Below are 57,671 nucleotides of genomic sequence, written 5' to 3' on the forward strand. Positions count from 1 at the left end.
CAACGCCCCCGCGCCCGACCCCGCACGGGATCCGTACGCCCAGAGCCCGTACGCCCCGCCTCCGCGCACCGACGACCAGTACGCCCGGCCCCCGTACGGCCAGGACCAGTACCCCCAGGGCGCCTACCCACCGGATCCGTACGCCCAGGACCCCTACCGCCCGCAGGGCCCGGTGTCCGAGGCACATCCGCCGCCTCCCGGCGCGTACCCGGAGACGATGCCGCTCTACCAGCAGCCGCCCGCGCAGCAGTACGCGCCCGATCCGCGCGTCTGGGCCCAGCCCCCGCCGCCCGAGCCCGACGGGCCGTCACACGGTCTGCCGTACGGCGACGACGCGAGGACCACACAGTTCACGGGCGTCGACGAGCTCGTCACCCGGGCACGCACGGACGAGCCTGAGCCCGACGCGTTCGCGCATCTCTTCCGCGACCAGGAGGGGATGGGCCGGCCCGTGGCCGCCGCGCCCGAAGCGGCTCCGGCGCCACCGCCCGCGAAGAAGTCCGGCGGGCGGGCCTCCGGACTGCTGAAGTCCAGCGCGGTGATGGCGGCGGGCACGCTCGTCTCCCGGCTCACCGGCTTCGTACGCTCCGCACTGATCGTGGCCGCGCTCGGCGCCGCCACCCTCGGCGACACCTTCCAGCTCGCCATCACCCTGCCGACGATGATCTACATCCTGACCATCGGCGGCGGCCTCAACTCCGTCTTCGTCCCCCAGCTCATCCGCGCGATGAAGGACGACGAGGACGGCGGCGAGGCGTACGCGAACCGCCTGCTGACCCTGGTCGTCGTCATCCTCGGCTCGCTGACCGCGCTCTCGGTGTTCGCCGCCCCGGTGCTGGTCCGCCTCATGTCGGTGAGCATCGCGGACAACCCGGCGGCCAACGACGTCGCCGTCGTCTTCGTGCGCTACTGCCTGATCACCATCTTCTTCATGGGCGTGCACGTGGTGATGGGGCAGATCCTCAACGCCCGCGGCAGGTTCGGCGCGATGATGTGGACCCCGGTCCTCAACAACATCATCATCATCGCCACCCTCGTCATGTTCATCTGGGTGTACGGCACGGCCGAGGACTCCGGGATGACGGTCGCCTCCATCCCGCCCGAGGCGGAGCGTCTGCTCGGCGTCGGCGTGGTGCTCGGCCTCACCGTCCAGGCCCTGGCGATGATCCCCTACCTCCGGGAGACCGGCTTCCGGATCCGGCTGCGCTTCGACTGGCGTGGCCACGGCCTCGGCAAGGCCGCCAAACTCGCCAAGTGGACCGTGCTGTTCGTCCTCGCCAACCAGGCCGGCGTGCTGGTCGTCTCCCAGCTCTCCACGGCGGCGGGCGTCGACTCGGGCACCCAGGGCGCGGGTTACATCGCCTACTCCAACGCCCAGCTGATCTGGGGCATGCCGCAGGCCATCATCACCGTCTCGGTCATGGCCGCACTGCTGCCGAGGCTCTCGCGCTCCGCGCACGACGGCGACACCGGGGCCGTACGCGACGACATCTCGCAGGGCCTGCGCAACTCGGCCGTCGCGATCGTCCCGGTCGCCTTCAGCTTCGTCGCTCTCGGCATCCCGATGTGCACGCTGATCTTCGGCTCGTCCGGCATCGAATCGGCGCGCTCCATGGGCTACATGCTGATGGCCTTCGGCCTCGGTCTGATCCCGTTCTCCGTGCAGTACGTGGTGCTCCGTGCCTTCTACGCCTACGAGGACACCCGAACCCCCTTCTACAACACGGTCATCGTGGCCGTCGTGAACGCAGCCGCCTCCGCCGTCTGCTTCCTCGTCCTGCCCTCCCGCTGGGCCGTCGTGGGCATGGCCGCCTCGTACGGCCTCGCCTACGCCGTCGGTGTGGGCATCGCCTGGCGCAGGCTCAAGAAGCGTCTGGGCGGCGATCTGGACGGCTCGCACGTGTTGCGTACGTACGCGCGACTCTGCCTGGCGTCCGTCCCCGGAACGATCGCCGCCGGCTCGGTCGGCTATCTCGTGCTCGACAGGCTCGGCAGTGAGGTCCTGGGCTCGTTCACCGCATTGGCGGTCGGCGGCATCGTCCTCTTGGCCTGCTTCTTCGTCGTCGCGCGGAAGCTGCGTATCGAGGAGATGAACGCCTTGGTGGGCATGGTCCGGGGCCGTCTCGGACGCTAGGTCCCGGGGCCGAGCACAACCATCGTCGACCGCCGTGTGTCGTGCATAGCGTCCGACTGTGGGCACAATTGGCGTGGCTGTTGGACAGTGCGCAACGGATGGGGAGGCAGGAGCGACGGTGGCGGAACGGAGCACGTCCGCCGTCGAGGTGGCCGACAACAGCGGTGACGAACCGCCGGCCGCCCAGACGGACGAGGCCACCACCGACGGGGTGGCCGACGCGGTGGCGAAAGCCCAGAAGACAGAGGACTCCGCGGCTGAGACCGAGGAGTCGGAGTCCGCGAAGCCGGGCTCCCGGGACAAGAACCCGGCGAAGCCGAAGGGCACGGAGCGGCAGAAGGCCGCACCGTCCGTGGCGGCACCCGAACTCCACAGCGGCCACAAGCTCGCCAGACGCTACCGGCTCGAAGAGTGCGTCACCCGTCTGGACGGATTCAGCAGCTGGCGCGCGGTCGACGAGAAGCTGCGCCGTGCGGTGGGCGTGCATCTCCTGCCCGCCGACCACCCCCGGGCCCGCTCCGTGCTGGCGGCGGCCCGCTCCTCCGCCCTCCTCGGCGACCCGCGCTTCGTCCAGGTCCTCGACGCCGTCGAGGAGAACGACCTCGTCTACGTCGTCCACGAGTGGCTGCCGGACGCGACGGAACTCACCGCGATCCTCGCCGCCGGCCCCATGGAGGCCCACGACGCCTACCAGCTCGTCAGCCAGGTCTCCCAGGCGATGGCCGCGGCGCACCGCGAGGGACTGGCCCATCTGAAGCTGACCCCCGGAGCCGTCCTGCGCAGCTCCACCGGCCAGTACCGGATCCGCGGCCTCGCGGTGAACGCCGCCCTGCGCGGCATCAGCGCGGAACGCCCCCAGCGCACGGACACCGAGGCGATCGGGGCGCTGCTGTACGCGGCACTGACCCAGCGCTGGCCGTACGAGACGGACGCGTACGGGCTCGCGGGGCTGCCCAAGGGTGTCGGTCTGATCGCCCCCGACCAGGTACGGGCGGGGGTCCACCGCGGTCTGTCCGAGCTCGCCATGCGCGCGCTGGTCAACGAGGGCGCCACCGCCTCGCGCCAGGACCCGCCCTGCACCACCCCGGACGAGCTGGCCAAGGCCGTCGCCGGGATGCCGCGCGTCCGCCCTCCCGAGCCCACGTTCGCCGCGCCGCCCGAGTACCAGCGCACCACCTATCAGCAGGGCTCGTACGCGCGCCCCGTGACTCCCGTCGGGCAGCCGGTCGCGCGGCCCGTACCCGTCCCGCCGCCGCCCCTCCAGAGCCGTACCGGCAAGGCGCTGAAGTGGACGGTCTCCGCGCTTCTCATCGCCGCGCTGGGACTGGCCAGTTGGCAGGTCGCCGACCACATGCTCAATCGCAAGAGTTCCGACGAGACGACACAGTCGCAGTCGGTGGACGGCGACCAGGAGAAGCCCGCGCCACGGACCCCGAAGAATCTGAAGATCGCCGAGACCGGGGTGTTCGCGCCCAACGGGGACGGTGTGAAGGCGGGGGAGGTCCATCTGGCGACGGACGGCGACACCGGCACGGCCTGGATCACCCCGAAGTACTCCGGCTACGCGAACTTCGGCAATCTGCCCAACCGCCGGCAGGGCAGCGGGATAGTCGTCGATCTCGGCAGCGTGCAGGATGTGTACGGCGTCGATGTGGCCATGTACCGGGGCGGTCAGAAGGCCGAGGTCCTCGCCGCGGGCGAGAGCGCCTCCTCGCCCGTCGGCCTGTCGGACTTCCCTCAGCGCATCGCCGAACTGGGGCAGACCGGCAGCAATCTCAAGGCCGCCCTGGACAAGCCCGTGAGAACGCGGTACGTACTGATCCACATCACGGAACTGGCCCCGGACGGATCCGCCGACCAGTTCCGGGGCGGAATCTCGGAGATCAAGGTCATAGGCTGATCCTGCGGACCAGGGGAGGGGCTCACCGTTGGAAGACGCCACACTCGGCGGCGTGAACGACCAGGATCTCCTGGCACGCCACGTCGCGGGGGATCCCGACGCCTTCGGTGAGCTCGTACGACGCCACCGCGACCGCCTGTGGGCCGTGGCGCTGCGCACTCTGGGAGACCGCGAGGAAGCCGCCGACGCCGTGCAGGACGCGCTCGTGTCCGCCTTCCGCGCGGCTCACACCTTCCGTGGCCAGTCCGCCGTCACGACCTGGCTGCACCGCATCACCGTCAACGCCTGCCTCGACCGGGCGAGGAAAGCCGCCTCCCGCAAGACGTCTCCCGTGGACGACACGGAGCGCCTTGAGCAGCTGCTAGAACCAGAGGAGTCCGCCGAGGCCCCCGCCGAGCGCCAGGACCTCCACCGCCAGCTTCTCGCCGCCCTCGCCAAGCTGCCCGCCGACCAGCGGGCCGCCCTGGTCCTGGTCGACATGCAGGGGTACCCCGTGGCGGAGGCCGCCCAGGTCCTCGGCGTACCCGTCGGGACCATAAAGAGCCGCTGCGCACGCGGCCGGGCGAGACTGCTGCCGATGCTCACCCATCTCCGGGAGTACACCGGAGGAACGAGCGAGACCCACAGTACGGGCGCGAGAGCCCTCCTCGGACCACAGAGGAACCGGACGGCGGGCACATCCGTCCAACCGGAGCCGGGACCAGAGGACAGAGGACCGGACACAGGGCTGGACACCGGACCAGACGCGGGACCACAGGGTCCTGCCGCCGTGAAGGGAGGAGGTGGGCGAGCGTGACGACCACGACGGGCACGACCGAGCACCCCGACGTCTCGGAGATCTCCGACCTCACGGAAGGCCTCCTCTCCCCCGCGCGGAGCACCGAGGTGCGCGAGCACTTGGACGGCTGCGCGCTCTGCGCCGCTGTGCACGAGTCGCTGGAGGAGATCCGCGGCCTGCTGGGTTCACTGCCCGGCCCGCCGCGGATGCCCGCCGACGTGGCCGCGCGGGTCGACGTCGCGCTGGCCGCCGAGGCGCTACTGAACGCGACCGCCGATGTTTCACGTGAAACATCGCGCACCACCGAAACCACCACCGAAACCACCACCGAAACCACCACCGACAGCAACGCCGACACCGCCTCACACGAGCCGGAGCGGGACTCCGCGCCCGAGCGAGAGGCAGAGCCCGCCCCCACGGCGGTCACGCCCGGCGCCACCGCGCCCGGTGCGACCGCCCCCGACGCTCCCCGGGCGGACCGCCCCGCCGGACGCCCACGGGCGGCCACCGGCCCCGGTCGCACCCGCCGACTGCGCCGCCGTCGCGGCGCGATCCTCGGTGCAGTGTTCGGAACGGCCGCGATCGGCGTGAGCGTCCTGCTGTTCCAGACGGCATCGTCCAACGGCGGCGGTGACTACAAGGCAGACGCGGGAGCGAGCCAGGCCGACAGCAGCGGAGACGTTTTCTCCGGCACCGGGATCCAGGACAAGGTCCACTCCCTCCTCGCCTCCACCCCCGCCAGCGGTATGCCTCAGATGGCGGACGGCGGGACCGAGGGCGAGAACTCCACCAAGGAAGGGACCACGGCCTCACCGAGGGCCCTGGCCCAGCTGCCGCCCTGTGTCCAGCAGGCGACGGGCCGTACGGATTCGCCGCTCGCCGCCGAGAAGGGCACGTACAACGGCGTCGAAGCCTTCCTCGTCGTGCTCTCGGATCCCGTCGACGGCAGCGTCGTGCGGGCCTACGTCATCGATGCCGCCTGCGTCGATGTCACCCCGCACGTCAAGGGTGACCTCCTGCTCACGAAGACCTATCCCCGCCACTGACACACTGCCCCGCGTCGCCGGGACCTCGTGGGAATGCGAGGCCCGTAGGATCCGTTGGGTGGGGTGAGAGTCTGAACCGCCCCCGTTGGCAGTAGCAGGCAGTCTGCAGAGACGAGGAAGAAACCCGTGAGCGACGTCCGTAATGTGATCATCATCGGCTCTGGGCCGGCCGGCTACACGGCCGCGCTGTACACCGCACGTGCGTCGCTGCATCCCCTCGTGTTCGAGGGTGCTGTCACGGCGGGTGGCGCGCTGATGAACACCACCGATGTGGAGAACTTCCCCGGCTTCCGCGACGGCATCATGGGTCCCGATCTGATGGACAACATGCGGGCGCAGGCCGAGCGGTTCGGCGCCGAGCTCGTACCGGACGACATCATCTCCGTCGATCTGGCGGGGGAGGTCAAGACGGTCACCGACACGGCGGGCACCGTCCACCGCGCCAAGGCCGTGATCGTCACGACCGGCTCGCAGCACCGCAAGCTCGGGCTGCCCCGCGAGGACGCCCTCTCCGGACGCGGTGTCTCCTGGTGTGCCACGTGTGACGGGTTCTTCTTCAAGGACCAGGACATCGCCGTGATCGGCGGCGGCGACACCGCGATGGAGGAGGCCACCTTCCTCTCCCGGTTCGCCAAGTCGGTCACGATCGTCCACCGCCGTGACACCCTGCGGGCCTCCAAGGCCATGCAGGACCGGGCCTTCGCCGACCCGAAGATCCGGTTCGCCTGGGACAGCGCGGTCGAGGAGATCCACGGCGAGCAGAAGCTCTCCGGTCTGACCCTGCGCAACACCAAGAGCGGTGAGACGTCGGAGCTTGCGGTGACCGGGCTGTTCATCGCCGTGGGCCACGACCCGCGCACCGAGCTCTTCAAGGGCCAGCTCGACCTCGACGGCGAGGGTTACCTCACGGTCGACGCGCCCTCGACGCGCACCAACCTCACGGGTGTCTTCGCCGCCGGCGACGTCGTCGACCACACCTACCGTCAGGCGATCACCGCCGCGGGCACCGGTTGTTCCGCGGCCCTCGACGCCGAGCGCTTCCTCTCCGCGCTCGCCGACGGCGAGAAGGCCGCCGAGCCGGAGAAGACCGCGTCCGTCTGACCGTCCATACCGATCCACACCCCACGAAGTTAAGGAGGCCGCCGTGGCCGGCGACCTGAAGCATGTGACCGACGCCTCGTTCGAGGAGGACGTCCTCAAGAGCGACAAGCCCGTACTGGTGGACTTCTGGGCCGCCTGGTGCGGACCGTGCCGCCAGATCGCTCCGTCGCTCGAAGCCATCGCGGCCGAGCACGGGGACAAGATCGAGGTCGTCAAGCTCAACATCGACGAGAACCCCGCCACCGCAGCCAAGTACGGGGTCATGTCCATCCCGACGCTGAACGTCTACCAGAACGGCGAGGTCGCCAAGACCATCGTCGGCGCCAAGCCCAAGGCCGCCATCGTGCGCGACCTGGAGGGCTTCATCGGCGAAGGCTCGTCGGTGGGCAAGTAACACCACGCGCGGCACACAACGCGGCGCGATGTTTCACGTGAAACGGGCCCGTCCCCTCTCTCAGGGGGACGGGCCCTTTCATGTCTGATCCAAGGGATCACAACGGCCTGAGCGCAGGGTCCTTCTGGACCGCTCCCAGCAGCCTGTCCAGCGCGTGCTCGACGTCTTCCTTCCAGGAGAGCGTCGTCCGCAGATCAAGTCTGAGCCGTGGGTACGTCAGATGCGTCCTCACGGTCTTGAAGCCCACCGCCAGCAGATGGTCCGCCGGCAGCACGCACGCCGACTCCTTCCAGCGCGCGTCCCCGAACGCCTCGATCGCCTTGAACTCACGTCGCAGCAGATCCTTCGCGACGGTCTGCACCATCACCCGGCCGAGTCCCTGCCCCCGATAGCCCGGCATGATCCAGCCGGTCATCAGCTGTACGGCGTCGGGGGAGACCGGACTCGTCGGAAACGCCGTGGCGCGGGGCACGTACGCCGGAGGCGCGTACAGAACGAAGCCGACGGGCACGTCGTCCACATAGACCAACCGGCCGCACGACCCCCACTCCAGCAGGACGGCCGAGATCCAGGCTTCCTTCTCCTGCCGGGCCCGGCCGGCTCCTACCGCCGCTTCTCCCCTGACCGGATCAAGCTCCCAGAAGACGCACTCCCTGCACCGTTCGGGGAGGTCGGGAAGGTTGTCCAGCGTGAGCGGTACGAGCCGACGCCCCATCGAGGCAGTTCCTCACTTCCTACGCCTGCCGCGCCACGAGCCGCGGACAGAGCGCTGCGCTCCCGAAGCAGGCTGCCGACGAAGCCGCCGACGACCCCCAGACCGAGTCCAGCAGACACCAGTCGGCTGCGGCTCCCCAATTGCATGGCCCCGCCCTTCCTCTGTGGTGGATCAAGGTGGATGCGCCATACCAGAACGCATCGTATCCACCCAGAGGTGCCTCGCACACCGGGAGACGGCAAAGGGCGGGCCCGTGTTCCGGTACGCACCGGACAAGGCCCGCCCTGATGGCGGTACGCCGAACGTCAGCGCTCGTCCGGCTCCAGTCCGGTCGACCGGTCCGGGCCGTCCACGCCGTCGGTGTCGTCCTCTTCCGAATCGTCGAGTCCCCGCTCCAGTACCCGCCCCTCACCCGGAGCGAGTGTGCCGAGGATGCGCTCCAGATCGACCAGCGAGGCGAACTCGACGGTGATCTTCCCCTTCCTCTGACCGAGGTCGACCTTCACCCGGGTCTCGAAGCGGTCCGACAGGCGGGAGGCCAGATCGTTCAGCGCAGGCGACGGCAGGGCTCCGGCCCGCGGGCCCTTCTGCCGGGCGGCGCTCTTCGGCCGCGACCCCATGAGGGTCACGATCTCCTCGACGGCACGCACCGAAAGCCCCTCGGCCACGATGCGGTGGGCGAGCCTGTCCTGCTCGTCGGAGTCGTCCACCGAGAGCAGCGCCCTGGCGTGCCCGGCCGACAGCACTCCGGCCGCGACCCTGCGCTGTACGGGAAGGGAGAGCCGCAGCAGCCGCAGCGTGTTGGAGACCTGCGGGCGCGAGCGCCCGATCCGGTCGGCCAGCTGATCGTGCGTGCAGTGGAAGTCCTTGAGCAACTGGTCGTAGGCCATGGCCTCTTCCAGCGGATTCAGCTGTGCGCGGTGCAGGTTCTCCAGGAGCGCGTCCAGGAGCAGCTTCTCGTCCTCGGTGGCCCGGACGATCGCCGGGATGGCCTCCAGACCGGCTTCCCGGCAGGCCCTCCAGCGCCGCTCGCCCATGATGAGCTCGAAGCGCTCCGGCCCCAACTGCCGTACGACGATGGGCTGGAGCAGTCCCACCTCCTTGATGGAGGTGACCAGTTCGGCGAGAGCGTCCTCGTCGAACACCTCTCGGGGCTGCCGGGGGTTCGGCGTGATGTAGTCCATCGGTACTTCGGCGAAGTACACGCCTTCCGGCGGAGCCACCTCGGCCGGGGCCGGAGTGTCCTGGGCGGGAATCTCCGCTGCCGTCGGCGCGGCCGACTGCGGCAGCGTCGCCACCTTGGCGGCGGCGATACCCCGCTCCGCCGTCATCACCGATGCGGATCCCGAGGAGGGAGCGTCCCCGGCGGACGACGCCTGCTTCTCCTGTGGAGCAGGGGGGATCAGCGCATTGAGCCCGCGTCCCAAACCTCTACGTCGGTCGCTCACTGCGTCCCCTCCGAAATGCTCTGCTGACTGTTGCCGATTGCGTGGGCATGCTTGACGTCATAGCTCATGCCGACCCCACGCAGGGCGATTTCACGAGCGGCCTCGAGGTACGACAAGGAGCCGCTGGAACCCGGATCATAGGTCAGTACCGTCTGCCCGTAGCTCGGTGCCTCCGAGATGCGCACCGACCGGGGGATGCTCGTCCGCAGCACCTCCTCACCGAAGTGGCCGCGGACCTCGTCCGCCACCTGGGAGGCGAGCCGGGTCCGGCCGTCGTACATGGTGAGCAGAATCGTGGACACGTGAAGGGTCGGGTTCAGATGCGCCCGCACCAGGTCCACGTTGCGGATCAACTGCCCCAGTCCTTCGAGCGCGTAGTACTCGCACTGGATGGGGATCAGCACCTCGGCGCCGGCGACCAGCGCGTTGACGGTCAGCAGACCGAGCGAGGGCGGACAGTCGATCAGGATGTAGTCCAGCGGCTGCTCGTACGCCTCGATCGCCCGCTGAAGGCGGCTCTCCCGCGCGACCAGCGACACCAGCTCGATCTCCGCACCGGCGAGGTCGATGGTGGCGGGCGCGCAGAAGAGACCTTCGACGTCCACGACGGGCTGGACCACCTCGGAGAGCGGCTTGCTCTCCACCAGGACGTCGTAGATGGAGGGGACTTCGGCGTGATGGTCGATCCCGAGCGCCGTGGAGGCGTTGCCCTGTGGATCGAGGTCGACCACCAGGACTCGCGCACCGTGGAGCGCGAGCGAGGCGGCGAGGTTGACGGTGGTCGTGGTCTTGCCGACGCCGCCCTTCTGGTTGGCGACAACCATGACCCGCGTCTGCTCGGGGCGTGGCAGGCCCTCACCGGCGCGACCCAGTGCCTCCACGGCCAGCTGGGCTGCACGGCCGATGGGGGTGTCGTCCATCGGGGGCGGCGATGTTTCACGTGAAACATCGCCGCCCGACGACTCGGAACGGGGGCCGGGGACCGGATCGGTCATCGGTCCCGCGATGTTGGCGTCGGACCGCAAGGATTCACTCTCCTCGACTTCAGGCTCGCAATGGGAAGAGCCTGCCATGCTTTCGGGGTCATGAACCAGCGAGGCCCGTGGTTCTGTGGATGAATCCATATCTGTGGCCAACCCTGTACCCCTTACGAGGGGTTTCTTGCCCCGCGGTGCGGGAGCGGCGCGACCTCGGCCGATGATGCCCTGCAGCAGTGAGCGACGTTTCACGTGAAACACGATGCACTCGCCGCAGGGCTGGACCGTCACGACACTCCGCAGTGGATGGTCATGGCTGCTTCGATGGAGCATCACCGGCCGCCCGCACCGGCGATGGTCCAGACATCACCGGCGGCGGCGCACCCGGTCCGCTCGGGCGGCCTTGGCGCGCTTGGCGGCGAACCGCACCCCGCCGGGGCTCTCCCCGACCTCTGCCCGCACCACCGTGGCGGGCGGATCCACCAGGCCCTCACCGACCCGCAGCACCGAGGACTCGATCACACCGAGCTTACTCAGGGCCGACCGGGCGCCCTTCAGCTCCTCTTCGGCCGTGTCCCCCTTGAGCGCCAGCATCTCTCCGTACGGGCGCAGCAGCGGTACGCCCCAGCCGGCCAGCCGGTCCAGCGGTGCCACGGCGCGGGCCGTCACCACATGGACGGGCTGGAGGCTGCCGAGGACTTCCTCGGCACGCCCACGTACCACCGTCACATGGTCCAGGCCCAGCAGCTCGACCACTTCCTGGAGGAAGTTCGTCCGCCGCAGCAGCGGCTCCAGCAGGGTGATCCGCAGATCCGGGCGCACCAGCGCCAGCGGGATCCCCGGCAGCCCCGCGCCCGAGCCGACATCACAGACGCTCACGCCCTCGGGCACGACCTCGGAGAGCACCGCACAGTTCATCAGATGCCGCTCCCAGAGCCGCGGCACCTCGCGCGGCCCGATGAGGCCGCGGGTGACCCCCGCGTCGGCGAGGAGCTCCGCGTACCGGACGGCCGCCGGGAAGGCCTCGCCGAACACCGTCCTCGCCTCTTCCGGCGCGGGGGGAAGCTCTCCTGCTTCCGTCACGGGAACCGTCCTTCCGTTCTGAACCACCGGACCGTGGCTCATGGTCACTGTCTCGCTGACAAAGTTCGGCCCCGCCTGTGGACAGACGGGGCCGAGAACCGAGAGAACGCTCAGGCAGGGAGCACGACGACGAAGCGCTGCGGCTCCTCGCCCTCGGACTCACTGCGCAGTCCGGCCGTCGCCACGGCGTCGTGCACGACCTTGCGCTCGAAAGGCGTCATGGGGTTCAGCTTCACCGGCTCACCGGTGCTCTTCACCTCGTCGGCCGTCTTGGCGCCCAGCTCGGCGAGCTCCGTGCGCTTCTTCGCCCGGAAGCCGCCGATGTCCAGCATGAGCCGGCTGCGGTCGCCGGTCTCCCGGTGGACCGCAAGCCGCGTCAGCTCCTGAAGGGCTTCGAGCACCTCGCCGTCCCGTCCGACGAGCTTCTGGAGATCACGGCCGCTCACATCGCTGATGATCGAGACCGCGGCCCGGTCGGCCTCGACGTCCATGTCGATGTCGCCGTCCAGGTCGGCGATGTCGAGCAGACCTTCGAGGTAGTCGGCCGCGATCTCCCCTTCCTGCTCAAGACGGGTGAGGGTGTCGCTGCCCTCGGCGGCGGCGGAGATGGTGCCTTCCGACACGGATGGACTCCTTCTTACTACGGGCCTGCTACAGGCTGGCTACGGGCTTCTGGGCGCTGCGCTTACTTCTTGGTCGGATGCTTGGGCCGCTGCTGGCCCTTGCGCGGCCCGGACTTCGCCCGTGCGGCCCCGTTACCGGTCTTGCGCGCCGGCTTGGGCTGGCCGTCCTGTGGCTCGTCCTTCTTCTGCAACGACGTCTTCGGCGCCTCGTCGGTGGCGTCGGAAGGCTTCGCTCCCGAGACCTTGGCCGCTGTCGGCTGACCGCCGGCCTGCCGCTTCGACTTGGGCTGGCGCTTGGGCTGCTGGCGCTTCGTCGCGTGCGACTCGCCCTCGGGCAGCGCCTCGCCCTTGATCACGGTGCCGTCGGCCTGTGCGACAAGACCGCTCTTCGACAGGCTGTTGATGAACTTACGCTCATTGTCGTTGCGGTCGGGGCCCTTGGCCACGATCGCCGAGACGATGTTGCGCCTGCGCTTCGAGCGGACCTCGTTGTGCGTGGTGATGCCCTTGAGCAGCCGCTGGAGGTACTGGTCCTGGGCCTTGCTGCCCGGAGTCGGGTTCTGGTTGATCACGTACATCTGCTGGCCCATGGTCCACACGTTGGTGGTCAGCCAGTAGACGAGGACACCGACGGGGAAGTTGATGCCCATGACCATGAAGATCACGGGGAAGATGTACATCAGCATCTTCTGCTGCTGCATGTACGGCGTCTTGACCGTCAGGTCGACGTTCTTCGTCATCAGCTGGCGCTGCGTGTAGAACTGCGACGCCGACATCAGGACGATCATGACCGCGGTGACGACGCGTACGGAGGTCAGCGTCGCGTCCAGGGTGGCGACCTTGTCGGCGCTGTCCGTGAACTTGGCCGCGAGCGGGGCGCCGAAGATGTGCGCCTGGCGCGCGCTGTCGAGCAGCGACTGGTTGATGACGCCGACCGTCTTGCCCGAGGCGATGCTGGAGAGCACGTGGTACAGGGCGAAGAAGAACGGTGACTGCGCCAGGATGGGAAGGCACGAGGAGAGCGGGTTGGTACCCGTCTCCTTGTACAGCTTCATCATCTCTTCGGACTGGCGCTGCTTGTCGTTCTTGTAGCGCTCCTGGATGGCCTTCATCTTGGGCTGAAGGACCTGCATGTTCCGGGTCGACTTGATCTGCTTGACGAACAGCGGGATCAGACAGATCCGGATCAGGACCACGAGGGACACGATGGACAGTCCCCAGGCCCAGCCCGTGTCGGGACCGAAGATCGCCCCGTACACACTGTGGAACTGGACGATGACCCAGGAGACGGGCGTGGTGATGAAACTGAAGAAACTGGCAATCGTGTCCACTAATCAAGCTCCTTGAGCATTGGACGAGGTCTCTGCGGCCGGACTCGGGGTTTCGGGGGCCGAGGCCGAATCCCCGGAAGGCACGCCGGCGGCGGACTGCCCGCCCTTGGTGCCGCGCCACGCGTTGCGCAGCAGTTCGTGCCACCGCGGGCGCTTGCGCGGCGGGACGTGGTCCACACCGCCTGGCGACCACGGATTGCACCGCAGAATGCGCCAGGCCGTCAGACCGGTGCCCTTGATCGCGCCGTGCCGGTCGATGGCCGTGTAGCCGTAGTGGGAACACGACGGGTAGTACCGGCAGACGGGCCCGAGCAACGGGCTGATCGTCCACTGGTACAGCTTGATCAGAGCCAGCAGCGGGTACTTCATCGCGCGCCCCCTCCCAGCAGCCGCTCAAGAGCGGCATCCAGGTCTCGGGCCAGCTGTGCATGGTCGGCGTCGCCCGCACCGGGCAGCGCTCGTACGACAACCAGGCTACCGGGGGCCAGCCGGGGCAGCCGATCGCGTATGAGATGGCGGAGTTTCCGCTTCACCCGCGTCCGTACGACGGCTCCGCCGACGGCTTTGCTTACGACGAAACCCGCCCGCGTCGGGGGTTCACTCTCCCCCGGCGCGTGCGGGCCCGTAGAACCGCTGCGTAGATGTACGACAAGAAGCGGGCGTCCGGCCCGGCGTCCCCGGCGTACCGCGGTCGCGAAATCCTCGCGCCGCCTCAGCCGATTCTCGGTAGGCAGCACGTCATAACCTGTAGACGATCAGGCGGACAGGTTGGCGCGACCCTTGCCACGGCGGTTCGCGAGAATCGCGCGGCCGGCACGGGTGCGCATGCGGAGCCGGAAGCCGTGGGTCTTGGCACGACGACGGTTGTTCGGCTGGAAGGTGCGCTTGCTCACTCGGGGGCTCCAGAAATGATGGTGGGAAGGCGGCAAATCGCCTGGCTGTCACCGTGCGCCCACGAGTAGCTCGCGATTACGCCCGAGTGCACCGCTTCACGACCACGGATCGTGATCCTTGCCCATCGGAGGCAGGCGGCAGCAGCCATCGACAACTCGACCTGGTCACGGTACGCGCGGCTACGCCATACGGTCAAACCAGCCAGCTGCCACGTTCCATTATGCACAGCCTGTGGACAACAACTTGAACCGCGTGGGTCGGCCTGACTACCGTGACCGAACTCCGGATTCTTTTCCGCCGGTCTTCCCACCCCGTCCCGAGAACCACACATTCGTGGGACCAGCGAGAGAGCGTGCCCTGTGGCTGACGTACCTGCCGATCTTGCCGCAGTGTGGCCACGAGTGCTGGAGCAGCTCCTCAGGGAGGGCCAGCAGGGAGTCGAGCCCAAGGACAAACAGTGGGTGGAGCGCTGCCAGCCGCTCGCCCTGGTCGCCGACACCGCACTGCTGGCCGTGCCCAACGAGTGGGGCAAGCGGGTTCTCGAAGGCCGCCTCGCCCCGCTCATCAGCGAGACCCTGAGCCGCGAGTGCGGCCGGCCGATCCGTATCGCCATCACGGTCGACGACTCGGCGGGCGAGCCCGCCCCGCTGCCGCAGCAGAGCCGCTACCAGAGCTCGCAGCACGACGACGGGCGCGACCCCCGTGACTCCCGGCACGACGACCCGAGGCACGACGCCCCGCGTCCGGAGGACTCCCGGCACGACGACATGCGCCCGGACGGCGGCTACCACCCCTACGGCCGCCGGTCCGACGACGACGGCATGCCGACGGCCAGGCCCGCGTACCCCGACTACCAGCAGCAGCGCCCCGACCCCGGGGCCTGGCCGCGGACGCAGGAGGACCTGTCCTGGCAGCAGCAGCGGCTCGGCGGCTTCCACGACCGTGACCCGTACGCGACCGCGCGACCGCAGCAGCCCCAGCACGACTACCGGCCGCCGCAGTCACCGGAGAGCCGGCCGTACGAGCAGCAGCGCCCCGAGCGGCACGACCTGGACCCGCAGCAGTCCCGGCACGCCGGCCGGGGCGGGGCGACCGGACCGCTCGGCGCACAGGCGTCTCCGCCGCCGGGGCCGGGTGAGCATCACGCGCGCCTCAACCCCAAGTACCTCTTCGACACCTTCGTCATCGGGGCGTCCAACCGGTTCGCGCACGCGGCGGCCGTCGCGGTCGCGGAGGCGCCGGCCAAGGCGTACAACCCGCTGTTCATCTACGGCGAGTCCGGACTCGGCAAGACGCACCTGCTGCACGCCATCGGCCACTACGCGCGCAGCCTCTATCCCGGCACGCGGGTGCGGTACGTGAGTTCGGAGGAGTTCACCAACGAGTTCATCAACTCCATCCGCGACGGCAAGGGCGACACCTTCCGCAAGCGCTACCGGGACGTCGACATCCTGCTCGTCGACGACATCCAGTTCCTGGCGAGCAAGGAGTCGACGCAGGAGGAGTTCTTCCACACCTTCAACACGCTCCACAACGCCAACAAGCAGATCGTGCTGTCCTCGGACCGGCCGCCCAAGCAGCTGATCACCCTGGAGGACCGGCTGCGCAACCGCTTCGAGTGGGGCCTGACCACCGACGTGCAGCCGCCGGAGCTGGAGACACGTATCGCGATCCTCCGTAAGAAGGCCGTGCAGGAGCAGCTGAACGCGCCGCCGGAGGTACTGGAGTTCATCGCCTCGCGGATCTCACGCAACATCCGCGAGCTGGAGGGCGCGCTGATCCGGGTGACGGCGTTCGCCTCGCTCAACCGGCAGCCGGTGGACCTCGGGCTGACCGAGATCGTGCTCAAGGACCTCATCCCGGGCGGTGAGGACTCGGCCCCCGAGATCACCGCGGGCGCCATCATGGCGGCGACGGCCGACTACTTCGGGCTGACCGTGGAGGACCTCTGCGGGTCGTCGCGCAGCCGGGTGCTGGTGACGGCCCGCCAGATCGCGATGTACCTCTGCCGGGAGCTGACCGACCTGTCGCTGCCCAAGATCGGCGCGCAGTTCGGCAACCGCGACCACACCACCGTGATGCACGCGGACCGCAAGATCCGCGCGCTGATGGCCGAGCGGCGCTCCATCTACAACCAGGTCACCGAACTCACCAACCGCATCAAGAACGGCTGACGCGACCGGCGAACACCTCACGGCCGGCCCTCGGGCGCTTCGGGACACCGTCCCGGAGCGCCCTTCGTCATGTCCGGCGGGTGATCGGGACACGACAGGCGCTCAACCGCTGTTCGAATACGGGTCGTCGAGGGCCACTTCTCCACAGAGAACGGCCCTGTCTGCCGTCCACACCCTGGGGATCGATAAGTTGTCCAGACTGCGTCCACAGGCTGGCCGGCCGGAATTGGATCATGCCAGGTCAGACCCCTGGGGATTTGTGGCCAACTCTCCTCCACAGCCTGTGGACAGTTTTCTCGCCCACAGGACCGAGGTCCGGTTGTCCACCGGCGGCCCACAGGCAGCGGGCCGTTGCCCACAGCTTCGGCCCGCTTCTCCACACCGCTGTCCACTGTTCGGCAACAGAACACGTCTGTTCACCGTGTCGAGTGAAAGGCGTCACACCGAGGTTGTCCGGGACCCTGTGGGGAACCCCGGAAAAGCTGGGGACGACCCTGGGGAGAAGTCGGGGTGTCCTGTGCACCGGCTGTGCAGAACTTTCGGCCGTCCACAGAGCGACGGGGTTGTCCACCGTCGGCGCCCACAGGACCGGTGGACAAAAAAGCGGGTCCGACCTGCGAAAACGACGTTATCCACGGAATCCACAGGCCCTACTACTACTAACACCTGGAGTTACCTGGGAATCCGCTTGGAAGTGGGTGCTGTGCACAACTCGGCGCCGGACCGCGCCCGGCCGGTCGTCGCGACTTGACCCCGAGCAGCACCGAGTGTCGGTGCGGTACGTCAGACTGGTCCCCGGCAACCTCACCCTGCCCATGGCGGAGTGAGCTCATGCCGACGACGAAGAAGGCCGGCAGGGCGAGTCAGCAACAGCAGGAGGCGGTTCCGGTGAAGATCCGGGTGGAGCGCGATGTACTGGCGGAGGCGGTGGCCTGGGTGGCCCGCAGCCTCCCGGCCCGTCCGCCGGCCCCCGTTCTTGCGGGCCTTCTGCTGAAGGCCGAGGAGGGCGCGCTCAGCTTCTCCAGCTTCGACTACGAGGTCTCGGCCCGGGTCTCGGTGGACGCCGAGGTGGAGGAGGACGGCACCGTCCTCGTCTCCGGCCGGCTCCTCGCCGACATCTGCCGTGCCCTGCCCAACCGGCCGGTGGAGATTTCCACAGACGGTGTACGGGCGACGGTGGTCTGCGGCTCCTCCCGGTTCACCCTGCACACACTGCCTGTGGACGAGTACCCGGCACTGCCGCAGATGCCGACCGCCACCGGCACCGTGCCCGGTGAGGTCTTCGCCTCCGCCGCCGCCCAGGTGGCCATCGCCGCGGGCCGTGACGACACGCTCCCGGTGCTCACCGGCGTACGGATCGAGATCGAGGGCGACACGGTCACCCTCGCCTCGACCGACCGCTACCGCTTCGCGGTCCGCGACTTCCTGTGGAAGCCGGAGGTCTCCGACATCTCCGCGGTCGCCCTGGTGCCCGCCAAGACGCTCCTGGACACCGCCAAGGCGCTCACCAGCGGCGACACGGTCACACTCGCCCTCTCGGGCTCCGGTGCGGGCGAAGGGCTGATCGGTTTCGAGGGCGCGGGCCGGCGGACGACCACGCGGCTGCTCGAAGGCGACCTCCCGAAGTACCGGACGCTGTTCCCGACGGAGTTCAACTCGGTCGCGGTGATCGAGACGGCGCCGTTCGTCGAGGCCGTCAAGCGTGTGGCGCTGGTCGCCGAGCGCAACACCCCCGTGCGGCTCAGCTTCGAGCAGGGCGTGCTCATCCTCGAAGCCGGTTCCAGTGACGACGCACAGGCTGTGGAGAGGGTCGACGCGAATCTCGACGGCGACGACATCTCGATCGCCTTCAACCCGACGTTCCTGCTCGACGGCCTCAGCGCCATCGACTCGCCGGTCGCGCAGCTCTCCTTCACGACCTCCACCAAGCCGGCGCTCCTCAGCGGAAAGCCGGCGCTCGACGCCGAGGCCGACGACGCGTACAAGTACCTGATCATGCCGGTGCGGCTGTCGGGCTGACCACGCGTCCCGCCGGGCCGTCGGTGCGCCGCCCACGGCCGGGGCGGTGTCACCGAGCCGTCCCACCGGGCCCGGCGTAGGCTCGGGCCGGGGACGCGGCACTGTCGCCGCCCGCCCCGCGCCTGAACGATTGTCGGCTCAACGCTTAAGGAACATTGATGGAGCTCGGTCTCGTCGGCCTCGGCAAGATGGGCGGCAACATGCGCGAGCGCATCCGCCGCGCAGGCCACACCGTCATCGGATACGACCGGAACGCGGACGTCGCGGATGTCCACAGCCTCGAAGAGCTGGTGAGCAAGCTCAAGGGCCCCCGTGTCGTCTGGGTGATGGTCCCCTCCGGTGCGGCGACGCAGTCCACGATCGACGAGCTGGCGGGGCTGCTGTCCCCGGGCGACGTGGTCGTGGACGGCGGCAACTCGCGCTGGACGGACGACGAGAAGCACGGGGTGGAGCTGGGCATCAAGGGCATCGGCTTCGTCGACTGCGGTGTCTCTGGCGGTGTCTGGGGCCTTCAGAACGGCTACGCGCTGATGTACGGCGGCGACGCCGATCACGTGGCGAAGGTCCAGCCGATCTTCGACGCCCTGAAGCCGGAGGGCGACCGCGGCTCGGTCCACGCGGGCAAGGTCGGCGCCGGTCACTTCGCCAAGATGGTCCACAACGGCATCGAGTACGCCATGATGCAGGCCTACGCCGAGGGCTGGGAGCTGCTGGAGAAGGTCGACTCGGTCACCGACGTCCGCGAGGTCTTCCGCTCCTGGCAGGACGGCACGGTCATCCGTTCCTGGCTGCTGGACCTGGCGGTCAACGCGCTGGACGGCGACGAGCACCTGGACGCCCTCCGGGGCTACGCCGCCGACTCCGGCGAGGGCCGGTGGACGGTCGAGGCGGCCATCGACCACGCGGTGCCGCTGCCCGCGATCACGGCGTCGCTGTTCGCCCGGTTCGCGTCCCGGCAGGACGACTCGCCGCAGATGAAGATGGTCGCCGCGCTCCGCAACCAGTTCGGTGGCCACGCGGTCGAGCAGGCGGACGAGAGCACGCCGGGCAAGCCCGGTAAGCCCGTCAAGCCGGCCGGTCCCAAGAACAAGTAGCAGCCGTTCGCCCACGCGGCGGTGCCAGAGCGGGGAGGTCGGCGCGGTCCATGCACGTCACGCATCTGTCGCTGGCCGACTTCCGCTCGTACGCCCGGATCGAGGTGCCGCTCGATCCGGGCGTCACCGCGTTCGTGGGGGCGAACGGGCAGGGGAAGACCAATCTGGTCGAGGCCGTCGGCTATCTCGCCTCGCTCGGCAGCCACCGGGTCTCCTCGGACACCCCGCTGGTGCGGATGGGCGCCGAGCGCGCCGTGATCCGGGCCGCCGTCACCCAGGGCGAGCGCTCGCAGCTGATCGAGCTCGAACTCAATCCGGGCCGCGCGAACAGGGCCAGGATCAACAGGTCGTCGCAGGTCAGACCACGTGACGTGCTGGGAATAGTGCGGACGGTGCTGTTCGCGCCCGAGGACCTGGCGCTGGTGAAGGGCGATCCCGGTGAGCGCCGGCGCTTCCTCGACGAGCTGATCACGGCGCGCTCGCCGCGCATGGCGGGCGTGCGCTCGGACTACGACCGGGTGCTCAAGCAGCGCAACACCCTGCTGAAGTCGGCGGCGATGGCCCGGCGGCACGGCGGGCGCGGGATGGATCTGTCCACGCTCGACGTATGGGACCAGCATCTGGCCCAGGTCGGCGCGGAGTTGCTGGCCCAGCGGCTGGATCTGATCGAGACGCTTCAGCCGCTGACGGACAAGGCGTACGAGCAACTGGCGCCCGGAGGCGGACCGGTGGCGCTGGAGTACCGTTTCTCCTCCGCCGGTTCCGAGGGCGGCGAGGTGCCGCGTTCCCGCGAGGAGCTGTACGCGCGGCTGATGGAGGCGCTGGCGGGGACCCGCAAGCAGGAGATCGAGCGGGGGGTCACGCTGGTGGGTCCGCACCGGGACGAACTGCTGCTGAAGCTCGGCCAGTTGCCGGCCAAGGGGTACGCCAGCCACGGCGAGTCCTGGTCGTACGCGCTGGCCCTGCGGCTGGCCTCGTACGACCTGCTGCGCGGTGAGGGCAACGAGCCGGTGCTCGTCCTCGACGACGTCTTCGCGGAACTGGACGCGCGGCGCCGGGAGCGGCTGGCGGAGCTGGTCGCGCCGGGCGAGCAGGTGTTGGTCACGGCCGCGGTGAACGATGACGTGCCGGGCGTTCTGGCCGGGGTGCGGTACACGGTGGCCGACGGCACGGTGGAGCGGACATGAGGGGCCCCGAACGGCCGGAGCGGTCCGCGAGGACCGGCGGCGCGTCCGCCGCGCCGCCCGATCCGGCCGCCGGGAGCGCGGGGCTGTCGGCGGTGCCCGATCCGGCAGCGCCGGCCCCCGCCGAGTCGTCGGGGGTCGATCTGGCCCGGGTGGCTCTGCGGGCGGCGAAGGAACAGGCGCGGGCCCGTGGCGCGGCGGCCCAGCAGAAGAAGCAGGCCCGCCGGGGGGGCGGTCTGCGCTCGGGTTCGGGCGCCGACGGCCGCGATCCGCTGTCGCTGGGCGCCGCGATCAACCGGCTGATCACCGAGCGCGGCTGGGAGACGCCCGCCGCCGTGGGCGGTGTGATGGGCCGCTGGCCGCAGATCGTGGGCGACGACCTGGCCAAGCACTGTGTGCCCGAGCGGTACGAGGAGAACGAGCGGATCCTGACGGTGATCTGCGACTCGACGGCCTGGGCGACGCAGCTGCGGCTGCTGGCCCCCCGCCTGGTGGCACGGCTGAACGAGGACCTGGGGCACGGCACGGTGAAGGTGATCAAGGTGCGTGGCCCGGCCGGTCCCCCACGGCGCTTCGGCGCGCTGCGGGCCCCGGGCAGCAAGGGCCCGGGGGACACGTACGGCTGAGCGGGGGCGCCCCGGCACCGGGCGCGTACGGCTGCCGGGGGGCGTACGCCGGTACGGCTTTGCCCCGGCCCGGCGGCAGGGCAGGTCCCGTACGGCTGAGCGGGCCGCACCGCCGTTGACCGCCCCGTCGTTCGCGACCGCTCCGACGAGCTCCGCGAGGCGCCGCGAAGGCCCCAACAGCCCCTTCAGGGGCCTCACTTCAAACCTCTGCCATCGGGTCACTCCCGGCCTCTGCGGGGAGTGCTGTGACCTCGTCGTACGCCGACGGAGGGTGAGGTGTCCCGCACCGTAGCCGGAGGTTGACAGCCCGAAGCGCTCAAAGCCGGTGTGAGCCTCTTGGAGCCCCTGCCCGAATATGGGGAGTCGGCAGCCGCCGGTTCAGGGCGGCACATGCGGACTCAGGTACCTGCAAACCCCCATTCGGGTCGCCGCTACCGGTAGACTGGTGAGGAATCCCGCCTTGCAGGCGGGACTCGCCTACCAAGACTGTCAAACACTGTCGCAAGCCGAACGACGCAGCCGCTCCCGCCTGCCCGGAGAACGGCCTGTGCTGTGCCAGAAAGGGCGCTTCGTGGCCGATTCCGGCAACCCCAACGAGAACACTCCGTCCGTAGCCACCGGCGAGAACGGCGAGGTAACAGGCTCGTACAACGCCAGTGCCATCACGGTGCTGGAGGGCCTGGACGCGGTCCGTAAGCGTCCCGGTATGTACATCGGCTCGACCGGTGAACGTGGCCTTCATCACCTGGTGACCGAGGTCGTCGACAACTCCGTCGACGAGGCCCTGGCCGGGCACGCGGACACCATCGATGTCACGATCCTCGCCGACGGCGGCGTGCGCGTGGTCGACAACGGCCGCGGTATCCCCGTGGGCATCGTCCCGTCCGAGGGCAAGCCGGCCGTCGAGGTCGTGCTGACGGTGCTGCACGCGGGCGGCAAGTTCGGCGGCGGCGGTTACTCCGTCTCCGGCGGTCTGCACGGCGTGGGTGTCTCCGTGGTGAACGCGCTGTCGACGAAGGTCGCCGTCGAGGTCAAGACCGACGGCTACCGCTGGACGCAGGACTACAAGCTCGGGGTGCCGACGGCGCCGCTGGCGCGCAACGAGGCGACGGACGAGTCGGGCACGACGGTCACCTTCTGGGCCGACCCGGACGTCTTCGAGACCACGGAGTACTCCTTCGAGACGCTGTCGCGGCGCTTCCAGGAGATGGCCTTCCTCAACAAGGGCCTGACCCTGAAGCTGACCGACGAGCGCGAGTCGGCGAAGGCCGTCGTGGGAGCCGACATCGCGGGCACGGACTCGGCCGAGACCCCCGGCGAGGAGCCGGTGCGCAGCGTCACGTACTTCTACGAAGGCGGCATCGTCGATTTCGTGAAGTACCTGAACTCCCGCAAGGGCGAGCTGATCCACCCCACGGTCATCGACATCGACGCCGAGGACAAGGAGCGGATGCTCTCGGTGGAGATCGCGATGCAGTGGAACTCGCAGTACAGCGAGGGTGTGTACTCCTTCGCGAACACGATCCACACGCATGAGGGCGGTACGCACGAGGAGGGCTTCCGCGCGGCGATGACCGGCCTGGTCAACCGCTACGCGCGCGAGAAGAAGTTCCTGCGCGAGAAGGACGACAACCTGGCGGGCGAGGACATCCGCGAGGGTCTGACGGCGATCATCTCGGTGAAGCTCGGCGAGCCGCAGTTCGAGGGCCAGACGAAGACCAAGCTCGGCAACACGGAGGCGAAGACCTTCGTACAGAAGATCGTGCACGAGCACCTGACGGACTGGTTCGACCGGCATCCCAATGAGGCGGCCGACATCATCCGTAAGGCGATCCAGGCCGCCACGGCCCGGGTCGCGGCCCGTAAGGCGCGGGATCTGACCCGTCGCAAGGGCCTGCTGGAGTCGGCGTCGCTGCCCGGCAAGCTGAGCGACTGCCAGTCGAACGACCCGGCCAAGTGCGAGATCTTCATCGTCGAGGGCGACTCGGCCGGCGGCAGCGCGAAGTCCGGCCGCAACCCGCAGTATCAGGCCATTCTGCCGATCCGCGGAAAGATCCTGAACGTCGAGAAGGCGCGGATCGACAAGATCCTCCAGAACACCGAGGTGCAGGCGCTGATCTCGGCGTTCGGCACCGGTGTGCACGAGGACTTCGACATCGAGAAGCTCCGCTATCACAAGATCATCCTGATGGCGGACGCCGACGTCGACGGCCAGCACATCAACACACTGCTGCTGACCTTCCTCTTCCGTTTCATGCGCCCGCTGGTCGAGGCCGGGCACGTCTATCTGTCGCGCCCCCCGCTGTACAAGATCAAGTGGGGCCGGGACGACTTCGAGTACGCGTACTCCGACCGGGAGCGCGACGCCCTGGTGGAGCTGGGGAAGCAGAACGGCAAGCGGATCAGGGAAGACTCGATCCAGCGCTTCAAGGGCCTCGGTGAGATGAACGCCGAGGAGCTGCGCATCACGACGATGGACGTCGACCACCGTGTGCTCGGCCAGGTCACGCTCGACGACGCGGCGCAGGCCGACGACCTGTTCTCGGTGCTGATGGGTGAGGACGTCGAGGCCCGGCGCTCGTTCATCCAGCGCAACGCCAAGGACGTCCGCTTCCTCGACATCTGAGTCGGCCCCCCGCTGACCGCCATCGAAATGGCCGAAAGGAACTTTGACCAGCAATGGCCGACGAGAACACTCCCGTGATGCCCGAAGAGGTGCCCGCCGTAGAAGGCGTGGGCATGCGTGTCGAGCCCGTGGGGCTCGAAACGGAGATGCAGCGCTCGTATCTCGACTACGCGATGTCCGTCATCGTGTCGCGCGCGCTGCCCGACGTACGGGACGGTCTGAAGCCCGTACACCGCCGGGTGCTGTACGCGATGTACGACGGCGGATACCGGCCCGAGAAGGGCTTCTACAAGTGCGCCCGCGTCGTCGGTGACGTCATGGGCACCTACCACCCGCACGGCGACTCCTCGATCTACGACGCGCTGGTCCGCCTCGCGCAGCCGTGGTCGATGCGGATGCCGCTGGTGGACTCCAACGGCAACTTCGGCTCTCCCGGCAACGACCCGGCCGCCGCCATGCGGTACACCGAGTGCAAGCTGATGCCGCAGTCGATGGAGATGCTCCGGGACATCGACGAGGAGACCGTCGACTTCACGGACAACTACGACGGCCGCAACCAGGAGCCGACGGTCCTGCCGGCGCGCTTCCCGAACCTGCTGATCAACGGCTCGGCCGGGATCGCCGTCGGTATGGCCACCAACATCCCGCCGCACAACCTGCGGGAAGTCGCCGCGGGCGCGCAGTGGGCGCTGGAGCACCCGGACGCCACGCACGAGGAGCTGCTGGACGCGCTGATCGAGCGCATCAAGGGCCCCGACTTCCCCTCCGGCGCGCTGGTCGTGGGCCGCCGCGGCATCGAGGAGGCGTACCGCACGGGCCGTGGCTCGATCACGATGCGCGCCGTCGTCGCCGTCGAGGAGATCCAGAACCGGCAGTGCCTGGTCGTCACGGAGCTGCCGTACCAGACCAACCCCGACAACCTCGCGCAGAAGATCGCCGACCTGGTGAAGGACGGCAAGGTCGGCGGCATCGCCGACGTCCGTGACGAGACGTCCTCGCGTACGGGGCAGCGGCTGGTGGTCGTGCTCAAGCGCGACGCGGTCGCCAAGGTCGTGCTGAACAACCTGTACAAGCACACCGACCTCCAGTCGAACTTCGGCGCGAATATGCTGGCCCTGGTGGACGGTGTGCCGCGCACGCTGTCGATCGACGCGTTCATCCGGCACTGGGTGACGCACCAGATCGAGGTCATCGTCCGGCGCACCAGGTTCCGGCTGCGCAAGGCCGAGGAGCGCGCGCACATCCTGCGTGGTCTGCTCAAGGCGCTGGACGCGATCGACGAGGTCATCGCGCTGATCCGGCGCAGCGACACCGTCGAGACCGCGCGCGGCGGCCTGATGAGCCTGCTGTCGATCGACGAGATCCAGGCGAACGCGATCCTGGAGATGCAGCTGCGCCGGCTGGCGGCGCTGGAGCGGCAGAAGATCGTCGCCGAGCACGACGAGCTCCAGGCGAAGATCAACGAGTACAACGCGATCCTCGCCTCCCCGGAGCGGCAGCGGCAGATCGTCAGTGAGGAGCTGGCCGTCATCGTCGACAAGTTCGGCGACGACCGGCGTTCCAAGCTGGTGCCGTTCGACGGTGACATGTCCATCGAGGACCTGATCGCCGAGGAGGACATCGTCGTCACCATCTCGCGTGGCGGCTATGTGAAGCGTACGAAGACGGACGACTACCGCTCGCAGAAGCGCGGCGGCAAGGGCGTGCGCGGTACGAAGCTCAAGTCGGACGACATCGTGGACCACTTCTTCGTGTCGACGACGCACCACTGGCTGCTGTTCTTCACGAACAAGGGCCGGGTGTACCGGGCGAAGGCGTACGAGCTGCCCGACGCCGGCCGGGACGCGCGCGGCCAGCACGTGGCCAACCTCCTGGCGTTCCAGCCGGACGAGAAGATCGCGCAGATCCTCGCCGTACGGGACTACGAGGCGGCGCCGTACCTGGTGCTGGCCACCAAGGCCGGTCTGGTGAAGAAGACGTCACTGAAGGATTACGACTCTCCCCGCTCCGGCGGCGTGATCGCGATCAACCTCCGTGAGACGGACTCGGGCGCGGACGACGAGCTGATCGGTGCCGAACTGGTCTCGGCCGAGGACGATCTGCTGCTCATCAGCCGGAAGGCGCAATCGATCCGGTTCACCGCGACGGACGACGCGCTGCGCCCGATGGGGCGTGCGACATCGGGTGTGAAGGGGATGAGTTTCCGCGAAGGGGACGAACTGCTCTCGATGAATGTCGTCCGGCCCGGTACGTTCGTGTTCACTGCTACTGACGGCGGTTACGCGAAGCGAACCAACGTCGACGAGTATCGCGTTCAAGGACGTGGCGGCCTCGGTATCAAGGCCGCGAAGATCGTGGAGGACCGCGGTTCGCTGGTCGGTGCGCTGGTGGTCGAGGAGACGGACGAGATCCTCGCCATCACCCTGGGCGGCGGTGTGATTCGTACGCGAGTCAACGAAGTCAGGGAGACGGGCCGTGACACGATGGGTGTCCAACTGATCAACCTGGGCAAGCGCGATGCCGTCGTCGGCATCGCTCGTAATGCCGAGGCCGGTCGTGAGGCCGAAGAGGTCGAAGGGGTCGTCGGCGATGATGCCGGTGACGAACCGGCGACCGACGCGGCAGCGCCTGCCGAGGACGCTGAGGGCACCCAGCCCTCGGTAGCGGAGCACGAGGAGTAGAAGCGTGAGTGGAGCCACGGGCGCCGGATCGGCCGATTCCGGAGGGAACGGTGCTCGTGGCCCTGCCACGGACTCCCAGGGGATTACGGTGACCGGCACCCGGGGGCAGCAGCCCCCTTACGAGACGTACGGATCCGGGCAGCAGTCGCAGCAGGCGGCGCAGCCGTACCACCCGCCGCAGGCGTATCCGACGCCGCAGGGCGGGGGGACACAGGGCGGACAGCAGCAGGCGCAGCCGCAGCCGCCTGTCCAGGTTGGCCAAGGACAGGGGCAGGGCGTGGGGCCGGGGCAGCCGGGACAGACACATCAGGGCGGCGTCCGGCCGCCCACGGCGTCGGGCGTGCGCCTGCCGCGCACGGGGGCGCGTACGACTCCGCGCACGCGTAGGGCGCGGCTGCGGGTGGCCAAGGCCGACCCGTGGTCGGTGATGAAGGTCAGCTTCCTGCTCTCCATCGCGCTGGGCGTGTGCACGGTCATCGCGGCGGCCGTGCTGTGGATGGTCATGGACGCGATGGGCGTCTTCTCGACGGTGGGCGGGACGATCAGCGAGGCGACGGGCTCGAACGAGAGCAACGGCTTCGATCTCCAGTCGTTCCTCTCACTGCCGCGCGTGCTCATCTTCACGTCGGTGATCGCCGTGATCGACGTGGTGCTCGCGACCGCGCTGGCCACGCTCGGATCATTCATCTACAACCTGTCCGCGGGCTTCGTGGGGGGCGTCGAGTTGACGCTCGCCGAGGACGAGTAGGACACCCTTCCACCAGGCTCGACAAGGGGCCGGACGGCGGACGGGCGGGCAAGAGCACGGCCCCGGTATCGATTTTGGGACTGGCCCTGGAGTGCGCTAATCTTCAGGGGCAGCGCGGGGCTATAGCTCAGTTGGTTAGAGCGCATCCCTGATAAGGATGAGGCCACAGGTTCAAATCCTGTTAGCCCCACAGCGCCGATCCGCCCGGACAGAGACTCTTCTGTCCGGGCGGATCGCTTTGTTTCGCGCGGGTGTTGACTGGTCGTCGTGGCCCCCGAGTTGGGGGCGCATATAGGTCACCGATCGGTATCGGTCGGTGTGTATAGTCGGGCGCCAGAAGGCCCCAAGGACAAGGAAAGACGAGGTCGCGCGGTGAAGAAGCTTCTCCTGGTCGCACTGGCCGCCATCGGCGGGCTCCTCGTGTACCGCCAGATCCAGGCGGATCGCGCCGAGCAGGATCTGTGGACGGAGGCGACCGACTCCGTGCCCGCAGGTTCGGGTGTCTGAGACCCAGTAGTCGGTTTGCGAAGCCCCGGTCGCCCAGGCGACCGGGGCTTCGCGCTGTCGTGGGGAGTCCGGCCGCGAGTTCACCTGAGCGAATGATTTGGTTGCTTTTGTGAAATTTCGGGGGCGGTGGCGGGTGGTGCCGCCGGCGGGGGCGTTACGGATCGGCTGCCCGCGCAGACAGGGGCCGGATCGGCGGGGCAGGATGGGCGGGCTGTTGGTGGTGGGCGGCGGGGCCGCCGGACGACAAGGGGAAGCTCGTGAAGAGGCTGCGCAGCAGGGGCCGGGTCGCGCTGGTCGCGGCGGCGGCGATGTGCGCGGTGGTGGCGCAGCCGGGGGCGTCGGGAGGCCCGGTCCCCACCGGCCTGCCCGGGCTGTCCGGCACGGCCGCGGCGGCCGAGGGGCCGACCGCGTACGAGTTCGACAAGGACGCCGGGCCCCTTGAGGGCGGGACGGGTACCGGCGACGCGGGGGAGCTCGACGAGGGCTCCGCGTATCGCGCTTCGATCGAACCGGGCAAGAAGCTCTTCTACCAACTGGACCTGGACGACGCGGAGAACGCGTACGTGTCGGCGACCGCAGTGCCCGAGCTGGAGTCGTCGGTGGACTACGGCGACAAGATCACGGTCACGATGCAGGACGGCGACGGCAAGGACTGCGACTCGGAGCAGGCCCGGGTGCTGCCGACGGGCGACTATCCCCAGCCGCTGACCGCGTATGTGTCCCGGACTCTCACCGGCAAGGAGTACGGGCCCTGCCGGAAGGCCGGTACGTACTACGTGATCGTGGAGAGGGAGTCCAAGGCGACGTCCTCGCAGGAACCGTGGGACTTGGAACTGCGGTTCCTTTCCGAGCCCCCGGTGAAGGCCGGCGGCTCCACCGAGGCCCCCGAGGACTGGTCGAGCGCCTCCCCCGGCCCGCCGTCCGGCGCTTCCGAACCGCGTGCGGGGGGCGCCGGCTTCAGCGCCGCCACGAGCCTGGGTGACGGCGAGTGGACGGCGGAGATCGATCCCGGTGAGTCGCTCTTCTACCGGGTGCCCGTCGACTGGGGGCAGCAGCTGTTCGCCGCGGCGGAACTGGGCGGTTCGGACGGGCGCGGCATCGTCACCGGAGCGATGTCCCTCGCCGTGTACAACCCGGCGAGAGGGCTCGTCGACAGCACCGACACGATGTCGTACAACGGCGAGCCGAAGTGGATGTCGACGGATCCGGCGCCACCGGTGCACTACGCGAACCGCTTCAGTTCCGCCCCCGACAAGAAGGCGATGCGCTTCGCGGGCTGGTACTACCTGCGGGTGAGCCTCAACCCGGAGGTCGGCGGGAAGTTCGGGCGGGAGCCGTACGACCTGACGGTGCGTGTGAACGTCGAGGGCAAGGCGGTGGACGGGCCGGAGTACGACGGGCCGGCCGAGGAGTTCAACGTGTCGGACGAGAATCGGGACCAGGCCGGCGGCGGGAACCCGGCCAACGAGGACAGCGGCACGATGACGCTGGTCGCGGCGGGCGGGATCGGTACGGGGACGGTCCTGGTGCTGGGGCTGGGGGGATGGGCCCTGCTCGCGCGGCGGTGGGGCGCGGGGCGGTAGCGGAGCAGCCGAAACGGCGGGGCGGGGCCGTCAGGTCTGGGCGAGGGCCCAGAACCCCACACCGAAACAGACCAGCGCGAGCAGCAGAACCGGGATCGTCACCTTGGGTGGCGGTCCCGGCCGTCGTTTGTGCGAGAGGGGGACGGGCGCCGCGTCGTCGAACGCGCCGGGGGCGGGAGTGGCGGGGGCGTACGGAGCCGGGGGGTACTGGATGGGAACCCCGGGCTGCTGAGCGGTGTATCTACGGGTGTGCGGCAAGTCGTGCGGCACCGAAGTGGTCGGCGCCTGCGACAGATCGGGCGCGGCGGGGGAAGGGGGCGTGAGCGGATGCGCGGGCGTGGGCGCGGAGTGGGAAGCGGCGGGCGGGGACGGCTGCAACGGGTGTGGCCCGGAAGGGGGTTGGTAGGGCTGTGGCTGCTGCTGCGGTGGCTGTTGCCGGTCCGGCCGGGGCGGCGGCGGGAGGTGGAAGCTGCCGGTCTCCGACATGGAGGTCTGCGGGGCGGACCGCGGCTGTCCGCCGGTCACTCCATCCGTCGGGCCATCCGTCGCGCCGCCGGTCGTGCCACCCGCCGGCCCGCCTGTCGCTCCCCCGGTGACTCCGCCCGTGACGCCCGCGACTTCACCGGTGGGCTCGCTTCCGTACGACGGTGTCTTAAGGGCGTGCCGGCCCGAGCCCGGGGCCGCGACAGGCCCTTCGGGGCCGAACGGGTGTGGCAGCGGCCCGAGTTGGTCGAAGACCTCGACGGGCTCGTCGTCCTCCGTCTCCTCGGGCAGCATCTCGGCAGCCGTCGTGAGCGCCTTGCGGGCTCCCGTCGCCGTACGGAACCGGGCGTCCGGATCCGGCTGGAGCAGCCCGGCGAGGACCTGCCACAGCGGCTCGGGAATCCCCTGCGGGGCTCCGGGGGTGCCGTGCGCGGTGAAATACTCCACCAGGGCCTTGGAGTCGGGTTTCTGGCCCTGGAGCAGATAGAGCGCGACCAGGCCGACGGCGAAGAGGTCGGCGGGGAAGTCCGGCTCCGCGCCCATCATCTGCTCCGGTGCGAAATAACCGGGCGTGCCCACCACGTAGTTGGTCTCTGTCAGACGCGGCTCGCCCTTGCGCATGGAGATACCGAAGTCCGACAGCTTCAGATGGGGCCGGCCCGTCCCGGTGGCGTCCAGCAGTATGTTGGCGGGTTTGATGTCGCGGTGTACGACCCCTTCCGCGTGCACCGCCGCGAGACCGGACAGCAGCTGGTCGAGCAGGGTGCAGACGAAGCGCGGCGGCAGCGGGCCGTAGTCGCCGATCAGATGGGCCAGTGATCCGCCGCTCACCAGATCCATGGTGAACAGGACCTTGTCGTCATCGGCGGCCCAGCTGGCCGGTGCGAGCACATGGGGGTGGTCGATCCGCAGGGCCTGCTCGCGTACGAAGCGCAGCAGGGTGTGCGCGTCGCTCTGCTGGAGCACCTTGGCCGCCACGTACCGGCGGCGCCGGTGGTCCCAGGCACGCCAGACGGCGCCCACACCGCCACGTCCGATCGGGTCGACCAACTCGTACCGACCAGCGAAGACCTCACCCATTGCGCCGCGCTCGCTCCCAGTCGTCCTGTCCGGCGGACCGTCGCCCTCGGCCGCGGTCTGTGTCGTGCCTGCCGTGCCCAGCTCCGGCCTAGTTCTGGTGCGCCTCGTAGTGCGCGACCGCCTCGGCGGTGCGCCCGGCTCCGTACACCCGGAGGAACTCTGCCAGCTCGGGGTGGCTCGGTGCGAGGGAGTCCGCCGCGTCGATGATGTCACCGGCGGCGGCGACCGACCGCAGCAGTGACTGGATCTCACGGACGACCCGGCGCACGGTCGGCGCGCCCGTGCTGTTCGTCGTCTGGCTGGTGCCGGTGAGGACGGAGCCGCCCTGCGACTTCTTGACCTCGTCCATCCGGGCGGTGGCCTCGGCGGCGCTGACACTGCCGTCGGCGACCTGCCCCGCCAGGTCCTGCAGCGCCTGAACACGCTGGACCACGGCGGGATTTCCGATCTTGGCGCGCTGGCCGCTCATCAACTGGGAGAGCATCGGGGCCGACAGACCGAGCACCGCGGCGAGCCTGGCCTGATTCAGCCCCAGGTCGTCGATCAGTCGGCGGAAGAGAGCTCCCAGCGGCTCTCCGTACCAGCTGCGCTGAAGTTCCCTGGCTCTTGCTGTCGATTCCTGCTGTGCGGCGTCCATTCGCGTCTCCCCATCGCTTCCCCAGGCGGCAGCTTCGCTGCTGCGAACCTCTGGGGCATCCTACGGAGCGGGGTCGCGCACCGGGAGTCCCAATCCTTTTGCGAGATCACGGGGGACACCCGGTACTCTGGTCCCCGGCGGTCACCGAGACGTCCTGCGGCGCCGTCGTACACCCCTTCCGGGGCCTTAGCTCAGTTGGTAGAGCGCTGTCTTTGCATGGCAGATGTCAGGGGTTCGACTCCCCTAGGCTCCACACTCGAAAAATGCCCTCCGACCAGCGGAAACGCGGGTCGGAGGGCATTTTCTTCGATGGTCCTCAGCCCGTGGGGACACGGGACAGGGGCGCCCAGTCCCGGGACTCGTGCCGGACCAGGTCCGCGCAGTGTGTGCGCAGCCTTCGGGGCCAGCGGTCCTGCCAGGCACGCCAGAGCAACAGATGCAGAACCACCAGGATGAAACCGGCCAGGGCGGCGGTGCCGGCCGCGAGGGCGAGCAGCGCGACGCTCCTTTCGAATCCCCGGGGCCCGGCGCCGGGGTCGCCGAAGGCGTTCGACGCCATCAGCAGACAGGTGTTGAGCGTGATCCATCCGGTCGCGATCAGCGCCGCGGCCCACGGCGCGCGCTCGGTGTTGTCGTCGAGCCGGGTACGGCGCGGGGGCAGGTGACCGGCGAGGCGCTCCCGGTGGGCCGCGCAGGCCGCCTTGAACGCGGGGTGATCAGCGAGGGCCCTCACCGTCACCGGGCGTCCGGCCGACCAGGAGTCGAGGGTGAACCGCGACGCCGCCAGAGTCAGCGCATGCTCCGGAGGCACCGCGGTCCCCGGGACAGTGGTGTCGGGCGGCGGTACGAGCCCTTTCCGCTCGTCGGCGTGCGCCGGTCCTGCGGCGGGCAGCGCGCGCATGGCCAGTTCCGCCGCGGCACGTTCCCGGTACCAGGTCGCCGTCTGAGTCCGGCGGTATCCGACCCCGGTCAGCCAGGTCGCGTGATAGACGTCCAGCTCTCCCGAGGCGATCAGACGCTCCGTCACGCGCAGCCCCGAGTGGTGGCTCCACAGGGCCAGGACTCCGATGCCCGCGTTCAGGAGCACCAGGAGCCCGCTCGTGCTCAGCACGAGCCACACCACGCCATCGTTCATGGGGACAAGGATCGGATCCGGCCCGCGCCTTGACCAGGGGCCCACGGGCGGGATCGGCCGGCCGTCCCACCAATGGTCTGACGTGACCTCAGGAATCGTCCGATGCCGGGATGTAGAGGTTGATGAGCTGGGCGAGGTGACGGCCGGCGGTCAGCAGCGGGCGCTCGCTCCGGGACACCTGGGCCGCCAGTTCGGCGCCTTCCAGGGTGCTGATCACCGTATGGGCCAGATCGTGGGCGTCTTCCTCGGCGACGCCGGCGCGGCGAAGTCGGGCATACACCAGGTCGCGCCAGTTCGCGAACGCGGCAGCCGCGGCCTCCTGGATGTCGGGCGCGCGGCCCGCCGTACCCAGGGCGGTGGAGGTGACCGGGCAGCCCTCGACCCAGTCGGACTCGCGCAGCCCCTCCGCGAGGCGGTGCGCGCAGTCGATCACCGCCTGGGCGGGATCGGCCGCGCGGTCGAGGGTGAGGCGCAGTTCGTCGGCGAACTCGCGGTCCCCGTGCCCGATCGCGGCGACGGCCAACTGCTGCTTGCCGCCGGGGAAGAAGTGGTAGACGGATCCGAGGGTGGCTCCGGCCTCGGTGGAGATCTGTTTGATCCCCGTGCCGTCGTAGCCCTGGCGCTGCATCAGCAGCGAGGCGGCCCGGACGATCCTCTCGCGGGTGCCGACCGGGCGCTCCGCGTTCGCGGTGAGGTCCTGCTCCGCCGTCTTCACAGGGGAAGTCTACTGGATAGAACGCTCGCTCTAGAGGCGTGCTATGTTTTCCGCTGGATAGAGCGTTCGTTCCAATGAGAGTGGAGTGCGCGATGAGTACGGACACGGGTGCGCCTGCGGTGACGGTGATCGGTCTCGGCCCCATGGGGCGGGCGATGGCGGGCGCGTACCTCGACAAGGATTACGCGGTGACGCTGTGGAACCGCAGCGCGGAGAAGGCGGACCAGCTGGTGGCCAGGGACGCGACCCTCGCCCCCTCGGTCGAGAAGGCCCTTGCCGCCGGTGGGCCGGTCGTCCTGAGCCTGACCGACTACGACGCGATGTACGCGATCCTCGGACCGGCCGCGGCGAGACTGCCGGGACGTGTGATCGTCAATCTGACCTCGGACACCCCGGAGCGGGCGCGGGCGGCGGCGGACTGGTTCGCCGGCCACGGCGCCCGGCATCTGACCGGCGGGGTGAACACACCGCCCTCCGGTATCGGCACGCCGGAGGTCTTCACCTTCTACAGCGGCCCGCGGGACCTGTTCGACGAGCTGACGCCGACGCTGGAGGTGCTGACCGGCACGGACTACCGGGGTTCGGACCCGGGGCTCGCGGCGCTGTACTACCAGATCGGGATGGATCTGTTCTGGACGACGATGCTCAGCTGGGTGCACGCCCTCGCGGTCGCGCACGCCAACGGCATCTCAGCGGCGGAGTTCCTGCCGTACGCGTCTCAGAGCGCGGGCGGGATGTCGCAGTTCTTCGAGTTCTACGCGCCCCGGATCGACGCGGGTGAGTTCCCCGGCGACGTCGACGGGCTCGCCATGGGAGTGGCCAGCATCGAGCACGTCCTGCACACCACCGAGGCGGCCGGGGTCGACACGGCGCTGCCGAAGGCGGTCCTGGAGCTGTTCCGGCGAGGTGTGGCGGACGGTCATGCCGACGACAGCTTCACCAGCCTTTTCGAGGTGATGAGGGGGAGCCGGACGGCCGCCTGAGGCGGCATCACAAACGATTGACGGCACCCGTTGCACCGTACGGGTGGTGTTCATCAGAAGAACTGCGCAGTGGCGGCGTTGGTCCCTCGATTCCCAAGATGCGTACACATCATGAGGAAGGTATGTAGATCGCTCAACCCGAGCGCAACCTGAAAGCGAGGGGCCATGGCCGCCTTCAAGGTCAAGAATCTGTGGACCGTCTTCCTGACCGCGTTCTTCGCGGTGCTCGCCACCCTGGGGCTGACCGCTCCCGCCGCTGCGACCGACGCCGCCGTACAGCAGCCCGCCGAGCAGCCCGTCAAGGGCGACCGCTCGCCGACCGCCGCCGAGGCGCGGGGCGGAGGAGAGGAGGCACCCGCAGTGCGAGCGGCACGGGCACTGCCGGAGAGCGCGCGGCCGGCGAACACGTCCCGGCCGCCGACCATCGAGCAGCGTATCCGCGCGGAGGCTCACGGCTCGTCACCTTCGGTGCGGCGCCTGCCCGTCGACACCCGTACGGACGCCGACGTGGCGCGCGACAACGAGGTCGCCGCCGACGCGGCACTCGCGGCGGCGGCGTGAGGAACCGGGATCTCCTCAGGACTCCCGGCGCCCGCACCACGTACGGTGCCCGCCTCGCACACGGCGCGGACACCACGCCAGGCGTCTGTCGCACCGCCTCACCCGTCGCGGTCCCCACCGCACCGGACCTGACCGGCGTCACCCGAACCACCCGCAGGGCAGGCGGCACCCGCCGCACCGCACCAGCCGGGCCGTCGCATCATCTGCGCCGGCCGCGACAGTCGTCGTACGGCGAGGGCACCGCAGTCCCGCGGATCACCGGTCCCAGGGATCACCGATCACCCGTCACGGGCGGTCGTCGCGCTTCTTCGCCTGTTCTTCCTCCGCCTGCTTGGCCTGCACCTCCGGGTCGAGCGCACCCTGGCTGCCGTCGACGGACGACAGCGACGCGTTGTGCTCGGAGACCTCGGTAGGAGCGGGCGGCTCCACCAGCCAGTCGGGATTGGCCTGCTTGTCCCACCACTTCCACGCGGCGAAAGCGCCACCGGTCAGTACACCGAGGACCACCAGGCCCTTGGCGAGCCGTCCGGCCTTGGCCCGTCGCTCATGTTTCCTCACAAGCTTCTGGACCTCCTTCACCGTGATCTGACCGCGCAGCGCGGCGAGGGCGGCAGCGGAACGAGCCGCTGCTTCCCCGGCGACCGGCTGTGCGACGGATACCGCGTGCTCGACGCGCGGCACCGTGTAGCAGGCGGCCTGGCGCGCGGCCTTACGCGTCCGTGCCGCGGCACGCTGTGCGGCCTCGTCGACCTTTGGGGGCACATGCGGCGCCACGTGGGCGCCGTACTGAACACGAGCCTGCTTCGCGGCTTTCGACACCTTCGGTGCGAGCCGGACGCGGGCCTCTTCGGCGTACAACGCGGCCTGTTCCTTGGCCGTGTCGGCGTAGGGTGCCACCGCTTCCGCGGCGTGCAGCACGCTCTCCCTCGCCGAATCGGTAGCGGCGCGCACGCTGTCCATGCGGGTCACAGGATCCTCCTCCTCGGTGGCGGTCAGGGGGTTGGGGCTTTCCCCCGTTAACTTGGACAAAGATCCGCCTGTCCACCCAGATCGAAATCATGCCTGCCGCACGCCGGACCGGCATGCGGTACGGGCATCCGGGTCAACGAAGACGACTTGGGGCGATGCCTGGGCATTGCGGTGCAAGGGGACTTCTCGTTGACAATGCCACGGTTCACCGTCCCGCGCCCCGTCAAGGACATGACTGCCTCGCTTTTCTCCGCCCTGCTCCTGTCCGCCCCGCGTGTGCCCCGACGACGGCCGCTGATTCCCCGTCATCGGACGCGGCGAGCGCTTGAGGGGTACGGGGCGGACGACGGACCCGGTGTCCGTGCGAGGATCGACAGAGTCAGAGCAGACTCACGGAAGGCAGATCGTGGCCGAGCAGCTTTACGCCACCCTGAAGACCAACCACGGCGATATCGAGATCCGGCTCCTGCCGAACCACGCGCCGAAGACGGTCAAGAACTTTGTGGAGCTCGCCAAGGGCGAGCGTGAATGGACCAACCCGGCGACCGGCAAGAAGTCCAGCGACCGTCTGTACGACGGCACGGTCTTCCACCGGGTCATCAGCGGTTTCATGATCCAGGGCGGGGACCCGCTGGGTAACGGCACGGGCGGTCCGGGCTACGAGTTCGAGGACGAGTTCCACCCGGACCTCGCCTTCGACAAGCCGTACCTCCTGGCCATGGCGAACGCGGGACCGGGCACCAACGGCTCGCAGTTCTTCGTCACCCTGGCGCCCACCGCGTGGCTGACCCGTAAGCACACCATCTTCGGTGAGGTCACCGACGAGGCGAGCAAGAAGGTCGTGGACTCCATCGGGTCCACCCAGACCAACCCGCGCACCGACCGCCCGGTCGAGGAAGTCAAGATCGAGTCGGTCGTCGTCGAGTCCCGCTGAGTTCTTCGGACGCGTCCACGACGTCTCGGATTCCCGTTCGGGGAACCATCCCGCCCTGCCCGTCCGTAGTGGTTACATACCGGACGGGGAGGGCGGTGCGCTGTGCTCCTCCCGCCGCAACGAGCACCGAGGGGACCGATGGACCAACAGCCCGGGGGCCCGGACCGGCCCGCAGCCGACGCGACACCCCACTGTTACCGGCACCCCGACCGTGAGACCGGCATCCGCTGCACCCGCTGCGAGCGGCCCATCTGCACGGACTGCATGATCAGCGCCTCCGTCGGATTCCAGTGCCCCAACTGCGTACGGGAGGCGAACGGCTCGGGCATGTCCCCGACCGCCACCCGGCCGCGGACGATCGCCGGCGGTACCATCGCCGCCGATCCCCGTCTGATCACGAAGATCCTGCTGGGGCTGAATCTCGCCGTCTTCGTCGCCGTCCTCACCAGTGAGCGGCGCGTCGTCGGCGAGCTGGATCTCATCGGGTTCGCCTTCAACACGGACATCGGCGAGGTCGTCGGCGTCGCCGACGGGCAGTGGTACCGCCTGTTCACATCGATGTTCCTGCACCAGGCCGTGTGGCACATCGCGTTCAACATGCTGGGGCTGTGGTGGCTCGGAGGTCCGCTGGAAGCGGCGCTCGGGCGGGTGCGCTTCCTCGCGCTGTATCTGATCTCCGGGCTCGCGGGCAGCGCCCTGACCTATCTGATCGCCGCGCCGAACCAGCCGTCGCTCGGAGCGTCGGGCGCCATCTTCGGTCTGCTGGGCGCCACGGCCGTACTGATGCGCCGGATGAACTACGACATGAGGCCGGTCTTCGCGCTGCTGGCGCTGAACCTGCTCTTCACGTTCACCTGGTCCGGGATCGCCTGGGAGGCGCATGTCGGCGGTCTGGTCGCGGGCACGGCGATCGCCGTGGGCCTCGTGCACGCACCGCGTGAGCGCCGGGCGCTGGTCCAGTGGGGCACGTGCGCGGTGGTGCTGCTGGCGACGGTGGCGATCGTCGTGATCAGGACCGGCCAGCTCAACTGAGGGCCGTCGAAGTCCCTCGAAGCGCACAGTTGTCCACAGCGTGTGCCGGATCTTGTGCAATCTGTGTGGAACATCAGTGCCCCTTGTCGCTGATCTGGGTTTTCCCAGCAGAGACAAGGGGCGAGACGCTTCATCACATCGGCCGAAGCGGGTGCTCCAGTCACACCGGCGTCAACCTGCCGTGGAGTTATCCACAGATGGTCAGACCTTTTCCCCCGGCTGTGGACAGCACTGTGGATAAGTCTCTGGGCAGAGCTTGACGCCGGCCGCCGCCGCTACTTCCACTGGGTGGAGACGCCGAAGCCGGCGGCGATGAAGCCGAAGCCGACCACGATGTTCCAGTTGCCGAAGGCGTCGACCGGCAGCGAGCCCTCGGTCACATAGAAGACGACGATCCAGGCCAGCCCGATGAGGAACAGGGCGAGCATGACCGGCGCCACCCAGCTCCGGTTGGACAGCCTTATGGTGGTCGACTGCTTCGCCGCGGGGGGCGGCGTGAAATCGGCCTTCTTGCGGATACGTGACTTCGGCACGAGGGACTCTCCTGTCGATGCGCTGCGTGACCGCGCAGGTAACTGAAACGGTGTGCCGGGGGTGAGGAGCGAGCAGGGGGAACGCCGGCTCCCCCGGGCGTCCGTTAGCGTAGTGCTTCCGTGGCGCCTAAGGAGATAAGGGTACGTTGAGCAATTCTGCCGACTCCCCCGAAGGGCCGGTCCGCCGACCGATCTGGCGGCCGGTCCGCCTGCTCACGGCCGGGGTCTTCGCCCTGGCCGGCCTCATCTTCGTCACCAGCTTCAACACGGCGAAGGGCACCAACCTCCGTACGGACGACTCGCTGCTCAAGCTCTCCGACCTCATCCAGGAGCGCAGCGACAAGAACGCCGCGCTGGAGGAGTCGACCGGGGTCGTACGGGAGAACGTCGACAGCCTCGCCAGCCGCGACTCCGGCTCCACGGAGGCGGAGGACGCCGAACTGCGCGGTCTGGAGAACGCGGCAGGCACCAAGAAGGTCTCGGGCAAGGCCCTCACCGTCACCCTCGACGACGCCCCGCCGGACGCCACGGCCAATCCGGGCTACCCGGAGCCGCAGCCCAACGACCTGGTCATCCACCAGCAGGACCTCCAGGCCGTCGTCAACGCGCTGTGGCAGGGCGGCGCGAGCGGCATCCGCGTCATGGACCAGCGGCTGATCTCCACCAGCGCGGTGCGCTGCGTCGGCAACACCCTGATCCTCCAGGGCCGGGTCTACTCGCCGCCGTACAAGATCACGGCGGTGGGGGACCGGGACAGGCTCCGCGAGGCGCTCGCGGATTCGCCCGCGATCCAGAACTACCAGCTGTACGTGCAGGCGTACGGTCTCGGGTGGAAGGTCGACGAGCACGGCGAGACCACGCTCCCCGGCTACACGGGCACCGTGGACCTCCACTACGCGAAGCCGGTGAAATAGCCCGGCCGAAAGCGCCCGGTCCGGCCGCCTTCCTTGAGACGCGGGCCGCCCTCTCCTAAGAAGAAGAGGGCAACGGCACACCTGCGCCGTGCGCCGCCCACGTGACCCTGTGGCCCCTTAGTCTGGTTCGGTGTCGCGCACGCCGGTCCGGCCGCGCGGGTACGGATCGGGTACGGAACGGAAAGGGACAGCATGTACGGCTGGATCTGGCGGCATCTGCCGGGCAACGTGTGGGTGCGGGCGGTCGTCGCGCTCGTGCTGGCGCTGGCGGTCGTCTTCGTGCTGTTCCAGTACGTCTTCCCGTGGGCGGAGCCGATCCTCCCGTTCGGGGACGCGACGGTGACCGGCGCGGGAGGCTCCTCATGAGCGGTGCCCGCGTCCTCGTCGTGGACAACTACGACAGCTTCGTCTTCAACATCGTCCAGTACCTGTACCAGCTCGGCGCGGAGTGCGAGGTGCTGCGCAACGACGAGGTCTCGACGGCGCACGCCCGGGACGGCTTCGACGGCGTGATGCTCTCTCCCGGACCCGGCACGCCCGAACAGGCCGGTGTCTGCGTTGACATGGTGCGCCACTGCGCCTCGACCGGCGTTCCCGTCTTCGGGGTCTGCCTCGGTATGCAGTCGATGGCGGTGGCGTACGGCGGTGTGGTGGGCCGCGCCCCCGAACTGCTGCACGGCAAGACCTCGTTGGTGACGCACGAGGGCAAGGGCGTGTTCGCCGGGCTGCCCTCGCCCTTCACCGCGACGCGCTACCACTCGCTCGCCGCCGAGCCCACCGAGCTGCCCGACGAGCTGGAGGTCACCGCGCGCACGGCCGACGGCATCATCATGGGCGTACGCCACCGTGAACTGCCCGTCGAGGGCGTGCAGTTCCACCCCGAGTCCGTCCTGACCGAACACGGTCACCTGATGCTGGCCAACTGGCTGGCGCAGTGCGGTGATCCGGGCGCCGTGGGCCGATCGGCGGGCCTGGCACCGGTGGTGGGCAAGGCGGTCGCGTGACCGCACTCCGCCCCGAGCACGACGCGGGACACGGCGCCTCGTACGAGCAGCGGGAACCGTACGAGGAACCGGGCGCGTTCGAGGCGGCGGTGGACGGACTCGCGGATCCGTTGAACGACCCGCTCCCCGGGCAGGGCGCCCCGCCGCCTCCCGCGCATCCCTCTCCCGCCCCGCCTTCCCCGCCTCCCGGCTCCTGGGCCGCGGGGGACGGGATATCGGCGCCGCCGCCGGCGGAACGGGAGTGGTCCGGCTACGGGCCGTATCCGTACGCGGACCAGGCACCCGCCCAGTACGGGCAGGACTGGGCCTCACAGGTCCCGCCGGAGTCGGTGCGGATGGCGCCGCACACGCGGGTGCCCGCGCCCGTACCGGAGCCCAGGTCGACGCCCGGTCCGACGACCCCGGCCGCGCCCGCCCCCCGGACCGCTCCCGATCCGCCGTACGTCCCCGCCCGGGACGACGAGACCGTCGGGCTCCGTACGGAGGACACCCACCGGCCCCACGCGAGCGCCGGTGGCGCCGAGGACGCCACCGCCCTGCTGCCGACGGTCTCCGAGTCCGGCGCGGAAGGCGCGGACACGGCGGCGCGCCCGGCGCCGCCGGAACCGGCCGTCGGAGGCCGTGCCGAGCGCCGTAAGGCGGCCAAGGGGGGCCGTGGACGCGGTCGCAGGCGATCGGAGGGCCCCGGACGCCCCGAGCGCGCGCCGGGCCCCTCAGCGCCCGCCAGGCCCCTCTCCCGTGTCGAGGCGCGGCGTGCCGCCCGTGCTCTCAAGGACAGTCCGGGAGTGATCCTCAGCCGCGCGGTCGGCGAGATCTTCATCAGCCTCGGTGTGCTGATGCTGCTGTTCGTCACGTACCAGCTCTGGTGGACGAACATCCAGGCCGATCTCTACGCGGGCAAGGAGACGGACAAGATCCAGGACGGCTGGGCGAAGGGCCGTCAGCCCGGAGCCTTCGAGCCCGGCCAGGGATTCGCGATCATGCACATCCCCAAGCTCGACGTGGTCGTCCCGATCGCCGAGGGGATCGACAAGGCGAAGGTCCTGGACCGCGGCATGGTCGGCCACTACTCGGAGGGCCGGCTCAAGACGGCGATGCCGTCCGACAAACAGGGCAACTTCGCGGTCGCGGGCCACCGCAACACCCACGGTGAGCCGTTCCGGTACATCAACCGCCTGAAGCCCGGCGACAAGATCGTCGTGGAGACGCAGGACTCCTACTTCACGTACGACATGGCGAGCATCCTCCCGCAGACCGCGCCGTCGAACGTCGGTGTGATCGGTCCCGTGCCGCCCGGCTCCGGATTCGCGGAGCCCGGGAGATACATCACGTTGACGACCTGTACGCCGGAATTCACCAGTACGTATCGAATGATCGTGTGGGGCAAGATGGTTGAGGAACGGCCACGCGGCAAGGGAAAGCCCGACGCTCTCGTCGGCTGAACGGATCACGACGAAGACCAGGGACCAGGGGACGGGTGCTGTGGCAGCGGGAACAGGGCACGACGACGGGCGTGCGAGCGCACCCGGAGAAGACGGAAAAAACGATACATCAGCGACAACCGGGGTGGCCGAGCCCGAATCCGGGCGTTCGGAGCCGGATCCCGAGCCCGCGTCAGAGCCCTCGGACCCCGAGCCCGACACGGCGGCGGGCCCGGCCGCCGCACCCGCCGCGACACCGGCCCGCCCGCGGCGAGGCCGGGTCGCAGCCGCCGTCAGCGTCTTCGGCGAACTGCTCATCACCGCGGGCCTGGTGCTCGGTCTCTTCGTCGTCTACTCGCTGTGGTGGACGAACGTCCTGGCGGACCGCGAGGCCACGAAGCAGGGCAACGAGGTACGTGACGGCTGGGCCGACGGCCGCGGCGGCCCCGGCGCCCTCGACGTGAAGAACGGCATCGGTTTCCTGCACGTGCCCGCGATGACCGGGGACGAGATCCTCGTGAAGAAGGGCACGGACCCCAAGTCCCTCAACGACGGTGTCGCCGGCTACTACACCGACCCGGTGAAGTCCGCGCTGCCCGAGGACAAGAAGGGCAACTTCTCGCTGGCCGCGCACCGCGACGGGCACGGCGCGAAGTTCCACAACATCCACAAGCTCAGGTCCGGTGACTCGATCGTCTTCGAGACGAAGGACACCTGGTACGTCTACAAGGTCTTCAAGGACCTTCCGAAGACGTCGAAGTACAACGTGGACGTACTCCAGCCGGTCCCCAAGGAGTCGGGCAAGAAGAAGCCCGGCCGCTATCTGACCCTCACGACGTGCACGCCCGTCTACACGTCCGACTACCGCTACATCGTGTGGGCCGAGCTGGAGCGCACGGAGAAGGTCGACGAGGACCGGACGAAGCCGCCGGAGCTGCTCCGGGCCGGCTGAGCCCCGCCGACCCGCCGACCCGCTGAGTCCGCTGACCCGCCGAGTCCGGCGGGGGCCGACGAGCCCGTGACACGGGTGAAGCCCCGGCATCCTCTTCAGGATGCCGGGGCTTCTTCCGTTCACCTATGACTCTCCTCGGGAGGAGGCGACCTCAGTCCTCGTCGCCTCTCCCGCCGGGACCGCCGATGAAGCCCCCGTTGTTCCCTCCGTTGTCGCCGCCCGTGGGGGCGACGAACAGCGTCACGGTGCTGCCCTTGTCGACCTCCTGGCCGGCCTGCGGATTGGTGGCGAGCACCCGGGCGTTGGGGTCGTTCGGCGAGTTCGGCGCCAGCGCGACCACCAGCCCCAGCCCCTCCAGCTGCGCCTTGGCCTCGGCGACCGTCTTGCCGCCGACGTCACCGGGGATCTGGACCTTCTCCGGCTGCGCCGGCCCCTTCGACACCTGGAGCGTGACCTGACTGCCCTTGGCCGCCTTGGTGTTGCCCTCCGGGGTCTGGCCGACGACGGTGTTCGCCGGCTTCTCGGAGTCCACATCGGTGCGCGCGACGGTGAAGCCGAGCGTTTCGAGCTGGCTCTTAGCCGCGTCGAAGTTCTGGTCGATGACGGACGGCACCGTCTGCTGCGCCTGCTTGGCGACGGAGAGCGTGACGGTCGCGCCCTTCTCCGCCTCGGAGCCGCCGGCCGGCTTCTGCGAGACGACCGTTCCGGGGTCCTGGTCGCTCTCGACCTGCTTGGTCTCTACCCTGAACTCGGCGTCCTGAAGGGTCTTCGTCGCGTCCTCGACGGTCTCGTCGGCGACGTCGGGCACCTGGACCTTCGGCGCGCCCTCGGAGACGACGACCTGGATGGTGTCGCCCTGGTTCATCTTTCCGCCGGACGCGGGGTTCTGGGAGCAGATGGCGCCCTTGGGCTGGTCGCAGCGCTCCGTCCCGGACTGGGCGACCTCGACCGACGCGTTGCCCGCCAGCACCTTCGCGTCCTTCAGCGTCTCCCCCACGAGCTGCGGAACGGCGATCCGCTCCGTGCCGCCGGAGTCCCCGCCGAAGACCGCCTTGCCGATCAGGACGGCTCCCGCGAGCACCAGGATGCCCGCGAGGACCAGCAGGATCGTCGAGGTGTTGGACTTCTTCTGCCGGCGCCGGTCGGGACGGTCGTCGTAGTTGCCGTAGCCACCGCCGTCGTCGGGGTTGACCGGCGGCATCATCGACGTCTGGCCGCCGCCGGGCGGGGCGGTGCGCAGCGCGGTGGTGGGCTGGTCGTCGGAGCCGTAGCCGCCCGCGTAACCGACCGCGCCCATCGCCGCCGTCGCCGCGACGGGCTGGCCGTCGAGGCACGCCTCGATGTCGGCGCGCATCTCGTCCGCGGACTGGTAGCGGTAGTCCGGGTCCTTGACGAGGGCCTTCAGCACGATCGCGTCCATCTCGGGCGTGATCTCGGGGTCGAAGGTGCTCGGAGCCTGCGGCTCCTCCCGCACGTGCTGGTACGCGACGGCCACCGGTGAGTCGCCGATGAACGGCGGGCGCACGGTCAGCAGCTCGTAGAGCAGACAGCCCGTCGAGTACAGGTCGGACCGCGCGTCGACCTGCTCGCCCTTGGCCTGCTCGGGGGAGAGGTACTGCGCGGTGCCGATGACCGCGGAGGTCTGGGTCATCGTCATGCCGGAGTCGCCCATGGCGCGGGCGATGCCGAAGTCCATGACCTTGACCTGGCCGGTGCGCGTCAGCATGACGTTGGCAGGCTTGATGTCGCGGTGGACGATCTGGGCGCGGTGCGAGTACTCCAGCGCCTGGAGGATCCCCACCGTCATCTCCAGCGTGCGCTCGGGCAGCAGTCTGCGCCCGGAGTGCAGCAGCTCTCGCAGGGTGGACCCGTCGACGTACTCCATCACGATGTACGGGATGGACACCCCGTCGACGTAGTCCTCACCCGTGTCGTAGACGGCGACGATCGCGGGGTGGTTGAGCGAGGCGGCCGACTGGGCCTCTCGGCGGAACCGGGCTTGGAAGGACGGGTCGCGGGCGAGGTCGGCCCGCAGCGTCTTCACAGCGACGGTGCGGCCGAGCCGGGTGTCGTGCGCGAGGTACACCTCGGCCATGCCACCACGGCCGAGCACCGAGCCCAGCTCGTACCGGCCGCCGAGGCGACGCGGCTCTTCCATACTGTTCCAGCCCTCTCCGTCTGTCCCGACCGCACCGGTGTGCGGTCCGGCGGTGTGCTGTTCGCGCATACGCTACCGGGCACGCCGCATCCGGTCCGACCGTCCCTGGTACCTGATACAGGACTGGTACTTGAATGGTCACATATCGGTCGTCAACGCCCGGCGCGCTGATGGTGAGGCAGATCACCGTGGGTGCCGTCCGCCGGCATGACGGTTCGCCGCCCGGTCCGACAATGGCCCGGTCAGCGTCAACAGCTGTCCGGGCCACCGCGGGAGGGTCCTGGCTACTTCTTGCTGTCGATCACGGCCTTCATGACGTCCTTGGCGATCGGGGCGGCGAGACCGCCGCCGGAGATGTCGTCACGGGTGGCGTCGCTGTCCTCGACGACGACCGCGACCGCGACCGGCGACCCGTTCTCGCCCTTGGCGTAGGAGATGAACCAGGCGTACGGGTTCTTGCTGTTGTTCTCGCCGTGCTGCGCGGTACCGGTCTTGCCGCCGACGGTCACGTTGGGGATTCGCGCTCGGTCGCCGGTGCCCTCGTTGACGACCGTCTCCATCATCTCCTGGAGCATCTGTGCGTGCTCCTGGCTGAGGGGCTGGCCCATCTCCTCGGACTCGGTCTTCTCTATGACGTCCAGGTTCGGCGCTTCGAGCTGGTCGATCATGTACGGCTTCATCAGCTTGCCGTCATTGGCGACGGCGGAGGCGACCATGGCCATCTGGAGCGGGGTGGTGCGGGTGTCGAACTGGCCGATGGAGGAGAGCGCGGTCTGCGAATCGTTCAGTTCCTCGGGGAAGATCGAGGCGTTGGCGCGGACCGGGACGAACTGCTCCTCGTTGAAACCGAACTTCTTCGCCGTCTCCAGCATCTTGTCCTTGCCGACGTTGTAGCCGAGCTTGCCGAAGACGCTGTTGCAGGAGACCCGCAGCGCTTCCCTGAGCGTCGCGTCCTTGCAGGGGATGTTGCCCTCGTTCACCAGCTCCGTCGTCGTGCCCGGCATGGTCCACGGCAGCGGGGAGTCGGTCTTCGCGTCGATGTCGTCGACGACACCGTGCTCCAGCGCCGCGGCGGCCGTGACGACCTTGAACGTGGAGCCGGGCGGATACGTCTCGCGCAGCGCGCGGTTCAGCATCGGCTTGTCGGTGTCCTTGCCGAGCTTGTTCCAGGACTTCTCGTCCTTGGCGCCGTAGCCGGCGAAGGAGGAGGGGTCGTACGAAGGGGTGGAGGCCAGCGCGAGGATCTTGCCGGTCCCGGGCTCCAGGGCGACGACGGCGCCCTTCTTGTTGCCCAGCCCCTCGAAGGCGGCCTTCTGCGCGGCGCCGTTCAGGGTCGTGACGACGTTGCCGCCCTTGGCCTCGTCGCCGGTGAACATCGCCATGGTGCGGTCGAAGAAGAGCTGGTCGTCGTTGCCGGTGAGGATGCCGTCCTCGATGTTCTCGATCTGCGAGGCGCCGAAGGCCTGCGAGGCGTATCCGGTGACCGGCGCCCACATCGGGCCGTCGAGGTAGGTCCGCTTGAACGCGAAGTCGGTGTCCTTCGTCTTCGCCGAGCCGGTGATGGGCTTGCCGTCGACGACGATGTTGCCGCGCTCGCTCGCGTACCGCTCGATCAGGACGCGGCGGTTGCGCTCGTGGCTGTTCAGCTCGTCCGCCTCCACGTACTGGAGCCAGTTGGTGCGCAGCAGCAGGGCCAGGACGAGCAGTCCGCAGAAGATCGCGATGCGTCGCAGGGGCTTGTTCACGGTCGGACCACCTGGGTCATCTCGGCGTCGGGTGACGGGGCGGGCGCCGGGGCCGGGCGGCGCGCGGTGTCGCTGATCCTGATGAGGATGCCGATCAGCGCCCAGTTGGCGATCACCGACGAACCTCCGGCCGCGACGAACGGCATCGTCATACCGGTCAGCGGGATGAGGCCCATGACGCCGCCCGCGACGACGAACACCTGGATGGCGAAGGCGCCGGAGAGGCCGATCGCCAGGAGCTTGCCGAAGGGGTCCCGGGCGGCGAGCGCGGTCCGTACGCCGCGCTCCACGATCAGGCCGTAGATCAGCAGGAAGGCCATCGTGCCCGCGAGCCCGAACTCCTCGCCGACGGTGGAGAGGATGAAGTCGGAGTTGGCCGCGAAGCCGATCAGGTCGGAGTTGCCCTGCCCGAGCCCGGTGCCGAGAGTGCCGCCGGCGCCGAACGACATCAGCGCCTGGCCGACCTGCTCGCTCTGGTCCCAGGTGGCCTGGGCGAAGGGGTTGAGCCAGAACTCGACGCGCTGCTGGACGTGCGGCTCGAACGTGGCGACACCGACCGCGCCCGCGGCCGACATCACCAGGCCGAAGATGATCCAGCTCGTGCGCTCGGTGGCGACGTACAGCATGATCACGAAGAGGCCGAAGAACAGCAGCGAGGTGCCGAGGTCGGTCTCGAAGACCAGGATCAGGATGGACATGGCCCAGACCATCAGGATCGGGCCCAGGTCACGTCCGCGCGGCAGGTAGATGCCCATCACACGGCGGCTGGCCAGTGCCAGGGCGTCGCGCTTGACCATCAGGTAGCCGGAGAAGAAGATCGCGATGATGATCTTCGCGAACTCTCCCGGCTGGACGTTGATGGGGCCGAGGCTGATCCAGATCTTCGCGCCGTTCCTCGCCGGGAAGAACATGGGCAGGATCAGCAGGACCAGCGCCACGGCCATGGAGATGTAGGTGTAGCGCTGGAGGATGCGGTGGTCCTTGAGCAGCAGCAGCACGGCCACGAAGAGCGCGATGCCGATCGCCGAGTACATCAGCTGCTTGGGAGCGTCCGGTGAGAACGATCCGTAAAGGTTCGTGGCGCGGGCGATCAGCCGGGGCGACTGGTCCAGCCTCCAGATGAGGACGAGACCGAGGCCGTTGAGCAGCGTGGCGAGCGGCAGCAGCAGCGGATCGGCGTACGGGGCGAACTTGCGCACCACGAGATGGCCGACACCGGCCAGCAGCCCGATGCCCAGGCCGTACCCGATCATGCCGCTGGGCACGGTGCCGTCGAGGGCCAGCCCGACGTTCAGGTAGGCGAAGAGCGGAATGGCGACGGCGAAGGCCAGCATCGCGAGCTCGGTGTTGCGGCGGCTCGGTGCTTCGATCGCGCCGATGGTGGTCGTGTTGGTGACAACGCTCATGGTGGTGAAGGCCCCCTACGGCCGGCTACTGCTTACCGCAGTTCGAGGCCAGCTTCTGCTCCTCCTCCGAGAGGCTGGGGCCCGGAGAGGGAGTCGCTGTTTTCAGCGCTTCTGGCTTGGAGATGGTGCTGTCGCTACCGGTCTGCGGCTTCGTCCCGGTCGTACCGCCGGCCTCGCCCTCGCCGGTGATCGCGTTCGCCGCGCGCTCGGACTCACGACGCTGTTCGTCCTTCTTGCACGCGTCCGCCTGCTTGGACAGGTCGTCGATCTTGGTGTGCGCGGAGGCCTTGCTGCCCTCGGCGATCGTGTCCTCGACCTGCTTGCGCTGGTACGGCGGAAGGTACTTGAGTTCGATCTTGGTGAAGTCCTCTTCGACCTTCGACAGCGAGACCCACGCCAGATCCTGGCTGATGCCCCGGTAGAGCGCGACGTGCTCGTCGTTGGCCCCGACGTAGTACTGGGTCTGGGTCCAGCGGTAGCCGCCGTACAGACCGCCGCCGACGACCGCCAGCGCGAGCACGATGTAGACCGACCGCTTGAACCACTTGCGGCCGGCGGAGCGCGGCTTGGCATAGTCGTTGTCGGTGTCGCTGTAAGCCCCGAAGCCGGAGTCCGGCGGCATGCCGCCGTACCCGGCCCCGTCACCGCTGCCCGGCGGGCCGAAGCCCCCCGGAGGGGGCTGGTGCTGCTGCGGTACGGGACGGCCCAGACCGGCGGCGCGGCCCGCGGGCGTCTGCATCGACGGGTCGCTCTCGGTGGCGTGCAGCTGCTGGTTCTCGGCCACGGCGCCGACGACGACCGGGGTGTCGTTGAGCTGCCCGGCCGGGGTGTCGTTGGACTCGACGTCCAGGACGTCGGCGACGATGCAGGTGATGTTGTCGGGACCGCCGCCGCGCAGGGCGAGCTGGATGAGGTCCTGGATGGTCTCCTGCGGGCCCTGGTAGCTCGCCAGGGTCTCTTCCATGGTCTGGTGCGAGACGACGCCGGAGAGACCGTCCGAACAGATCAAGTACCGGTCGCCCGCGCGGACCTCACGGATCGAGAGATCGGGCTCGACATGGTCCCCGCTGCCCAGCGCGCGCATCAGCAGGGAGCGCTGCGGGTGGGTGGTGGCCTCTTCCTCGGTGATGCGCCCCTCGTCCACGAGGCGCTGCACCCAGGTGTGGTCCTGGGTGATCTGGGTGAGCACACCGTCGCGCAGGAGGTAGGCGCGGGAGTCGCCGACGTGTACGAGGCCGAGGCGCTGACCCGTCCACAGGAGGGCGGTGAGCGTGGTGCCCATGCCCTCCAGCTGGGGGTCCTCCTCGACCATCACGCGCAACTGGTCGTTGGCACGCTGGACCGCCGTGCCGAGCGAGGTGAGGATGTCCGATCCCGGCACGTCGTCGTCGAGCTGCACGAGCGTGGAGATCACCTCGGACGAGGCGACCTCACCGGCGGCCTGGCCGCCCATGCCGTCGGCGATGGCCAGGAGCCGGGGACCGGCATAGCCGGAGTCCTCGTTCCCCTCCCGGATCATGCCTTTGTGCGACCCGGCGGCGAAGCGCAGAGAAAGACTCATGCGCGCCTCTCCTGTCGGTTCGCCAGCCGAATGTGGCGCCAGCCGGTCTCGAGCCACACTGCCCACCCTCCGGTCGGGAGCCTGCGGTCCCACGTCGGGACCGCCGCGGCTCGCTCGCTCCGCTCGCTCATTGTCGTACTACTTCCGCAGCTCGATGACAGTCTTGCCGATGCGGATCGGCGCGCCGGGCGGAATCGGTGTCGGCGTGGTGAGGCGGGTCCGGTCGAGATACGTGCCGTTGGTGGACCCGAGATCCTCGACGATCCACTGACCGTCACGGTCCGGGTAAATCCTGGCATGCCTGCTGGACGCGTAGTCGTCGTCCAGCACGATCGTCGAGTCGTGCGCCCGGCCCAGGGTGATGGTCTGTCCCTGGAGGGCCACCGTGGTGCCGGTGAGGATCCCCTCCGAGACGACCAGCTTCGTGGGCGCCCCCCGGCGCTGGCGGCCCCCCTGCTGCCGCTGCGCGGGCGGCCCCGCGCTCTGGCGGGCGGCGCCCTGCGGCGGCCGTGTGTCGGCGTTGCGGCGTGAGCCGCGCTGCGTGACACGCGTGCCGAACAGATCGCTCCGAATGACCTGGACGGCCACAATCACGAACAGCCACAGAACGGCTAGGAAACCTAGCCGCATGACCGTCAGGGTCAGCTCTGACATTGCCCCCGCTTCACCCTTCGGCTTGCCGGTAAACGATGGTGGTTTGGCCCACGACGATCCGCGAGCCGTCGCGGAGCGTAGCGCGGGTGGTGTGCTGTCCGTCTACCACGATGCCGTTCGTGGACCCGAGATCCTGGATCGTCGAGGGCGTTCCGGTCCGAATCTCGCAGTGCCGGCGGGAGACGCCGGGGTCGTCGATCCGCACGTCGGCGTCGGTGCTGCGGCCCAGCACCAGCGTGGGGCGCGAGATCTGGTGGCGGTTGCCGTTGATCTCGATCCACCGGCGGACCTGGGTGCCCGGCATCGCCCCTGGGGGCGGTGTCGAGGGGGGCTGTGCGGCCTGCCCCGGCCGTCCCGCGCCCGGCGGGGGCGACGGCGGCATGGGGGGCGGGGACGAGGGCGGGTAGCCGTAACCACCGGGGGGCGGGGCCGCGGGGGCCCTGCCGGGTGCGGGGCCCGGACCGGGGCCGTGCTCGGGTCCCTGTGACGTACTCGACGCCAGGGTGCGGCTGCGCACCCGGTACAGACCGGTGTCGAGGTCGTCGGCCTTCTCCAGATGGACCTTGATCGGGCCCATGAAGGTGTAGCGCTGCTGCTTCGCGTAGTCGCGGACGAGCCCGGAGAGTTCGTCGCCGAGCTGACCCGAGTACGGGCTGAGGCGCTCGAAGTCGGGCGCGCTCAACTCGACGATGAAGTCGTTGGGGACGACGGTCCGCTCGCGGTTCCAGATCGTTGCGTTGTTGTCGCACTCACGCTGAAGGGCGCCGGCGATCTCCACGGGCTGGACCTCGGACTTGAACACCTTCGCGAAGGTGCCGTTGACCAGACCTTCGAGTCGCTGCTCGAAGCGCTTCAGGACTCCCATGGGGCACCTCCTCCGTCGTTGCCGTCCTGGTACTGCTTACTGATCGTATCCACGCGTCGGGAAATCGGCTGGTTCCCCTTGTCTGCCCCGTCGATGAGTGTCACCTCTCACACGGATCGTAGAGGCGGCCTCAGGACAGTGTCCCGCACCCGGGGTGCACTCCGGAGGAGTGGGGGGAGGCCGCTCGAGGTTGCTCGTTCCCCGGCCGGGTTGCCGAGACAAACGGATGTGATTCCACGCCCTGCAGCGTGCTAATCTTTTCGATGTCGCCAGGCGATCACACCAGCAGGTGAGAGGCCGGACGGCACACCCAATGCGCGGGTGGCGGAATAGGCAGACGCGCTGGATTCAGGTTCCAGTGCCCGAAAGGGCGTGGGGGTTCAACTCCCCCCTCGCGCACCAGGAGAAACCGACGAAACGGGTCTCTACCAGTGACGAAAGTCCTGGTAGGGCCCGTTTCTCGTTGATCGGACGCGGCCCCAGGGCTCGTAGCACTGGCGGCAAGGGCCGTCCACACATCACGGAGCCCGCTCAGTGTCGTACCTCACAGAGCGGGCCTTGATTTTTGGGTGTTCTTCAGCTGGTGGGGCCGGTGTTGATCGCTAGCCGGTTGGTGACAAATATCCGGTGGGTGTCCAGGTGCCGAGGGGCTTCGTGCGGTGCCGGTGATGGGTGCGCCTGCGGGGCCGTTCGCCACCCAGGGCGAGCGTCTCCAGCCACTTTGCGATCTTCCGGCGGTTGGCGTGAGCGAGCTGGAAGGCCAGGAGCACAGTCTGGGCGGCGATGTCGCGGATACGTCGTGTGCCGGATGCTTCGATGGCTTCGGCGAGGGGGTTCTTCGCGTAGCCGTTGTAGCCCTCGACGCTGTTGCGGAGTCTGAAGTAGGTCTTCTGCCATTCATCGGTGCCGTACTCGAGGGACTGCCAGTGCTTGGCGCCCTCGGCGGGGGCGAGCGTGACGCTGCGCTGGCGGCAGACCTTGAGCGGTCCCATGGGGTTCGGCTGGGGGTCGACGAGTGGGAGCTGGATGCCGCGGCCCATTGATCTTGGCTTGATGGGGCACTGTACTTTGCCGGCCTCGGCCTGAGGTTCCCCCGAGATGCGGAAGTCGATGACAGAGGGTCAGATGGTTCTCATGAGAGGAACATCGACCATGGCTGCCCCCAGAAAGTACTCACTGGAGTTGCGTGAGCGTGCGGTGCGGATGTACCGCGCGTCGGATCCGAAGCCGCAGATCAAGAAGCTGGCCGTCGACCTTGGCGTCCACCCCGAGGCCCTGCGGGGCTGGATCCGGCAGGCCGAGGCCGATGCCGGCGAGCGGGATGACCGGCTGACTACCGACGAACACGCCGAGCTGGTGGCACTGCGGAAGGAGAACGCCCAGCTCAAGCGGGCGAACGACGTGCTGCGGACGGCCTCGGCGTTTTTCGCGGCGCAACTCGACCCGACCCGGCCCAGGTGACCGCGCTCCTCGACGAGCATCCACACCTGGGAGTCGAGTGCGTACTCCGGGAGCTTTCCATCGCCTCCTCCACCTACTACCGCTGTGTGGCCTGAGGCTGTCATGGAGGAGCACCACGGAGCTCGGGTTGCCCAGGCCATGGCCGTCAGGCTCAGGACCGCTCTCGATGAGAGGGGCTGGTCCGTGGCTCATCTCTCGCGCATCAGCGGCGTCGCCCGCTTCACGATCGCCAAGGCACTCGCCGGTGAGGCGTGGCCTGATCTGCTGACTGTCGCCAACCTGGAAAAAGCGCTGGGTTGTGACCTCTGGCCGGGCCGGGACGTATGAGTCCGGGCGCCACGGCAAGCCGGCGGCCGGTGAACCCTGATGGTGGAAGAGTCGTTCGAAATTGAACACAGAAGCGGTCATCCCTTCGGGCGAAGGGCAGGACCATTTTCGTCGTGCGCTACCGGCGGCGGTCGACCGCTCGTAAAATGCAACATGACGAACTGATCCGGCGCTGTGAAAGGTTCTCGGGGGGTTCGTCGCGGTTGGCCGTCACCTTGGACTGGACTCCTTGGTGGCGGCCTTCCTGGTCCTCTCGGGCCAATTCTGCTGAGGCTGTGCGTACTGGTAGTAGGCGTTCGGAAGCTTGATCAAAGAGCCGGTCCTGGACAGCTCATCCATGGCTACGCGCACACTCTTGATCTTGTCGGTTTCATTCAAGGCGCTGGCCACTTCGAGTGCCTTCCACTGCCGCTGAGGGTCTTGGCCGATGAGTCACATGATCCTCGTCTTGCGGGTGAGGGGCTGAAAGCCATCCGCAGCTGAGGCGTCGCCTTCTTCGGGCGCCGATTCAGCCTTTCGCTGGTCGGGGATGCCCGACGTGCGCCACTCGTCCGTGACCTCCATCTGCTTCTTCACAAGGCGCGTTTTGTAATTCAGGCCCTGTCTCGCCTGAAGTGATGCCCCCTGTCTTGTGCGAGAGACAGGAGCTGACAACGCTCGAATACCTTTCTGCTGAGGATTACCTGTAAAGGGAGTGGGCGGTTCATTGAGGCCGCGTACTTGCTTTGCACTCCCTGTGTCTCGGTGAACCTAGGATCGGGTAGTCCTGTATCCCTCGGCACTGTGATCGGCGGAGGCAGGCCTGCCAAAAAAATGTGTCCGATCAGTGGCACCTGTCGTCAGGAATCAAGGAAGTGGTCTGTGCAGCCCTGTCTCTGCATTGTGTTCCGCAGTCCCGTCGACAACTCTGGCTGGGGCCGCAACGCGCATGGCAGGCAGGGGCGCGCGGCCTACTCCCGCGTATCGCAAGACATGGGTGAGAGACAGACACAGTGGCAAGTCGACTGCGGCCAGGGGGGAAGGCGCGCCTCGGAGGAGCCCGGGGGGAGGGCTTTTACGGTTCGTCTGTGTCGCTTGTGCTCGGCAAAAGGTCGCGGATGCCCCAGACATGTGAGGACTGGGGGATGGCTCATCGCTGTCCGGAGCGAGGCGGAACCTGTGCCCCATTTGTGCCGAGGTCGACAGGTGAGTCAGCCGTGGCAGTCCGCCCGGCGGCGAGAGGACATAGGCCCTCCGGAGCAGGAGGTAGGGATGTCATGAGAGCCGTCCTTCCTGCCGCTACATGCGTCGGACTGGATTCGTCCCGCACTGGAGTCGGCGACGGGTAGCGGGTAGTGCCCTGCGGCCGGGAAGTCAGGACACAGGGCAGACCTTTGTGCGCTCTCAAGAGGAGATCCACTGTTCCGAGGCGTGCTGCGTCCAGACAGGGGTGCTCAATGGCGCAAGGTAAGGCGGCCAGACGTGGCGGACAGGACAGCTGCGGCGGCCGAGCTGATGGCGAGTGCGAGGAAGAGCCCGTCGTAGCCACCGAGTGGTCCTGCCAACACTGCGCCAGCCCACGGTGCGAGAGCTGACGCCACGGTGACTGGTGCGGCGAGGATTCCGGACAGGCGGCCGTAGTGAGTGGCGCCCCAGCGGTCGGTGACGGCGGTGGCCTGGAGCAGAGTGAGATTTCCGCGCACCATTCCGGCCGCGATCGACAGGGCTACCAGCACGGTGTAAGGGCCGGGGACCAGGCCGAGTGCGGCGGTGGTGAGGCCGCCGAGGGCGATCAGCGCGGTCGTACGGGCGGTTGTCCCGGAGCGTCGGGCGAGGGTGGAGTAGAGGGCGCGGCCGAGTGTCTGGCCAGCGCCGCCGATACCGAGCGCCCAGGCTGCTTCGTCGGTTGAGTAACCGCGCTCCAAGAGGAGCGGGACCAGGGCCACGACGACGGCGGAGACGGTGAGCGCTGAGAGGGTCAGGGCTGCGGCAAGCACCCAGAAGGGGCGGCTGTGGGCCACTGCTGTCGCGGAGTCGCCGGTCTGGACGGGCAAGGCCAGGGGTACGGCGGGCCAGAGTGCTTTGAGTGCCAGGGCGTGGGTGGGGATGGTCACGATGCCGAGGATCATGGCTAGCACGGTGTAGGTCGCTCGCCAGGACATGTGGTCGGCGAGCGCGGCGGTGATGGGTGCGAAGACGGTGGAGGCGAGGCCGCCCGCGAGGGTGACGATCGTGAGGGCGCGGACGTGGTCAGGGGCCCACCAGCGGGTGAGGGCGGCGAAGGCGGGCTGGTAGAAGGTCGCTGCCATCGCGAGGCCGGCGAGCAGCCAACCGGCGATGAGGAGCGGGAGGTTCGGGGCGGCGGCGATGATGAGGAGGCTCACGACGCCGAGGACGGAGCCTGTGGTCATGACGGTGCGCGGGCCTCGGTGATCGATGATGCGGCCGACGCGGATGCCGGCGAAAGCGGAGATGAGCAGCGCGAGGGAGAACGCTCCTGTTGTGGCGCCGGGTGGCCAGCCGGTGTCCGCGGTGATGGCGGGGTTCAGTACGGGGAAGGCGTAGAAGATGATGCCCCAGCTGGTGATCTGTGTGGCACACAGTGCGGGGAGCACGGCGCGGGGCCGCGACCGGTCCCCTGTTCCGGTCGCGGCCCCGCGGGTGTGAAGCTCCGTCACGAGCAGCAGGGGCCAGGGGCCTGCTCACCGTCGGCCGCTCCGGTCGTGGCGCCGATCTGTACGAGTGCGGGTTCCGGTGCGCAGCAGCCCCCGCCGTCGCTCTGCTCCGTGCCGGCGGGGTCGTCGAAGAGGCCGGCGCCGCCGCAGACTCCGCTCTCGGGAAGGGTGAGTTCGACGCGGTCGGCGGATTCGGTGTCTCCGGCGATGGCTGCCACTACGGAGCGGACCTGCTCGTATCCGGTCATCGCGAGGAAGGTGGGCGCGCGGCCGTAGGACTTCATGCCGACCAGGTAGATACCGGGTTCGGGGTGGGACAGTTCGCGGTGTCCGTGGGGGTAGACGGTGCCGCATGAGTGCTGGTTGGGGTCGATCAGCGGTGCCAGTTCGACCGGGGCCTGGAGCCGCTCGTCGAGCCGGAGGCGGATCTCGGAGAGGAAGGACAGGTCGGGGCGCAGGCCGGTGAGGACGATGATCTCGTCGACCGGGTCGAGGCGGCGGCCGTCCTCGCCGGTGAGAACCAGGCGTCCGTCCCCGGCGGGCTCGACGGTCTCGGTGCGGAAGCCGGTGACGGCGTCGGCGTATCCGTTGTCGACGGCGGCCTTCGCGGCCAGGCCGAGCGCGCCTCGGGCGGGCAGCTGGTCGGCGGTGCCGCCGCCGAAGGTCGAGCCGCTGATACCGCGCCGCAGGATCCACACCGTGTGCGTGCCCGGTGCGTCCTTGGCGATGTCGGCCAACGAGGCGAGGGCGGTGAACGCGGAGGCGCCGGAGCCGATCACGGCGGTGCGCCGGCGGGCGTAACGGGCGCGGACGGCCGGGTCCTTGAGGTCGGGGACGCGGTAGGAGATACGCGCGGCAGCGGTGTGTTCGCCGAGGGCGGGCAGTCCGTCGGCGCCGATGGGGCTGGGGGTGGTCCAGGTGCCGGAGGCGTCGATCACGGCGCGCGCGAGGATCCGCTGCTCGGTGCCGTCGGTGAGCCTGATGCGGACGGTGAAGGGCTGCTGCTCGCGGTCGGCGTCGACAATACGGTCGCGCCCGAGCCGGGAGACACCGGTGACGGTCGCGCCGTAGCGGACCTTGTCACCGAGGAGGTCGGCGAGGGGCTGGAGGTACTGCTCGGCCCAGTCCGCGCCGGAGGGGTAGGCGGCGCCGTCGGGGGCGGTCCAGCCGGTGGGCGCCAGGAGCTTTTCGGCGGCCGGGTCGAGGAGTTCGGACCAGGTGGAGAACAGCCGTACGTGCCCCCACTCGCGTACGGCGCTGCCCGCGGCGGGCCCGGCTTCGAGGACCAGGGGTTCGATGCCGCGTTCGGTGAGGTGGGCGGCGGCGGCCAGGCCGACGGGGCCGGCTCCGATCACCACGGTCGGCAGGGCGGTGGTGGACACGTCGGTGAGCGGCGCAGACACGGCGACTCCTCCTTGGTTCGACATCCGTCAATGACTTGCACGCCCAGCCTGCCATCTGTTTCGATGGCCGTCAACATAGACGTTTATCGAATCAATAGGAGTGTGTGATGGAACAGCTCGACGTCGCGGTCATCGGGGGCGGGCAGTCCGGCCTCGCAGCCGCCCACGCCCTGCGCGGACGAGGGCTGAAGCCGGTCGTCCTGGAGGCGTCCGATCAGACGGCCGGTTCCTGGCCGTACTACTACGACAGCCTCACCCTCTTCTCGCCCGGCCGGTACAGCTCACTGCCCGGTCTGCCGTTCGGCGGCGACCCGGACCGCTACCCCCACCGCGACGAGGTCGTCGCCTACCTCCTGCGGTACGCCGACCGGCTGGACGCCGAGATACGTACCGGCCGGCGGGTGCGTGAAGTCCGCCC

General features: G+C 69.0%; 53 protein-coding genes and 3 tRNA genes (2 of these 56 running past the window's edge). 31 read left to right on the forward strand and 25 right to left on the reverse strand.

All coding sequences use genetic code 11. The annotated features are described in order from the left end of the window. The 6 genes from murJ to trxA form a co-directional block, all read left to right on the forward strand. On the forward strand, nt 1-2,134 hold the 3' portion of the coding sequence (gene murJ, locus SSPS47_RS16725) for a murein biosynthesis integral membrane protein MurJ (RefSeq protein WP_164251802.1). It extends 89 nt beyond the left edge of the window; the window shows 2,134 of its 2,223 coding nt (coding positions 90-2,223); the start codon falls outside the window, past its left edge; it ends in the stop codon at nt 2,132-2,134. 118 nt (nt 2,135-2,252) lie between these two features. Next, nucleotides 2,253-4,034 (forward strand): protein kinase family protein, encoded by a 1,782-nt coding sequence (locus SSPS47_RS16730; RefSeq protein WP_164251803.1) that lies wholly within the window; start codon nt 2,253-2,255, stop codon nt 4,032-4,034. A gap of 28 nt (nt 4,035-4,062) precedes the next feature. Continuing rightward, complete coding sequence (sigM, locus tag SSPS47_RS16735; protein WP_164251804.1) at nt 4,063-4,830, forward strand: RNA polymerase sigma factor SigM; 768 nt, start codon at nt 4,063-4,065, stop codon at nt 4,828-4,830. After that, nucleotides 4,827-5,858 carry a zf-HC2 domain-containing protein gene (locus SSPS47_RS16740; protein WP_164251805.1) on the forward strand — a complete coding sequence of 344 codons (1,032 nt, stop codon included), beginning with the start codon at nt 4,827-4,829 and terminating at the stop codon, nt 5,856-5,858. The genes sigM and SSPS47_RS16740 overlap by 4 nt, the downstream gene beginning before the upstream one ends. Nucleotides 5,859-5,984: 126 nt before the next feature. Continuing rightward, nucleotides 5,985-6,959 (forward strand): thioredoxin-disulfide reductase, encoded by a 975-nt coding sequence (trxB, locus tag SSPS47_RS16745; protein ID WP_164251806.1) that lies wholly within the window; start codon nt 5,985-5,987, stop codon nt 6,957-6,959. A 43-nt stretch (nt 6,960-7,002) separates the two neighbouring features. After that, the gene (gene trxA / locus SSPS47_RS16750; protein ID WP_164251807.1) at nt 7,003-7,353 is read left to right on the forward strand and encodes a thioredoxin; all 351 of its coding nucleotides are present in this window, start codon (nt 7,003-7,005) and stop codon (nt 7,351-7,353) included. Between the two features lie 97 nt (nt 7,354-7,450). On the opposite strand, the gene SSPS47_RS16755 is transcribed toward trxA, so the two are convergent. The 9 genes from SSPS47_RS16755 to rpmH form a co-directional block, all read right to left on the reverse strand. Further along, nucleotides 7,451-8,068, reverse strand: coding sequence for a GNAT family N-acetyltransferase (locus tag SSPS47_RS16755; protein WP_164251808.1), 618 nt, complete (start codon nt 8,066-8,068; stop codon nt 7,451-7,453). 305 nt (nt 8,069-8,373) lie between these two features. After that, nucleotides 8,374-9,516, reverse strand: coding sequence for a ParB/RepB/Spo0J family partition protein (locus SSPS47_RS16760; protein WP_164251809.1), 1,143 nt, complete (start codon nt 9,514-9,516; stop codon nt 8,374-8,376). Continuing rightward, the gene (locus tag SSPS47_RS16765; RefSeq protein WP_164251810.1) at nt 9,513-10,589 is read right to left on the reverse strand and encodes a ParA family protein; all 1,077 of its coding nucleotides are present in this window, start codon (nt 10,587-10,589) and stop codon (nt 9,513-9,515) included. Before SSPS47_RS16765 ends, SSPS47_RS16760 begins: the two co-directional genes overlap by 4 nt. Nucleotides 10,590-10,859: 270 nt before the next feature. After that, a complete protein-coding gene (gene rsmG, locus SSPS47_RS16770) occupies nt 10,860-11,576 on the reverse strand; it encodes a 16S rRNA (guanine(527)-N(7))-methyltransferase RsmG (RefSeq protein WP_164251811.1) in 717 nt (238 codons plus the stop codon). Between the two features lie 110 nt (nt 11,577-11,686). Continuing rightward, nucleotides 11,687-12,199, reverse strand: a complete 513-nt coding sequence (locus SSPS47_RS16775) for a R3H domain-containing nucleic acid-binding protein (protein WP_164251812.1) — start codon at nt 12,197-12,199, stop codon at nt 11,687-11,689. 62 nt (nt 12,200-12,261) lie between these two features. Beyond that, nucleotides 12,262-13,530, reverse strand: coding sequence for a membrane protein insertase YidC (gene yidC / locus SSPS47_RS16780; RefSeq protein ID WP_147873161.1), 1,269 nt, complete (start codon nt 13,528-13,530; stop codon nt 12,262-12,264). 3 nt (nt 13,531-13,533) lie between these two features. Further along, the gene (gene yidD, locus SSPS47_RS16785; RefSeq protein ID WP_147873162.1) at nt 13,534-13,899 is read right to left on the reverse strand and encodes a membrane protein insertion efficiency factor YidD; all 366 of its coding nucleotides are present in this window, start codon (nt 13,897-13,899) and stop codon (nt 13,534-13,536) included. Then, nucleotides 13,896-14,267 carry a ribonuclease P protein component gene (gene rnpA / locus SSPS47_RS16790; protein ID WP_147873163.1) on the reverse strand — a complete coding sequence of 124 codons (372 nt, stop codon included), beginning with the start codon at nt 14,265-14,267 and terminating at the stop codon, nt 13,896-13,898. Before rnpA ends, yidD begins: the two co-directional genes overlap by 4 nt. An 18-nt stretch (nt 14,268-14,285) precedes the next feature. Further along, the gene (gene rpmH / locus SSPS47_RS16795) at nt 14,286-14,423 is read right to left on the reverse strand and encodes a 50S ribosomal protein L34 (RefSeq protein ID WP_014047156.1); all 138 of its coding nucleotides are present in this window, start codon (nt 14,421-14,423) and stop codon (nt 14,286-14,288) included. Nucleotides 14,424-14,783: 360 nt separating this feature from the next. Here rpmH and dnaA point away from each other — a divergent pair, with 360 nt between their 5' ends. The 11 genes from dnaA to SSPS47_RS16850 all read left to right on the forward strand — a co-directional run bounded on the left by dnaA (nt 14,784) and on the right by SSPS47_RS16850 (nt 29,666). Then, nucleotides 14,784-16,598: a chromosomal replication initiator protein DnaA gene (gene dnaA / locus SSPS47_RS16800; protein WP_164251813.1), complete on the forward strand. Its 1,815-nt coding sequence runs from the start codon at nt 14,784-14,786 to the stop codon at nt 16,596-16,598. Nucleotides 16,599-17,486: 888 nt separating this feature from the next. Then, nucleotides 17,487-18,617 carry a DNA polymerase III subunit beta gene (dnaN, locus tag SSPS47_RS16805; protein ID WP_147873190.1) on the forward strand — a complete coding sequence of 377 codons (1,131 nt, stop codon included), beginning with the start codon at nt 17,487-17,489 and terminating at the stop codon, nt 18,615-18,617. Between the two features lie 158 nt (nt 18,618-18,775). Next, entirely contained in the window at nt 18,776-19,711 is a 936-nt protein-coding gene (gene gnd, locus SSPS47_RS16810; RefSeq protein WP_164251814.1) for a phosphogluconate dehydrogenase (NAD(+)-dependent, decarboxylating), read from the forward strand. Nucleotides 19,712-19,761: 50 nt separating this feature from the next. Then, on the forward strand, nt 19,762-20,898 hold the full coding sequence (gene recF, locus SSPS47_RS16815) for a DNA replication/repair protein RecF (RefSeq protein WP_164251815.1): 1,137 nt from the start codon (nt 19,762-19,764) through the stop codon (nt 20,896-20,898). After that, entirely contained in the window at nt 20,895-21,521 is a 627-nt protein-coding gene (locus SSPS47_RS16820; protein WP_164251816.1) for a DciA family protein, read from the forward strand. The genes recF and SSPS47_RS16820 overlap by 4 nt, the downstream gene beginning before the upstream one ends. Before the next feature lie 547 nt (nt 21,522-22,068). Then, nucleotides 22,069-24,147, forward strand: coding sequence for a DNA topoisomerase (ATP-hydrolyzing) subunit B (gyrB, locus tag SSPS47_RS16825; RefSeq protein WP_164251817.1), 2,079 nt, complete (start codon nt 22,069-22,071; stop codon nt 24,145-24,147). Between the two features lie 53 nt (nt 24,148-24,200). Continuing rightward, entirely contained in the window at nt 24,201-26,828 is a 2,628-nt protein-coding gene (gene gyrA, locus SSPS47_RS16830) for a DNA gyrase subunit A (RefSeq protein WP_164251818.1), read from the forward strand. Nucleotides 26,829-26,916: 88 nt separating this feature from the next. After that, entirely contained in the window at nt 26,917-27,576 is a 660-nt protein-coding gene (locus SSPS47_RS16835; RefSeq protein WP_164251819.1) for a DUF3566 domain-containing protein, read from the forward strand. 116 nt (nt 27,577-27,692) lie between these two features. Then, nucleotides 27,693-27,766, forward strand: a tRNA-Ile gene (locus tag SSPS47_RS16840). A gap of 182 nt (nt 27,767-27,948) precedes the next feature. Then, on the forward strand, nt 27,949-28,083 hold the full coding sequence (locus SSPS47_RS35450) for a DLW-39 family protein (RefSeq protein WP_003958712.1): 135 nt from the start codon (nt 27,949-27,951) through the stop codon (nt 28,081-28,083). A gap of 257 nt (nt 28,084-28,340) precedes the next feature. After that, nucleotides 28,341-29,666: a hypothetical protein gene (locus SSPS47_RS16850; RefSeq protein WP_164251820.1), complete on the forward strand. Its 1,326-nt coding sequence runs from the start codon at nt 28,341-28,343 to the stop codon at nt 29,664-29,666. Between the two features lie 30 nt (nt 29,667-29,696). Here the strand turns inward: SSPS47_RS16850 and SSPS47_RS16855 are convergent, their stop codons facing one another. Both SSPS47_RS16855 and SSPS47_RS16860 read right to left on the reverse strand, forming a co-directional pair. Further along, the gene (locus SSPS47_RS16855; RefSeq protein WP_164251821.1) at nt 29,697-31,229 is read right to left on the reverse strand and encodes a serine/threonine-protein kinase; all 1,533 of its coding nucleotides are present in this window, start codon (nt 31,227-31,229) and stop codon (nt 29,697-29,699) included. 88 nt (nt 31,230-31,317) lie between these two features. Next, a complete protein-coding gene (locus tag SSPS47_RS16860) occupies nt 31,318-31,866 on the reverse strand; it encodes a DNA-binding protein (RefSeq protein WP_078076203.1) in 549 nt (182 codons plus the stop codon). 180 nt (nt 31,867-32,046) lie between these two features. Here SSPS47_RS16860 and SSPS47_RS16865 point away from each other — a divergent pair. Continuing rightward, nucleotides 32,047-32,119 (forward strand) — tRNA-Ala (locus SSPS47_RS16865). Between the two features lie 63 nt (nt 32,120-32,182). On the opposite strand, the gene SSPS47_RS16870 is transcribed toward SSPS47_RS16865, so the two are convergent. Together SSPS47_RS16870 and SSPS47_RS16875 are read right to left on the reverse strand one after the other, a co-directional pair. Next, a complete protein-coding gene (locus SSPS47_RS16870) occupies nt 32,183-33,001 on the reverse strand; it encodes a hypothetical protein (RefSeq protein WP_164251822.1) in 819 nt (272 codons plus the stop codon). Between the two features lie 88 nt (nt 33,002-33,089). Beyond that, nucleotides 33,090-33,716 (reverse strand): TetR/AcrR family transcriptional regulator, encoded by a 627-nt coding sequence (locus SSPS47_RS16875; protein ID WP_275405150.1) that lies wholly within the window; start codon nt 33,714-33,716, stop codon nt 33,090-33,092. A 92-nt stretch (nt 33,717-33,808) separates the two neighbouring features. On the opposite strand from SSPS47_RS16875, the gene SSPS47_RS16880 reads away from it, so the two are divergent. After that, nucleotides 33,809-34,699: an NAD(P)-binding domain-containing protein gene (locus tag SSPS47_RS16880; RefSeq protein WP_164251823.1), complete on the forward strand. Its 891-nt coding sequence runs from the start codon at nt 33,809-33,811 to the stop codon at nt 34,697-34,699. A gap of 165 nt (nt 34,700-34,864) precedes the next feature. Then, nucleotides 34,865-35,260 (forward strand): DUF6344 domain-containing protein, encoded by a 396-nt coding sequence (locus tag SSPS47_RS16885; RefSeq protein ID WP_164251824.1) that lies wholly within the window; start codon nt 34,865-34,867, stop codon nt 35,258-35,260. Nucleotides 35,261-35,545: 285 nt separating this feature from the next. Here the strand turns inward: SSPS47_RS16885 and SSPS47_RS16890 are convergent, their stop codons facing one another. Further along, nucleotides 35,546-36,229, reverse strand: a complete 684-nt coding sequence (locus SSPS47_RS16890; RefSeq protein ID WP_164251825.1) for a DUF5324 family protein — start codon at nt 36,227-36,229, stop codon at nt 35,546-35,548. A 406-nt stretch (nt 36,230-36,635) separates the two neighbouring features. Here SSPS47_RS16890 and SSPS47_RS16895 point away from each other — a divergent pair, with 406 nt between their 5' ends. Together SSPS47_RS16895 and SSPS47_RS16900 are read left to right on the forward strand one after the other, a co-directional pair. Then, the gene (locus SSPS47_RS16895; RefSeq protein WP_147873269.1) at nt 36,636-37,163 is read left to right on the forward strand and encodes a peptidylprolyl isomerase; all 528 of its coding nucleotides are present in this window, start codon (nt 36,636-36,638) and stop codon (nt 37,161-37,163) included. Nucleotides 37,164-37,301: 138 nt separating this feature from the next. Beyond that, on the forward strand, nt 37,302-38,195 hold the full coding sequence (locus SSPS47_RS16900) for a rhomboid family intramembrane serine protease (protein ID WP_164251826.1): 894 nt from the start codon (nt 37,302-37,304) through the stop codon (nt 38,193-38,195). A 275-nt stretch (nt 38,196-38,470) separates the two neighbouring features. Here the strand turns inward: SSPS47_RS16900 and crgA are convergent, their stop codons facing one another. Next, on the reverse strand, nt 38,471-38,728 hold the full coding sequence (gene crgA, locus SSPS47_RS16905) for a cell division protein CrgA (protein WP_164251827.1): 258 nt from the start codon (nt 38,726-38,728) through the stop codon (nt 38,471-38,473). A gap of 146 nt (nt 38,729-38,874) precedes the next feature. Between crgA and SSPS47_RS16910 the strand changes: the two genes are divergently transcribed. From SSPS47_RS16910 to SSPS47_RS16925, 5 genes are all read left to right on the forward strand, one after another. Continuing rightward, nucleotides 38,875-39,642 carry a DUF881 domain-containing protein gene (locus SSPS47_RS16910; protein WP_164251828.1) on the forward strand — a complete coding sequence of 256 codons (768 nt, stop codon included), beginning with the start codon at nt 38,875-38,877 and terminating at the stop codon, nt 39,640-39,642. 192 nt (nt 39,643-39,834) lie between these two features. Further along, nucleotides 39,835-40,008: a hypothetical protein gene (locus SSPS47_RS34860; protein WP_187280011.1), complete on the forward strand. Its 174-nt coding sequence runs from the start codon at nt 39,835-39,837 to the stop codon at nt 40,006-40,008. After that, entirely contained in the window at nt 40,005-40,646 is a 642-nt protein-coding gene (locus SSPS47_RS16915) for an aminodeoxychorismate/anthranilate synthase component II (protein ID WP_164251829.1), read from the forward strand. Before SSPS47_RS34860 ends, SSPS47_RS16915 begins: the two co-directional genes overlap by 4 nt. Continuing rightward, nucleotides 40,643-42,088: a class E sortase gene (locus SSPS47_RS16920; RefSeq protein ID WP_164251830.1), complete on the forward strand. Its 1,446-nt coding sequence runs from the start codon at nt 40,643-40,645 to the stop codon at nt 42,086-42,088. Before SSPS47_RS16915 ends, SSPS47_RS16920 begins: the two co-directional genes overlap by 4 nt. Nucleotides 42,089-42,212: 124 nt before the next feature. Continuing rightward, nucleotides 42,213-43,019, forward strand: coding sequence for a class E sortase (locus tag SSPS47_RS16925; RefSeq protein WP_164251831.1), 807 nt, complete (start codon nt 42,213-42,215; stop codon nt 43,017-43,019). 151 nt (nt 43,020-43,170) lie between these two features. Here the strand turns inward: SSPS47_RS16925 and pknB are convergent, their stop codons facing one another. From pknB to SSPS47_RS16955, 6 genes are all read right to left on the reverse strand, one after another. After that, entirely contained in the window at nt 43,171-45,177 is a 2,007-nt protein-coding gene (gene pknB / locus SSPS47_RS16930) for a Stk1 family PASTA domain-containing Ser/Thr kinase (protein ID WP_164251832.1), read from the reverse strand. 284 nt (nt 45,178-45,461) lie between these two features. Then, complete coding sequence (locus tag SSPS47_RS16935; RefSeq protein WP_164251833.1) at nt 45,462-46,922, reverse strand: penicillin-binding transpeptidase domain-containing protein; 1,461 nt, start codon at nt 46,920-46,922, stop codon at nt 45,462-45,464. After that, nucleotides 46,919-48,328, reverse strand: coding sequence for an FtsW/RodA/SpoVE family cell cycle protein (locus SSPS47_RS16940; protein WP_147873278.1), 1,410 nt, complete (start codon nt 48,326-48,328; stop codon nt 46,919-46,921). Before SSPS47_RS16940 ends, SSPS47_RS16935 begins: the two co-directional genes overlap by 4 nt. A 25-nt stretch (nt 48,329-48,353) precedes the next feature. Then, on the reverse strand, nt 48,354-49,889 hold the full coding sequence (locus SSPS47_RS16945; RefSeq protein ID WP_164251834.1) for a Stp1/IreP family PP2C-type Ser/Thr phosphatase: 1,536 nt from the start codon (nt 49,887-49,889) through the stop codon (nt 48,354-48,356). A gap of 138 nt (nt 49,890-50,027) precedes the next feature. Next, nucleotides 50,028-50,543, reverse strand: coding sequence for an FHA domain-containing protein (locus tag SSPS47_RS16950; protein ID WP_147873280.1), 516 nt, complete (start codon nt 50,541-50,543; stop codon nt 50,028-50,030). A gap of 10 nt (nt 50,544-50,553) precedes the next feature. After that, nucleotides 50,554-51,408, reverse strand: a complete 855-nt coding sequence (locus tag SSPS47_RS16955) for a DUF3662 and FHA domain-containing protein (protein WP_147873281.1) — start codon at nt 51,406-51,408, stop codon at nt 50,554-50,556. 315 nt (nt 51,409-51,723) lie between these two features. On the opposite strand from SSPS47_RS16955, the gene SSPS47_RS16960 reads away from it, so the two are divergent. Beyond that, nucleotides 51,724-51,810 (forward strand) — tRNA-Leu (locus SSPS47_RS16960). Nucleotides 51,811-52,010: 200 nt separating this feature from the next. On the opposite strand, the gene SSPS47_RS16965 is transcribed toward SSPS47_RS16960, so the two are convergent. Further along, a complete protein-coding gene (locus SSPS47_RS16965) occupies nt 52,011-52,448 on the reverse strand; it encodes a hypothetical protein (RefSeq protein ID WP_239064935.1) in 438 nt (145 codons plus the stop codon). A gap of 112 nt (nt 52,449-52,560) precedes the next feature. Between SSPS47_RS16965 and SSPS47_RS16970 the strand changes: the two genes are divergently transcribed. Beyond that, nucleotides 52,561-52,869, forward strand: a complete 309-nt coding sequence (locus tag SSPS47_RS16970) for a transposase (protein ID WP_164247473.1) — start codon at nt 52,561-52,563, stop codon at nt 52,867-52,869. A 138-nt stretch (nt 52,870-53,007) separates the two neighbouring features. Further along, nucleotides 53,008-53,196, forward strand: a complete 189-nt coding sequence (locus tag SSPS47_RS35455; protein WP_275405151.1) for a helix-turn-helix transcriptional regulator — start codon at nt 53,008-53,010, stop codon at nt 53,194-53,196. Nucleotides 53,197-53,628: 432 nt separating this feature from the next. Here SSPS47_RS35455 and SSPS47_RS16980 read toward each other — a convergent pair whose 3' ends face one another. The 3 genes from SSPS47_RS16980 to SSPS47_RS16990 form a co-directional block, all read right to left on the reverse strand. Then, on the reverse strand, nt 53,629-53,772 hold the full coding sequence (locus SSPS47_RS16980) for a hypothetical protein (RefSeq protein ID WP_164251836.1): 144 nt from the start codon (nt 53,770-53,772) through the stop codon (nt 53,629-53,631). Between the two features lie 857 nt (nt 53,773-54,629). Next, nucleotides 54,630-55,853 (reverse strand): MFS transporter, encoded by a 1,224-nt coding sequence (locus tag SSPS47_RS16985; RefSeq protein WP_164251837.1) that lies wholly within the window; start codon nt 55,851-55,853, stop codon nt 54,630-54,632. Further along, a complete protein-coding gene (locus SSPS47_RS16990) occupies nt 55,850-57,253 on the reverse strand; it encodes an FAD-dependent oxidoreductase (protein WP_164251838.1) in 1,404 nt (467 codons plus the stop codon). The genes SSPS47_RS16985 and SSPS47_RS16990 overlap by 4 nt, the downstream gene beginning before the upstream one ends. 107 nt (nt 57,254-57,360) lie before the next feature. Here SSPS47_RS16990 and SSPS47_RS16995 point away from each other — a divergent pair, with 107 nt between their 5' ends. Beyond that, on the forward strand, nt 57,361-57,671 hold the 5' portion of the coding sequence (locus SSPS47_RS16995; protein WP_164251839.1) for an NAD(P)/FAD-dependent oxidoreductase. 748 nt of this gene lie beyond the right edge of the window; the window shows 311 of its 1,059 coding nt (coding positions 1-311); it begins with the start codon at nt 57,361-57,363; the stop codon falls past the right edge of the window.

Origin of the sequence: Streptomyces sp. S4.7, from assembly GCF_010384365.1 — a bacterium.
GTDB lineage: Bacteria > Actinomycetota > Actinomycetes > Streptomycetales > Streptomycetaceae > Streptomyces.

Bases quoted from the DNA above. Each gene is read 5' to 3' on its own strand.
- yidD (WP_147873162.1), bottom strand. From the start codon at position 13,899: ATGAAGTACCCGCTGCTGGCTCTGATCAAGCTGTACCAGTGGACGATC.
- SSPS47_RS16955 (WP_147873281.1), bottom strand. From the start codon at position 51,408: ATGGGAGTCCTGAAGCGCTTCGAGCAGCGACTCGAAGGTCTGGTCAAC.
- SSPS47_RS16870 (WP_164251822.1), bottom strand. From the start codon at position 33,001: ATGAACGATGGCGTGGTGTGGCTCGTGCTGAGCACGAGCGGGCTCCTG.
- SSPS47_RS16950 (WP_147873280.1), bottom strand. From the start codon at position 50,543: ATGTCAGAGCTGACCCTGACGGTCATGCGGCTAGGTTTCCTAGCCGTT.
- SSPS47_RS16965 (WP_239064935.1), bottom strand. From the start codon at position 52,448: ATGGGCCGCGGCATCCAGCTCCCACTCGTCGACCCCCAGCCGAACCCC.
- SSPS47_RS16880 (WP_164251823.1), top strand. From the start codon at position 33,809: ATGAGTACGGACACGGGTGCGCCTGCGGTGACGGTGATCGGTCTCGGC.
- SSPS47_RS16855 (WP_164251821.1), bottom strand. From the start codon at position 31,229: ATGGGTGAGGTCTTCGCTGGTCGGTACGAGTTGGTCGACCCGATCGGA.
- pknB (WP_164251832.1), bottom strand. From the start codon at position 45,177: ATGGAAGAGCCGCGTCGCCTCGGCGGCCGGTACGAGCTGGGCTCGGTG.
- gnd (WP_164251814.1), top strand. From the start codon at position 18,776: ATGGAGCTCGGTCTCGTCGGCCTCGGCAAGATGGGCGGCAACATGCGC.
- SSPS47_RS16970 (WP_164247473.1), top strand. From the start codon at position 52,561: ATGGCTGCCCCCAGAAAGTACTCACTGGAGTTGCGTGAGCGTGCGGTG.
- SSPS47_RS34860 (WP_187280011.1), top strand. From the start codon at position 39,835: ATGTACGGCTGGATCTGGCGGCATCTGCCGGGCAACGTGTGGGTGCGG.
- SSPS47_RS35455 (WP_275405151.1), top strand. From the start codon at position 53,008: ATGGCCGTCAGGCTCAGGACCGCTCTCGATGAGAGGGGCTGGTCCGTG.
- gyrA (WP_164251818.1), top strand. From the start codon at position 24,201: ATGGCCGACGAGAACACTCCCGTGATGCCCGAAGAGGTGCCCGCCGTA.
- SSPS47_RS16915 (WP_164251829.1), top strand. From the start codon at position 40,005: ATGAGCGGTGCCCGCGTCCTCGTCGTGGACAACTACGACAGCTTCGTC.
- SSPS47_RS16945 (WP_164251834.1), bottom strand. From the start codon at position 49,889: ATGAGTCTTTCTCTGCGCTTCGCCGCCGGGTCGCACAAAGGCATGATC.
- SSPS47_RS16765 (WP_164251810.1), bottom strand. From the start codon at position 10,589: ATGGCAGGCTCTTCCCATTGCGAGCCTGAAGTCGAGGAGAGTGAATCC.
- SSPS47_RS16860 (WP_078076203.1), bottom strand. From the start codon at position 31,866: ATGGACGCCGCACAGCAGGAATCGACAGCAAGAGCCAGGGAACTTCAG.
- SSPS47_RS16900 (WP_164251826.1), top strand. From the start codon at position 37,302: ATGGACCAACAGCCCGGGGGCCCGGACCGGCCCGCAGCCGACGCGACA.
- recF (WP_164251815.1), top strand. From the start codon at position 19,762: ATGCACGTCACGCATCTGTCGCTGGCCGACTTCCGCTCGTACGCCCGG.
- SSPS47_RS16885 (WP_164251824.1), top strand. From the start codon at position 34,865: ATGGCCGCCTTCAAGGTCAAGAATCTGTGGACCGTCTTCCTGACCGCG.
- SSPS47_RS16755 (WP_164251808.1), bottom strand. From the start codon at position 8,068: ATGGGGCGTCGGCTCGTACCGCTCACGCTGGACAACCTTCCCGACCTC.
- SSPS47_RS16820 (WP_164251816.1), top strand. From the start codon at position 20,895: ATGAGGGGCCCCGAACGGCCGGAGCGGTCCGCGAGGACCGGCGGCGCG.
- SSPS47_RS16940 (WP_147873278.1), bottom strand. From the start codon at position 48,328: ATGAGCGTTGTCACCAACACGACCACCATCGGCGCGATCGAAGCACCG.